This window comes from Rhizobium arsenicireducens, assembly GCF_964021225.1.
The window spans coordinates 1,413,254-1,469,392 of sequence record NZ_CAXHYK020000001.1; the positions used below are offsets into that span (position 1 = coordinate 1,413,254).

Sequence of the window (56,139 nt, forward strand, 5' to 3'; positions counted from 1 at the left end):
GCATAAAAAGCGCGCCCTCTGCTTCGGAGCCGCCATGACGATTCTCGACTATTCCGCGCTTTTCCTGTTCGGCCTGCTCTGGTTTGCCTTCGCCTGGATCACCGGTCAGGGCCGTATTTTCGCCCGCACCAGCCTGACCCAGGCCATGGCCGAGCGTCGGCGGCAATGGATCATGAATTCGCTCAGCCGCGACCTGAAGATGATCGATACACAGATCCTGTCGGGCCTGCAGAACGGAACGGCTTTCTTCGCCTCGACCTCCATCCTGGCGATCGGCGGGTGCTTTGCCCTTCTCGGCCAGACGGAGCAGGTGGACACGGTGCTAAAGGACCTGCCCTTCGTCGTGCAGGGAGGACGCACGACCTTCGAGCTCAAGGTCTTTATCCTGACGGCGATATTCGGTTACTCCTTCTTCAAGTTCAGCTGGTCCTATCGATTGTTCAACTACTGCACGATTCTGTTCGGCGCCCTGCCAATGGCCGACGAAACGCGCCGAGACCCGCAAAGCGCCGAGCGTGCCGCCGAACTTGCAATCCGCATGAACATCATCGCCGCCAGCCATTTCAACGCGGGCTTGCGCGCATTGTTCATGTCGATCGGCTATCTCGGTTGGTTCGCGAGCCCCTATCTCTTCATGGCGACCTCGCTTACCGTCTTCATCGTTCTCTTGCGCCGGCAGTTCTTCTCCGAGGCCCGCCTCGCGCTCATCGAATCCCCCTCGTGATCGCCATGAAACGGACACCTTTGGACGGTCTGGCAGATATCCAGGACGATACGGGCAGGTAGACGGAAGGAAGGCGCGTGGCTGCTGATTCTGAAAAGAGCGAGACGCCAGCGGCGGCACCCTGGCGGATCGAAGCGCTCGACGCGGCGCGGGGCCTCGCCCTCATCGCCATGGCGACCTATCACTTCACCTGGGATTTCGAGTTCTTCGGCTATCTGGAACCGGGCACGGCGACCCATGGCTGGCTCAAGATCTATGCCCGCGCGATCGCCTCCAGCTTCCTCTTCCTCGCCGGTTTCAGCCTGGTGCTGGCACATTACCCGGTTATCAAGGCAAGGTCCTTCGCCAAGCGGCTGGCGGTGATCACCGCCGCGGCCCTTGCCATCACCGTCGCCACCGCAGTCGCCTTGCCGGAGGGCATGATCTTTTTCGGCATCCTGCATGCAATTGCTGCCGGAAGCCTGATCGGCCTTGCGTTCCTCCGCCTGCCGCCGCTGCTGATCATTCTGGTCGCCGCTGTTGCGATTGGCCTGCCATCCTTTTATCGGTCCGAGTTCTTCGATACACCAGCGCTGCTTTTCGTCGGACTGTCGCAACACCTGCCACGCTCGAACGACTACGTCCCTCTGCTGCCCTGGGGCGGGGCGTTGCTGATCGGCATCGCCGCAGCACGGATCGCGATGGCCCGCGGCTGGCTCGCGTGGCTAGCCAGACTGCCATCCGGTTCAGGCTGGCTCAGGCTGGCCGGGCGCAACAGCCTTCTTGTTTACCTTCTGCACCAGCCGGTGTCGATAGCTGTGGTTTTCCTGATCTCGATCATAGCGCCGCCACAAACAAAGGATCCTATAGAGGCTTATCTGGCGAGCTGTGAAGCCGCCTGCCTGGCCGAAGGATCGGAAGCGCCGCTCTGCAATCGCTTCTGTGCCTGCACGCTCGATCGGTTGCAGCAGCAGTCGCTTCTCGCCCCACTCCAGTCTGGCGCAATCTTGCCGGATCAGGATGCGCGAATACTCGAGCTTGCGCGTGAATGTTCGGCCATCAGTCAATGACAGGACCTGACCATGAATGCCTATAGGTTGAAGCCGCTCAGCTTTCCCTGGCCGCCCGTCTTGTACGGACTGGCCATCCTTTTCGCCCTACTGGCCGATCGCTTCATCGGAATTCTGCCTTCGGTGATGCCCAACGGCTATCTGTTCTACGCGATCGGCGCGCTGCTCGTCGCCGCCGCACTCTCTCTCGACCTCTGGGCGATCAAGACGCTGGTCGAATACCGCACGACCGTGATGCCGCATCGCGGTGCGCAGCGGCTGGTGACCAGTGGCCCGTTCCGCTATAGCCGCAACCCGATCTATCTCGGCTATACGCTGATCACGCTGGCAATCGGGTTCCTGACCGGCAACGCCTGGTTCTTCGTCGCCGCCATCGGGGCCGCGATCGTCACGACGATCGTCGCCATCCGCAAGGAGGAGATGCATCTGCTGGCGCGTTTCGGCATCGATTTCGAGAAATACTGCCAGCGCACGCGGCGCTGGATATGAAGCTAATCGTCGGGCGGATCAGGTCCCGACGCCGATCTCCACGAGGCGCGTCAGGCAAGCCTCTTCTGCCTGATCGAGTTCGGCGATCGTCTCCTCGATGTCGCGCCGCTTCTGGCGCAAGTCGTCGCGCTTCTCATCGATCTTCTTCATCATTAGCTTGAGTTGACCGATTTCGCCCGGCGGTTCCTTGTAGACGTGGATTATTTCGCGGATTTCGGCTACTGAGAAACCGATCCGCCGTCCACGCAGTATTTCCTGAAGCAGGTGCCGGTCGGCGGCGCGGTAGAGCCTTGTGCGGCCACGACGCTCAGGATGGAGCAAGCCCTCGTCTTCGTAAAAGCGAAGCGTGCGGGTCGACACTCCAAATTCGCGCGTCAGCTCAGTTATACTGTAATACTTCTTCACAACCGTTCCGATTCATTAGGGAAACGGCATGATATTGACTTTTACGTATAAGTCAATTTTTTGGCCATCAGTACACGTTGAACCACCAGGCAGCGAGCCCGAGGAAAGCGAAAAAACCGGTGATGTCGGTAACGGTCGTGACGAATACGGCCGATGAAACCGCCGGATCGGCGCCGACCTTGACGAGCAGCAGAGGGATCAGAATGCCGGCCACGGCGGCGGCGAACATGTTGATGAGCATGGCTGTGGCGATTATCCCGCCGATATTGATGTCCTGGAACCAGATACCGGCGATGACACCGATCAGGATACCCAGCACCACTCCATTGAGCAGACCGACGCCGGCCTCGCGCCGCACGACGCGCCAAGCATTGTGAATATCAAGATCGCGGGTGGCGAGCGCGCGGACCGAAACGGTCATGGTCTGCGATCCCGCATTGCCGCCCATTCCGGCGACGATCGGCATAAGGATGGCAAGTGCAACGATTTCCTCGATCGTCGCCTCAAACAGCGAGATCACCGAGGCAGCAAGGAAGGCGGTCAACAGATTGACCAGCAGCCAGGGAATGCGCGAGCGCGAGGTCTCCCGGATACTGTCCGAGAGTTCTTCGTCGCCGACGCCGCCAAGGCGCATCAAGTCTTCCTCCGCCTCTTCCTGGATCACGTCGACCACGTCGTTGATGGTCAGCACGCCGACCAGGCGGTCGTTTTCGTCGACGACGGCGGCGGAGAGAAGGTCGTATTGCTCGAACAGCTGGGCCGCCTCTTCCTGGTCCATCTCGGCCGGGATGGGGTGGCTGGTCTCGCGCATGATCGTCTCGACCTTGACCTGCCGCTTGGTGCGCAGGATGCGGTCGAGGTCGATGGTGCCGAGCAACTTGAAGGTCGGGTCGATGACGAAGATCTGGGTGAAGCTCTCCGGCAAGTCCTCCTCGTCGCGCATGTAGTCGATCGTCTGACCAACGGTCCAGAACGGCGGAACGGCGACGAATTCCGTCTGCATGCGGCGACCGGCCGAGCTTTCCGGATAGTCGAGGGCGCGCCGCAGCCTTACCCGTTCGGTGAACGAAAGCTGCGAGAGAATGTCCTCGCGGTCGTCGTGGTCCAGATCCTCGAGAATGTAGACGGCGTCGTCCGAATCGAGATCGCCGAGCGCCGCGGCGATCTGGGCATTCGGCAGATGCTGGACGATCTGCAGGCGGATCGCCTCGTCCACCTCCGTCAGCGCCGTCATGTCGAAGTCGTCGCCGAGCAGGCGGACAAGCGCGATTCGCTGGTCGGGCTGGATCGCCTCGATCAGGTCGCCGAGTTCGGATTCGTGCAGCCGCGCGACGTGCTGGCGCAGGAACAGCAGGTCGCGATCGGCGATCGCCGCGCCGACCAGGGTAAGGAAGTCGGAGCGGATCGAACCGTTGTCGGCGTAAATATCCTCGTGGCTGTCCTCCGGGGCGGCGCGAACGCGGATATCTTCGCCGGTTTCGGTCATGCTTGCGCCCTCGCCCTTCAGATCTTCACGCCCGGCTTTCCCGTCTCCCTGCAGAATGGGACGGGAAAACGCTTTGTCAACAAACGACTAGCGCAACGCGCTGGTCGATATGCATTTGCGAACAGTTCCTGCTAACCTAACGGGGCAGCGCGGTCCAGCTTCGAATGCGCCGTCAACTCGGCAAGCCTCGCCCACCAGAGAGACACCCGTGAGCGTCCGTTCCATCATCCGGTTTCCCGATCCAGCCCTCAAGCTCCCTTGCGTCCCCGTCGAGGCTTTCGATAGCGATCTACGCGCTCTTGTCGATGATCTTCATGACACCCTGCGGGCGGCGCCTGGCGTGGGAATCACCGCGGCACATATCGGGGTGGCGCTACGGCTCGTCGTGCTCGACCTGCCGGAGATCGGAGGCCGGCGCGACTATGTCAATCCGGAGATTCTGTGGACCTCCGCGGAGACCATGGAGCATATCGAGGGCAGCGTTTCCATGCCGGGCGCGACGGAGACGGTGACGCGGCCGCGCGCCATTGATATCCGCTACCACGATCTCGACGGCATCTTGCATGAGCAAAGGCTCGAGGGCTTTCCCGGGGTCTGCATGCAGCACGAGATCGACCAGCTCGACGGCATGTTCTGGCTGCAGCGCCTTTCCAGGCTGAAGCGCGACCGGCTGATCCGCAGATGGGAAAGGGGCCTCCGGTGAGTTGACGCTGCTGCGTCGAACCAAAAGCGGGTGTCACGCGTTATCTCGGACCACATCCGAGCCAAGGAGCGCAGGACATGACGATCGGCGACAGAAAGAAGGACTTAAGCCGCGAAGAGGACTATCGCGATTTCGAGCAGCGCGACATCGAAAACGGCTGGCCCTACGACGACGGCGCAGGTGCCGCTTCCCGACCGGTCGGCAACAGCGCCTATGGCGAGACGGGGGCCAACTTCGACCGCGAGCGCAATGGCGGCTATCGCATCACCGATGTCGCTGCCGATGGAGGAGAGGGGCCGGTCAATGCGCCCGTACTGCCGGAGACCGATCACCGCGAAAACAGCGACCAGTTGGAGGCAGACATCGCCGATGCTCTTGACGAGATGCCGGAATCATTGCTTGCCGCCCTCGACATCCATGCGGACCGGCACGTCGTTACCCTGCGGGGCGCGGTCGATACGGCAGAGGAGCGGCGAATGATCGAGCTGCGGGTGTTGGGCGTAAAGGGCGTTTCCGAAGTCCGCAACTTCATCACGACGATGGGTGTGGACACGCATATGCCGCGCGACACGGACTGATCGTCTATCGGACATGGGGCTGAAACGACGAAGCCGGCCACCTTTCGGTGAGCCGGCTTTCGTATTCTTCCGACAGGAAGAATGGTGCGGTCGAGAAGACTCGAACTTCCACGTCTTGCGACACAGCGACCTCAACGCTGCGCGTCTACCAATTCCGCCACGACCGCATCCTGGTAGCGCCGAATTGCTCCGGCGGGGCTGCATGTACCAAAAGCATTACCGGTGCACAAGGCCACCATGACAGATTTTTGCGATTTCCCGAGCGGCCAGGGGAGCGCACGCGCCGGACGCCCCCGGGCTGCCCTTGAAGTCCCGTGGTTTTCTTGCCAAGTAGAGGGAAATTGAAGGTTTTTCACCCATGCAGCGCACCGATCTGTCGACCGAAATGCTCCCCCTTCCCGGATCGCCGCCGGTGCGCTGGCGGATCTCCGAAGATCTCGTCCCCTACGAGGAAGCGGTCGCCGAGATGGAACGCCAGGTCGCCGCGATCGCTGATGGCACGGCGGACGAACTGGTCTGGCTGCTCGAACACCCGCCGCTCTATACCGCCGGCACAAGCGCGGACGAGGCCGACCTGATCGAGCCGGAGCGATTCCCGGTCTTTGCTACCGGCCGGGGCGGCGAGTACACCTATCACGGGCCGGGCCAGCGGGTCGCCTATGTCATGCTGGACCTGAAGCGTCGGCGCCAGGACGTACGCGCCTATGTGGCGGCGCTTGAAGAAGTGGTGATACGAACGCTCGAAAAGATGAACGTCAAGGGCGAGCGGCGCGAGGACCGGGTTGGCGTCTGGGTGCGCCGGCCGGAAAAGCCGGCGCTGCCCGACGGCTCGATGGCCGAGGACAAGATCGCCGCGCTCGGCATCCGGCTGCGCCGCTGGGTGAGCTTCCACGGCCTGTCGATCAATGTCGATCCGGATCTTTCGCATTTCTCCGGCATCGTGCCCTGCGGCATCAGCGCCTATGGCGTGACGAGCCTCGTCGATCTCGGCCAGCTGGTCATGATGGCGGACGTCGACATCCGCCTGCGCGAAGCCTTCGAGGACGTCTTCGGGCCGACCGCGCGCGACGTTTAGCCCGGTCCAGCGGAGGCATCGCCGGCGGTGTACACGCTTGGCAACGAGGCTGTACCACAAGCGCCCCAACCGGGCTTGAACAACTCTCTGACGCGTGCTTGGTAGGCGCTTTAGCAAGGCCATCTGCCATGTCCGACAACCGCCCTTCAGCCACAGACACGACGATCAAGGGCATGGCCCTGATGGCCGGCTGCATGCTGGTGCTGCCGTTCATGGATGCGATCGCCAAATACATGGCGAACGTCGAGGGCATGTCACCGGGTCAGGTGAATTTCTACCAATTCTTCTTCCAGATGGTCTGCATCCTGCCGTTCCTGCTGGCTATCCAGGGGCGTAGCGCGCTGTCTGCCAAACGGCCGAGGTTGAACCTGCTGCGTGGCGTGTTGCACGCGGCGGCGAGCCTGATGTTCTTCACCGCGGTCAAATACATGCCGCTTGCCGACGTTTTCGCCATCTATTTCGTCGAGCCCTTCATCCTGACGGCGCTGTCGGCGATCTTTCTTGGCGAAAAGGTCGGCTGGCGGCGCTGGCTGGCGATCGTCGTCGGCTTCGGCGGGGCGATGATCGTCATCCAGCCGAGCTATGCGGTGTTCGGCCTCACATCGCTCCTGCCCGTCGCCTGCGCCTTCCTCTATGCCCTCTATATGTTTCTCAATCGGGCCATCGGCGAGGCTGATAGCCCGGTCACCATGCAGACCATGGCCGGAATCGGCGGGACACTGTTCATGGGCGTGGTGCTCATCGGCGGCAATGCCGCGGGACAAGACGACTTCGCGATCTCGCTGCCGACGTCCTGGCTCGGCCTCGTGCTGCTGGTGATTCTCGGATCGATCTCCGGCTATGCTCACCTGATCGTGGTGCGCGCCTTCCGCATGGCGCCACTCTCGGTGCTCGCGCCCTTCCAGTATTTCGAAATCATCGCAGCGACCATTTTGGGGTATGCCCTGTTCAACGATTTTCCGACTGTGTCAAAATGGGTCGGCATCCTGATCATCGTCGGCTCGGGCCTGTTCATTCTCTGGCGGGAGCAGCGGCGGACCGCCGAAAGGCGTTGATTCTAGCTTTTCCGTCAAACGCTCGCTAACCCCCTTCATTGGCGGAAACGCAATGTTTGTCGGGCAATGTTCCGCCCAGTTTCATGATGAAACAGGGATAGGAAGATGAGCGAGTTTCGGCTCTCTTTTCCGGCATGTGTCGTCGCCGGGAACAGCAGGCTGTCCGCAGAGGACATCCTGCTATTGCGCAGATATACCTTCCCGGAGGGCGTCAGAACGCCCGACGACGTGGTGACGTTGATGGCGCTCAACGCCTGTTGTCCCGATAAGTGCCCGGAATGGGCCGACTATTTCGTCGAGCAGATGGCGGGCTTCATCGTCGATCGCTGCCATCCCATCGGCTCTCTTGACGAGATAAACGTCGACTGGGTCGAGCGTGTATTGTTCAAGGACGGCGTAGTCGAGGGCGAACTCGAGTTTGCGGCGGTTCTTCACATGATGGACATCGCCCGCCACGTCCCGCCATCGCTCAAGATGCTGATGCTCGACCAGTTGAGGATCGCGCTTGCAGAGGGGCGTGGAGCCTATGCCAAACGGCGGGCATTGCGGACGGGCATCGGTGCGGACGACGTGGCCTATGTGCAACGAATCCTGCGCGACCGGCTGGGCCAGGGAGCTCCCCTTCTCTCCCCCGTCAAGGAAGAGATCCTCACGGCGATCGATCGCGGGACCTCACCTCACCTGCGCCATCCGGACTGGCAAGCCTTTATCAAAACCATCCTTCCGCCCTCGAGCCTGAGGCATGCGCAGGTGGAGCCCGCGCGGCGCTGGCTCCAGGTACCGGACTCGTTCTTTCTCGACGAGGATATGGCCGCATGACCATCGCCAGACGCCCCTTGACTTGATTGGCCCAAGCGGTTCCAAAGGTGCTCATGGATTCCGTGAACCCGCTCCTCCCCGACGGCTATTCGGCCGTGCCCGCCGGCAAGATCGCCAATGTCGTCACCTGCCTGGAAATGCTGGAAAAGCCGGCGACCAAGCGCGCGCGCGCGACCGAATCAGGCCTGAGCATCGAACGCTGGGACCATCCCGACCTCGGCGAATATCGGGCGCTGTTCCGGGCGATCGGCGAGGAATGGATGTGGTTCTCGCGGCTGGTCATGCCCGACGAAAAGCTTCACGCCATTCTCACCGACCCGGACGTCCACGTCTACACGCTGATGGATGGAGCGCGCCGAATCGGCCTGCTGGAACTCGACTTCCGCAAGGCGGACGAATGCGAACTCGCCTATTTCGGCCTGGTGTCCGACGCGATCGGACAGGGTGCCGGACGGATGCTGATGAACGCGGCGATCGACAAGGCATGGGAGAAGCCGATCAAACGGTTCTGGGTCCACACCTGCCATTTCGATCATCCGGGCGCGCTTTCCTTCTATCAGCGCTCGGGCTTTCGCCCTTATGCCTTCATGGTCGAAGTGACCGACGATCCGCGGCTCACCGGACAGATGGGGCGGGACGCGGCCAGACATGTGCCGCTGATCGAGCCGCGCCAAGGCGCGTGAAGGTCGTCTCTTTCTGACGGCGTGACGGGTGGGCAAGCCCGACCTCCCCTTGAGGCGGACTCCTCCGGCATGCCATGATCACTTCCTATACAACAAAAACGGAGACACCCCATGGACACTCGCGCCGCCGTCGCCACACAGGCCGGCAAACCGCTGGAAATCATGACCGTACAGCTCGAAGGCCCGCGGGCCGGTGAGGTGCTGATCGAGGTCAAGGCGACCGGGATTTGCCATACCGACGATTTCACGCTCTCGGGCGCCGATCCGGAAGGGCTGTTTCCGGCGATCCTGGGCCATGAGGGTGCCGGCATCGTCGTCGATGTCGGCCCCGGCGTCACCTCGGTGAAGAAGGGCGACCATGTCATTCCGCTCTACACGCCGGAATGCCGCGAATGCTATTCCTGCCTGTCGCGCAAGACCAATCTGTGCACCGCCATCCGCTCCACGCAGGGGCAAGGGCTTATGCCGGACGGCACCTCGCGGTTCTCGATCGGCAAGGACAAGATCCACCATTACATGGGCTGCTCGACCTTTTCCAACTTCACCGTGCTGCCGGAAATCGCGGTGGCCAAGGTCAACCCGGACGCACCCTTCGACAAGATCTGCTATATCGGCTGCGGGGTCACCACCGGCATCGGCGCGGTGATCAACACCGCCAAGGTGGAGATCGGCGCGACCGCCATCGTCTTCGGCCTCGGCGGCATCGGTCTCAACGTGCTGCAGGGCCTGCGGCTGGCCGGTGCCGACATGATCATCGGTGTCGACATCAACAACGACCGCAAGGAATGGGGCGAAAAGTTCGGCATGACGCATTTCGTCAATCCGAAGGAGGTCGGCGACGACATCGTGCCCTATCTCGTCAACCTGACCAAGCGCAACGGCGACCTGATCGGCGGGGCGGACTATACCTTCGACTGCACCGGCAATACCAAGGTGATGCGCCAGGCGCTGGAATCCTCGCATCGCGGCTGGGGCAAGTCGATCATCATCGGGGTGGCGGGTGCCGGCCAGGAGATCTCGACGCGTCCGTTCCAGCTGGTCACCGGCCGCAACTGGATGGGCACTGCGTTTGGCGGCGCGCGCGGCCGCACCGACGTGCCGAAGATCGTCGACTGGTACATGGACGGCAAGATCCTGATCGACCCGATGATCACCCACACCATGCCGCTCGACGACATCAACAAGGGCTTCGACATGATGCACAAGGGTGAGAGCATCCGCGGCGTCGTGGTTTATTGACGCAGTTACGCACGGCCGTCCTGAAAATAGTCAGGACGGCCGTTCGCCCCCTCCCCTGCAAAGGCTCCGAAATATGCTAGATTGCGGCGGTTCCGATCGTCCGGTCGGCAATCCATTGGGGGAAGCACATGTCGATCAAATATGCACTGACTACCATTGCCCTGCTCGCTCTGCCGGGTATTGCCGCGGCCGATCCGACCGGGAGCTACACACTCGTCGGACGCAATCCGGATTCCGGCGAGGACTATACCGGGACAGTCGAAGTGTCCCGGCACGGAGAAACCTATATCGTCGTGTGGGACATTGGAGGCAAGGAATCGATCGGCACCGGGATCGGGGCCAAGTTCGTCGGCGAAGGGCGCTTCGAAATGGGTCCCGCCAGCGAGGATGACACAGCGATCTCGGTCGGCTATGTGGCCGAGGACAATTTCGGCATCGCCATGTATTTCGAGCAGTCGGACGGAACCTGGCAGGGCGTGTGGACTTATGGCGGCTCGGAAAAGGTGACCGGAGAGATCTGGACACGGGACTAGCCAGGGCCACTTCGGCCTCGGCGGAATGAAGGATTGATGACCTCAGTGATCTACGTCGATGCCGATGCCTGCCCGGTCAAGCCGGAAATCCTGAAAGTCGCCGAGCGCCACGGCCTCGAGGTGACTTTCGTCGCCAATTCGGGACTGAGGCCCTCGCGCGACCCGATGGTCAAGAACGTCATCGTGTCGAACGGGTTCGACGCTGCGGACGACTGGATCGCCGAACGGGCCGGTACCGGCGACATCGTGGTGACGGCCGACGTGCCGCTGGCCGGCCGTTGCGTTGCGGCCGGCGCCCTCGTCACCGGACCGACGGGCCGCGTGTTCGACGTGGCCAATATCGGCATGGCGACCGCCATGCGGGATCTCGGCGCACACCTGCGCGAGACCGGAGAGAGCAAGGGCTACAACGCCGCCTTTTCGCCGCGCGACCGCTCGGCCTTCCTCGAAACGCTGGAGCGGCTTTGCCGGCGGGCGAAGGCGTGATAGTCGAAGCACTTTCGACACGAGACGCGGACCGGAGGATCGGACTTGGCCAGCCGTTTTGACCGCCTGATCGACCATCGGCACGGGCCGTTCTACGCCGCGCTCATGGCGGCGGTGGTCGCGGCTATGCTGGTCGCGCTCCTCAATGCACGGCTCGTGCTCGAGGCTGGCGCCCTGGTGTTTTTCCTCACTTATCTGGTTCTGATCGGTTTGCGGCTGCCGCTGATGACTGCCGACTATCTCAAGGACAAGGCCGAGGAGGCCGACGAGCCGGCGCCAGTCATCCTGCTCGTGACGCTGGGTGCCGTTGTGGTCGTTGTGGTCTCCCTCTTCCTCGCGCTGAACAGGCCAACGGGCGGAAGCGCGCTTGAGCTGGTGCTCGCCTTCTCTTCCGTCCTCGGTGGCTGGCTCACCATTCATACCATGGTGGCCGTCCACTACGGCCATCTCTACTGGCGTCCCGACACCACGACCGAGGAGCCCGACAATCGCGGCGGGCTGGAGTTTCCGGGCTCTCCCGATCCGTGCGGCTGGGATTTTCTCTATTTCTCCTTCGTCATCGGCATGACGGCACAGACCTCCGACACAGCGATCACCTCCACGACGATGCGCCGCGTCAATCTCCTGCATTCGATCGTCTCGTATTTCTTCAACACCGTGCTCGTTGCCGCCGCCGTCAACGCTGCAGTTTCTTTAGCCGGCTAGACCAAAGGAAAATCCACCCATGAAGATCCTCTCGCAGAACACCGCCTTTGGCGGCATGCAGGGCGTATTCTCCCACGAATCGGAAACGACGAAGTGCGAAATGACCTTTGCCGTCTTCGTCCCACCCCAGGCGATCGCCGAGCGCCGGCCGGTGCTGTGGTATCTGTCGGGCCTGACCTGCACCCACGCCAATGTCATGGAAAAGGGCGAGTATCGCCGCATGGCCGCGGAGCTCGGCCTGATCGTCGTCTGCCCCGACACCAGCCCGCGCGGCACGGACGTGCCGGATGAACTGACCAACTGGAAGATGGGCAAGGGCGCCGGCATGTATCTCGATGCCACCGAAAGCCCCTGGGCCGAACACTTCCAGATGTATTCCTACATCACGGAAGAACTTCCGGCGCTGATGGGCGAGCATTTCCGCGTCGACATGGACCGGCAGGGCATTTTCGGTCATTCGATGGGTGGCCATGGCGCGATGACTATTGCGCTGAAGAACCCGGAGCGCTTCAAGAGCTGCTCGGCCTTCGCGCCGATCGTCAATCCGCTGACCGCCGACTGGACGCAGGATGCGTTCGAAAAATACCTCGGCGCCGACCGGGCCAAGTGGCGGCAATACGATGCGTGCGCGCTGGTCGAGGATGGCGCCCGCTTCCCCGAGTTCCTGATCGACCAGGGCAAGGCCGACAGCTTCCTGGAAACCGGCCTGAAGCCCTGGCTGTTCGAGGAAGCCATCAAGGGCACCGATATCGGCCTGACTCTGCGGATGCACGAGCGCTATGACCACTCCTACTACTTCATCTCGACCTTCATGGACGATCACCTGAAGTGGCATGCCGAGCGGCTGGGGTAATCTGGCTTTGCCTATCAGCAAATACGCCTTCATCCTCGGCCTTGCCGAGGATCTGCCAGCGCCTGCGAGGCCGTATCGTCGGAAAAGCGGTGGAGTAGCAGATGCGCGGGACGGGCCCGATCATGACGAAGAGGGATCTGGCGCCTGTTCCCCTTCAGCGCCGCTGATACAGAAAGTGGTCGAAATCCGCCGGCTGGCCTCTCCCGCTGGTGTCGAAGGCGAACATGCCGGCAAAGGCGCCGGTGAACGAGCCGTGCTCGCCTCGGCCGCCCTCGTCGGAGATCACGCCGGCGTCGAGGACGGGGCCGATCGGTTGCCAGGCGGCCTCTCCGCTCCCCTCGCCCATGCCATCGGCAGCGGGTCGCCAGAAGAACCGGAGATCGTTGTCGGACACCTCCATGGCGAGGTCGACCGCGCCATCGGGCAGGCTCACGCCCTGATCAACTGGGAAACTTAGCCGGCCATCGGGATAATCACCGGCGCAGGAGAGGATGGTCACGACGCGGCCGAGCTTCTCGTGCAGGGTCACGCCCAGCGCGTGCAGCTTGTGGCGATTGTAGTAGTGGGTGAGACCCGCGACCTGCTGGTAGGTGTCGGGCGTGAAGTCGACGCGGGTCTCGGCGCGGAAGCGATGATCCTCCTGCCGGCGCGCCACCAGGGACTGCTCGAACCAGGAACCGAGGCTTTCGCGGCCCAAGAGCCGCAAATGGCCCGGTCTAGCGGCAAGGGAAAACAGGCGTTCCGGCTCGGGAGTCCGCAGCCACTGGAACTCCGGTGGCAGGACGGCGTCGTCGAAATCACGACGGATGTTCTCCGGCCGCTCGATGCGTTCCACCGGTCCTGGGGGCGCAACCTCCAGCGCCGGGACCGGACCGCCGTTTTCGAGATAGAGCCAGCCGTCGTCCTTCCATACGCATTTCTGCAGCGCCGTCTCGCGCCCCAGCGTGCAACGGCGCTTCGGGGGTAGCGGCTGGCCGCAGAGATGGGTGTGATAGGCTTCGCCCTCGGGCGTCTCGACATACTGGCCATGGCCGGAACGCTGCAGTGCCGCCTCGGGATGGTCCTTGGAGGTGATCAGATGGGTGTCCGGGTGCATTTCGTACGGACCGGCGATCGCCCGCGACCGCGCCATGGTCACGGCATGGCCGTAGCCGGTGCCGCCCTCGGCGGTGGTCAGGTAGTACCAACCGTCCCTCTTGAAGAGATGCGGTCCCTCGACCAGGCCCAGCGGACTGCCGGGGAAGATGTTCTTCAGCGGTCCAATCAGCTTGCGCGCTACCGGATCCCATTCCTGCAGCAGGATACCGTCAAAGGCAGGATGCTTGGGCGAACCGCCATAGCTCTCGGTGCGGTGGTTCCACTGCATGTTGAGGAACCATTTGCGGCCGTCGTCATCGTGGAACAGCGAGGGGTCGAAGCCGGAGGAGTTCACATAGACCGGATCGGACCATTCGGCATCGATCGACGAGGCGGTGACGATGTAGTTGTGCGCGTCCTTGAAATTGCCGTCGAAGCGCTTGACGTCGGTATAGACGAGAAAGAACTGGCCGTCGGCATGGGACAGGCACGGCGCCCAGACGCCGCAGCTGTCGGGATTGCCGCGCATGTCGAGCTGCGACTTCCGCTCCAGCGGCCGGCGCACCAGCGTCCAGTTGACCAGATCGCGCGAGTGATGGATCTGCACGCCGGGATACCACTCGAAGGTGGAGGTGGCGATGTAATAGTCTTCGCCGACCCGGACGATCGACGGATCCGGGTTGAAGCCCGGCAGGATGGGGTTGTGGATCATGCTGCGTCTCTCCTCCATTTTTTCGGAAAACACCCCCCTGTCGGCGAGGCCGACATCTCCCCCACAAGGGGGGAGACGATCCGCTGCCGTCACACCCTCCCTTGGTCGTCACCTGAAGCGCCACAACTCCCTGCCAGCGGAAGTCGGGCGGTCTGCCGAGGTCTCACTCCCCCCTTGTGGGGGAGATGGCCGGCAGGCCAGAGGGGGTAAACCCGAATTCCAGCGTCACTTCTTTTTCCGGGCCGGCCCCTTGCGTTCGGCCGAGGCGGCCCAGAGGTTGATGTCGGCATCCTTCGCGTAGATGTCGATCTCGACCAGTTCGTCCGCGGTAAAATCCCGTTTCTCCAGCGCCTTGACGCAGTCCTCGACCTGGCTCGGCCTGGATGCGCCGATCAGTGCGGTGGTGATGCGGTCGCCGCGCAGGACCCAGGCGAGCGCCATCTGGGCCAGCGTCTGGCCGCGCCGTTCGGCGATGGCGTTGAGCTTGCGGATATTCTCGACGTTGCGGTCGTTGAGGAACTCGCGATTGAGCGACTTGTCCTGCGCCGCCCGGCTCTCGTCGGGAATGCCGGCGAGATATTTGGCGGTCAGCATGCCCTGGGCGAGCGGCGAGAAGACGATCGAGCCGATGCCGAGCTCTTCCAGCGTATCGATCAGGCCGTCCTCCTCGATCCAGCGGTTGATCATCGAATAGCTCGGCTGGTGGATCAGGCAGGGGGTGCCGAGGCTCTTCAGGATCTCGACCGCCTCGCGGGTGCGCTTCGAATTGTAGGAGGAGAGGCCGACATAGAGCGCCCTGCCCGACCGGACGATGTGGTCCAGCGCGCCGCAGGTCTCTTCGAGCGGCGTGTCGGGATCGAAGCGGTGCGAATAGAAGATGTCGACGTAGTCCAGGCCGAGGCGCTTGAGGCTCTGGTCGCAGGATGCGATCAGATATTTGCGGCTGCCCCATTCGCCATAGGGGCCGGGCCACATGCCGTAGCCCGCCTTGGACGAGACGACCAGCTCATCGCGATAGCCGGCGAGATCGGTCTTGAGGATTTCGCCGAAGGCGAGTTCGGCGCTGCCACCGGGGGGGCCGTAATTGTTGGCGAGATCGAAATGGGTGATGCCGAGGTCGACGGCCTTGCGGACGATCGACTGTTTCAGGGCGTGCGGCGTGTCGTCGCCGAAATTGTGCCACAGACCGAGCGAGATCGCCGGCAGCTTCAGGCCGCTCTTGCCGCAGCGGTTGTAGGTCATTCGGGCGTAGCGGTCTTCGGCGGGTTGCCAGGTCATGAAAGTCTCCTCCAATGATATTCGGGGAGGAAGAATTACCCCTCCCCAACCCCTCCCCACAAGGGGGCGGGGCTCTCTCGTGGCCGTCGCCCTGCCCTTGTCGACAGTCTCCTTCCTCGGCAGCAGCGGCGCACCTGTCGACCGTCGCGGCTGCCGCCCCCTCACCCGGCGCTACGCGCCACCCTCTCCCCGGTGGGGAGAGGAGGGGTCGAAGGACCGGATGAGCGGGCCGCAGGCAGATGGGCCGGTCCGAGGCACGGCCGCAGTCTTTTCCTGCCCATTCATGCCCGATCCGGTGCCCGCTGCAATCCGAAGCGTACACTTACCTGAGCAGAGCCTGCGCCTCCTCGATGCCGAGCGCCGCGGGCTGGGTGCAGGTGGTCGAGAGGGTGACGAACTGGCCCGTCTCGCCGGATTTGAGGATCGCCGTCATGACGTCGACGCCATGGAGGGCGCGGTCGAGCGAGCAGCGGGCGTCGCGGCCTTCGAGGATGGCGACCGCCATGTCGGCGAGGCCGGCGGTGCGGTAGTTGGCGCGCGGGCCATTGGCATGGTCCTGGTTATTGACGCCGAACGGGTGGTCCCAGCTCTCCAGCGGATGGATCTCCTTGTCCCGGCCGGAAGCCTCGACGAGACCGCCGAAGAAATTCGGGTCGGGCACGTAGAGCGAGCCCTCGGTGCCGTAAAGTTCCATGTTGGCATGGCGGTGCGACCAGACATCCCAGCTGGCCGAGAGCGTGACCGTCGCGCCGTTCTGGAACTCGAGGAGCGCATGGACGTTGGTCGGCGTCTTGACCGGGATCACCTCGCCGGCGCGCGGCTGGCTGGTGATGGTGCGGGTCTCACTGGCCATCGAGGTCAAGGCGGCAACCCGCTTCACCGGACCGATGAGGTTGATCAGATTGGCGATGTAGTAGGGGCCGAGATCGAGGATCGGGCCGCCGCCGGGCAGGAAGAAGAAGTCCGGGTTCGGATGCCACATCTCCATGCCTGGGCTCATGACGTGGCAGGTGCCCGAGGTGATCCGGCCGATGCCGCCCTTGTCGATGAAGGCGCGGGCCAGCTGGTGGGCGCCGCCGAGGAAAGTGTCCGGCGCGCAGCCGACGGAGAGCCCCTTGCCGCTGGCGATCCGCCGCAGGTCTTCGCCCTGTTCGAGGCTCAGGACCAGCGGCTTTTCCGAGTAGACGTGCTTGCCGGCCTCGAGGATGCGCTTCGACACCGCATAATGCGCATCCGGGATGGTCAGGTTGACGATGATGTCCAGCTCGTCATTGGCGAGCAGGTCTTCGATCGTCTGGGCCTTCACGCCGTATTCCTCGGCGCGAAGCTCGGCGGCGTTCATGTTGAGGTCGGAACAGGCCAGCACCTTGAGCCCCTTGAAGAGGGGTGCGAGCGAGAAGTAGGTGGTCGAGATGTTGCCGCATCCAATGATGCCGACGCCGAGTTCGCGTGCCATGGAATAGTGTCCTGATTGGGTGAAATGCCGTGGGAGGATCAGTAGGTGTTGAAGGCGGCGATGGAGCGCTTGATGAGGCGGGCAACATCCTTTGGATTGTCGTGTTCGAGGATGTAGTGGCGCACGCCGTAAGCCTTCAGCGCGGCCATCAGATCCTTCCACGGCACGGTGCCTTGCCCCACATCGGCCCAGCCGTCTTCTTCGGTATTGGTGCCGGCCGGCGCGATGTCCTTGACGTGGACCGCGGTGATGCGCTTGCCGTAGCTCTCGATCCAGGCGAAGGGATCGGCGGCGCCGCGGATGATCCAGGCGATGTCGGCTTCCCAGGCCAGCTCAGGGCCGCCGGCAAAGATCTGCTCCTGCGGCGTGGAGCCGTCCTCCAGCGTGACGAACTCGAAATCGTGATTGTGCCAGCCGAAGGTCAGCCCCGCATCACGGATCGGCTTGCCGATTTCCTGCAGGCGCTGGCCGAAGGAAAACCAGCTGCTGGCATCCTTCGGGCGCATGTCGGGCAGGAGATAGGGGCAATAGACCGCCTCGATGCCGAGAAGCTTGGCGATCTTCAGGGCGCGGGTCGGATCGCTTTCCAGAAGGTCGAGACCGAAGTGGCCGGTCGGCATGGTCAGCCCATTGCGGTCGAGATCGGCGCGCAGCGCGTTGAGGCCCGCGTCATCAAGGGCGGCATACATGGCGCCATAGCCTTCGACATGGGTGTATCCGGCTTCGGTGAGGAGCGGATAGATATTGGTGAAGGGCTGGAAATTGCGGGCGCTGTAAAGCTGGAAACCGAATTGGGACATGGGTTCATTCCTCCTGTTTCGGACGTGCGACGCGGGTCCGCCGTGACGTCCTGTCCTTATCTGGCGATCGCCTCAGCCGAGTTGCTGGCAGCTCTGGAGATCGTAGGTTCGAAACTGCGGGACCCGGCCATCCATGAGGGGCGTGGCCGGGGTAAAGGTGACGCGGCGGCTCATGCCTGCGTGAAGATCGAAGGCGTTGTCGGAATAGCGGCCCGGGCAATCCGCCTCGAGCATGACGAAGAGCGCGAGGCCGGTGGCGCTGACCGTGATCTCGAACCCTCCGTCGGCGAGCGGAGCGACGCTCGTCTCCAGACCGGAGGGCTGGAGTTCCAGGGCCTTGTAGGGCTGAAGCGCCAGGTGCCCCTCGCCGCTCATGCCGTTGGAGGCGATGAAGCTCCAGGCGAGCAGCGCGTCGACCAGGATTTCCGTCTCGTCGAGGGTCAGAAGCTCGGCTGCGCGGTCGGGCGGGCATGTGCCGGTGGCGGTACGGATGGGCAGGCGCTCGCCGTCCAGGGTGACGGCAAAGAGGTTCATGTCGACGGTCAGCTCCTCCAGCGTGTCGTTGACCATGGAGAAAGGGATGCTCGTTCCGTCCTCGCTCGGGATGGCGACGACATTGACCGGCTGGAAGAAGCGCCGCGCCATGTAGTGCAGCGCCTTCCAGCTGCCGCCGTAATCGAGGCTCGACCAGGAGGCGACCGGCCAGGTGTCGTTGAGCTGCCAGTAGAGCGTGCCCATGCAATGGGGTTTCAGCGACCGCCAGTAGTCGACCGCGGTACCGATCGCCAGGCCCTGCTGGATCTGGCTGAGATAGACGAAATTGGCAAAATCCTTGGGGAAGCGGAAGTAGCGGAACATGGTGCCCGCGATCCGCTCGTTGCCGCCGGCATTCTTCTGGTGCAGTTCGATCACCGGCGAGGCGATGTTCATGTCGCCCTTGTCGGCGAAGGTCTCGATCACGGGCATCGAGGTGTAGGACTGGAAGCCGAATTCCGAGCAAAAGCGCGGTTTGATAGTTCGGTAATTAGCGAAACTCTTATTCTCGTGCCAGACCGACCAGTAGTGCATGTCGCCGGAGCCGTCGGCATGCCAGGCATCGCCATAGTCGAGATAGCCCGAGGCCGGGCTCGACGGCCACCAGATACCCTGAGGATAGGCTTTCTTGACCCCCTGCTCGATCACCCGGTTCAGGCGATCATAGGCGACGAGGTAACGATCGCGGTTGTCGCGGCTCTCCTTGAACCAGGTGAGCGCGCCCACCAGTTCATTGTCGCCGCACCACAGTGCGATCGACGGATGGGACGACAGGCGGTGGACCTGATAGTCGACTTCCTGGGAGACGTTCGACAGGAAATCATCGGTGCAGGGATAGAGATTGCAGGCGAACATGAAGTCCTGCCAGACCATCAGGCCAAGCCGGTCGCATAGGTCGTAGAAATAGTCCTGCTCGTAGAAGCCGCCGCCCCAGACGCGGATCATGTTCATATGGGCAGCGACCGCCGACTGCAGCAGGTCCTCGGTCTTTGCCTGGCTGGTGCGGGAAAAGAGCGCGTCGGCCGGGATCCAGTTGGCCCCACGGCAGAAGATCTCGCGGCCGTTGACCTTGAAGGCGAAGCGCGAGCCGGCCTCGTCCGGGTCTATGATGAGGGCGATGGTGCGAAGGCCGATCCGGCGTGTCAGCGTTTCGCCCGGAATGTCGGCGGATAGCGTGTAGAGCGCCTGCTCGCCGCTGCCGGCCGGCCACCAGAGGCGTGGCTTGTCGATATGAAAGATGTGGGAGATCACGGTCTCGCCGGCGGGAATGCCGCAATCGAGGCGCTCGCGCAGGCCGTCAAATTCGAAATGCACCGGCACGACGCTCGGCTCGAAGGCATGGAGCGTGAGTTTGACATGCAGGTCGACGCTGCCGTTGTCGTGATGGACCTGCTCGGTCTCCAGGTGTTCGATGCGGGCCGGATCGAGCTTCTTCAGCGCAATCGTGCCGTAGAGGCCAAGCGGCGCCACCGCGATGTTCCAGTCCCAGCCGAAATGGCATTGCGGCTTGCGCAGCATGTTGCCGTTGGCGATCGGCGAATTGTTGGTCGAATAGGGAATGTAGAAGGGCTGGCGCGCCTGGCGCTCGGCGCCGGCAGTGATCGACGAATGCAGCAGGATGCGGATGGTGTTCTCGCCCGGCTGGAGTGCGGCCGAGACGTCCGGCCGGTAGCGGCGGAAGCAGTTGTCGGCGGAGAGCACCGGCACATCGTTGATGAAGACCACGGCGACCGTGTCGAGATAGTCGATGTCGAGGTACCAGCTACCGTCGGCGTGATCGAGGAAGAATGTCCGCGCAATCGTCCAGTCATGCTCGGCCACCCACTGCACCGCCTCCTCATTGCGGCCGAAATAGGGGTCGGGGATGATGCCGGCGGCCTCAAGGGCCGAATGCACGTCGCCTGGCAGCGTTATCGCCGCGCCGTGGTCGCCCTCGGCGGTGGACAGGTGCCATTCGCCGGAGAGGTCGATGGTCTTGGGAGTGTCAGGAGCATTCGTCATGGGTCGATCCGGATCATTCATGTCGGAGCAAGAGCGCCCCCTCTGGCCTGCGTGTGTCCATCAAAGCCTCTCCTCCGTCACGGCGTCGAACAGCGAGGCAACCGACATGTCGAAGCCGAGGCGCAGGCGCGCGCCGGGACGATAGCGGCGGGTGCCGGAGGTGCGGACCGACATGACGTGGCCGGCATGTTTCAGCCACAAGAGGTTGTCGGCGCCCATCGGTTCCTCGATGTCGACCACGGCCTCGTGGGTCTCGGCGCCGGCCGGCACCTCATCGTCGATCAGGACGTGTTCCGGGCGAATGCCGAGTACCACCTTGCCGCCGGGGTTAAGCGGCCCGGCGGCCTCGTAGCCGTCGAGGAAGAAGTCGACGCCGTTGGTGGTGAAGACGAGGCCGTTTGACCGCTCGACCAGTTCGCCGTGCAGAAAATTCATCGACGGCGAGCCGATGAAGCCGGCGACGAACAGGTTCTTCGGCCTGTTGTAGATCACCATCGGGTCGTCGAGCTGCTGGATCACGCCACTCTTCATGATGGCGATGCGGTCGGCGAGCGTCAGCGCCTCGATCTGGTCGTGGGTGACATAGATCATCGTGTTCTTCAGCGAATGATGCAGTCGCTTGATTTCGACGCGCAGCTCCGAGCGCAGCTTGGCGTCGAGGTTGGACAGCGGCTCGTCGAAAAGGAAGACGTCGACGTCGCGGACAAGCGCCCGGCCGATGGCCACGCGCTGGCGCTGGCCGCCGGAGAGTTCGGCCGGCTTGCGCTTCAAGAGCGGCTCGATCTGCAAAATCTCGGCGGCCCGCGCCACCTTCTCGCGGATCTTGTCTTCCGGCACCTTGGCGACGCGCAGGCCGAAGGACAGGTTCTTCTCTACCGTCATCTGCGGATAGAGCGCGTAGGACTGGAAGACCATGCCGATGCCACGGTCCTTCGGCTCTTCCCAGGTGACGTTCTTGTCCTTGATGAAGATCTGCCCGTCGGTCGGCTCCAGCAGACCGGCGATGCAGTTGAGAAGCGTCGACTTTCCGCAGCCGGACGAGCCCAGCAGGACGAGGAATTCCCCGTCGCGAATGTCGAGGTTCAGGTCCTCGAGAACGGTGACCGCTCCGAACGAGAGCGACAGATCCCTGATCGATACACTGTTGGACATGAGCACTTAACCCTTCACTGCGCCGGCGGCGATACCCCGGACGAAGAGCCGGCCGGATACGAAATAGACGATGAGCGGGATGAGACCGGTCAACAGGGTCGCTGCCATGTTGACGTTGTATTCCTTCACGCCCTGGACCGAATTGACGATGTTGTTGAGCTGAACGGTCATCGGATAGTATTCCGGCCGTGTGAACACGACGCCGAACAGGAAGTCGTTCCAGATGCCGGTGATCTGCAGGATCATCGCAACGACGAAGATCGGCAGCGACATGGGCAGCATGATCCGCCCGTAGATCTGCCAGAATCCGGCCCCGTCGATGCGCGCTGCCTTGAACAGTTCCTCCGGCAGCGAGACGAAGTAGTTGCGAAACAGCAGCGTCAGGATCGGCATGCCGAAGATGGTGTGGACGATGACGAGGCCGGTCAGTGTCCCGTAGATCCCCATTTCGCGCAGAACGATGACGATCGGATAGATCATCACCTGATAGGGGATGAAGGCGCCGACGATCAGGATGGTGAAGAAGACCTCCGAGCCCTTGAACTTCCAGTTGGCGAGCGCGTATCCGTTGACCGAGGCGATGATGATCGACACGATCGTGGAGGGAATGGTGATCCGCACCGAATTCCAGAAACCGCGCGACAGGCCGTCGCAATTCAGCCCGGTGCAGGCTTCGGACCAGGCTTTGACCCATGGCTCGAAGGTGATCTCCATCGGGGGAGAGAAGATGTTGCCGAGGCGGATCTCCGGCATGCCCTTGAGCGAGGTCACGACCATCACGTAGAGCGGCACCAGATAGTAGAGCGCCGCGACGAACAACGTGCCATAGACCATGATATTGCGCGACGAGAGCCTGCGCCGGGGCTTGCGGCCGCGCGGGCCGGAGCCGAGCCTGTCGGAGACCGCGTCGAAGCCGGCGGCCGTCGCATTGAGTGTTGCGGGATTAGCCACGCTTCTTTCCTCCAAATTCCAGATAGGCCCAAGGGACGACAATGATGGCGACGGTGATCAGCATCATGGTCGAGGCGGCGAAGCCCTGGCCGAGGTTCTGGGCCTGGAACATGTAGTCGTAGACGTATTTCGCCGGCACCTCGGAGGCGATGCCCGGGCCACCGCTCGTCTGGGCGACGACGAGGTCGTAGACGCGGACGATGCCGCTGGCGATGATGACCAGCGTGGTGACAAAGACCGGCCGCATCATCGGAATAATGATGAAGAGATAGGTCCGCCACATCGGAATGCCGTCAACCCGCGACGCCTTCCAGATGTCCTCGTCGATGCCGCGCAAACCCGCCAGCATCAGGCACATGACCAGCCCCGTCCCCTGCCAGAGCGCGGCGATCAGAATGCCGTAGATGACGATGTCGGGATTGTAGAGCGGATCGAAGGCGAAACTCTCCCAGCCGAGCGAGCGCACGACTGACTGGACGCCGAATTCCGGATTGAGGATCCACTGCCACACAAGGCCGGTGACGATAAAGGAAAGGGCGAAGGGATAGAGAAAGATCGTCCGGAAGGTGTTCTCGAAACGGATCTTCTGGTCCATCAGGGCGGCCAACAAGAAACCGATCACGAGGCTGAAAATCAGAGACAAGATACCATAGACGGCAAGATTTTCGATCGCCATCAGCCAACGCGGCGTTGCCCAGAGACGCTCGTACTGGTCGAAGCCGACGAAGGAAAGCCTCGGCAAAAGCTTGGAATTGGTGAAGGAATAGACGACGGTCCAGAGTGTTCCGCCGAGGAAGATCACCACCGCAGTGAGGATCATCGGAATGGAGGCAATCTTAGAATTGAGATTGCGCAGCAATTGGTTCGGCCGACCGGCGCGCACCTGGGTCCTCATGGGTCCCTCCCCTTTTCTTCGCGATCCGCATTGGCATCATGACCCGGCCTTCAACAGCCAGGCCCGACACCCAACCCTGCAGCCACCGGCCCCACCCAAGGCGGGACCGGTGGCGCGTCCGGGAGGAGTAGATCAATCCGCGCTGGCGATGATATCGGTGAAGCGCTTCTGCGCGTCCTCCGGCGTCATCGACGGGTTGGCGAAGAACTCGGAGAACAGGTCTTCCATCTGCTTCTGGCTGTCGGCGGACATCATTTGGTCGGTGCTGATCAGGACATTGCCCTTGTCGAGAATGTCGAGGCCCTTCTTCATGCAGTCGTTGGCAGCCGCCAGATCGACGTCACCGCGGATCGGCAGGGAACCCTTCTTCAGGTTAAAGGCGACCTGGGTTACCGGATTGACCAGCGTCGAGGCCAGCACTTCCTGCGCCTTGGACTTTTCTTCATCCTTCAGGATCGGGAAGTAGAAGGCGTCGCCGCCCGTCGTGATGATCTCGTTGACACCGAGACCCGGCAGGCAGGTGTAGTCCTTGCCAGCGACCTGACCGGCTAGCTGGAATTCGCCCTGCGCCCAGTCTCCCATGATCTGCCCCCCGGCCTTGCCGGTAATCACGAGATTGGTCGCCTGGTTCCAGTCCTGCACATTGGTGCCCTTGGACATGCGGCGCGCATCGTCAGCGGCCTTGAATACCTTGGCGATATCGGGTCCCGCCGCAGCTTCCGCGTCTTTGTCTTGGAAAACCTTGAGATAGGTATCCTTGCCGCCGATGGCGATCATCAGAACGCCGAAGGCGCCATTGGCCTGCCAGGGCTGACCACCGACCGCCAGGGGCTGGATGCCGGCCTTTTCGAGCGCCGGGGCCGCGGCCACGAACTCGTCCCAATTTTTAGGCACGGCGACGCCGGCCTTCTCGAAGGCGGCATTCGAAAGCCACAGCCACTGCCAGGAATGGATGTTGACCGGCGCGCAATAGATCTTGCCGTCGATGGTGCAGGAATCCAGCAGGCTCAGCGGACGGATAAAGTCCTTCCACTTCTCCCTTTCGGCGACGGCGGTCAGGTCGCGCATCAGGCCCGACTGTGCCAGTTCCTCGGCCTGACGACCGTGGTTGAACTGGGTGGCAGCCATCGGGTCGCCACCGGTAATGCGGCTGACCATGATCGGTCGTGCCGTTCCTCCTGCGCCGGCAATCGCGCCATCGATCCACTTGTTGCCGGTGGCATCGAAGGCCTTGGCAAACTCGGCGACCGCCGCGGCCTCGCCGCCCGAGGTCCACCAATGGGTGACTTCGAGATCGGCGGAGTGGGCTACGGAAAACGGTAGTACTGCGCTTGCGGCCAAAGCTGCCGCGACGCTACGAAAATTCATGAGTGTCCTCCCTCACTGAAACGTTGCCGGAAAAACCTATTACAATCGATTTAAGGGCGCAACCTCCGCGAGGTTAATTTTTTGCTAAACCGTCGCTTTCCACCCTAAGCAGCACGCAGGCGCAGCATAGAGCCCCCTGAAAACGGGAAATGAGAAAGGCCACTCAACCTGATTTTGTCGCAATAATTTCCGGAATTTACCGTGCTGCGACATGATCTTCCGTGCAATGCGGTAATTCCGGGCCAAATCGGGAGTAGCGCCAGCTCCCTCCTGCTCAATTCGCTCTATGCGTGCAGACTGAATACCTCCCTTCACAAAAACCTGCTCGACAAATTTACTGTAACGTTACAGATTTGATTTGTTGTTCGGTACACATTGATGCTCGCGCGCGTTTGCAGCCACCGCTCGGGCAACTATAATGGCGGCTCAAGGAAGCGGCGGGGACAGCATGAATCAGGACAAACCGGGGGACGGAACAGGTCTCACGAAGGAAAGCCGGGAGCGACCAACCCTCAAGACGATCGCTTTCATGACGGGGCTCGGCATAACCACCGTCTCGCGCGCGCTCAAGGACGCGCCTGACATCGGCGCCGACACCAAGGAGCGGGTGCGTATGGTGGCGCGGCAACTTGGCTATCAGCCGAACCGCGCCGGTGTAAGACTGCGAACCGGGAAGACCAATGTAATCGCACTGGTCTTGAGCATTGACGAGGAGATCATGGGCTTTTCGAGCCAAATGGTCTTCGGCATCTCCGAGGTGCTTTCGGGCACACCCTATCACATCGTCATCACCCCCCATTCGCACAGCAAGGACCCAATGCAGCCGGTGCGCTACATCCTCGACACCGGCTCGGCCGACGGGGTGATCATCTCGCGCATCGAGCCGGACGACGCGCGGGTGCGGCTGCTGATGGAGCAGAACGTTCCCTTTGCCACCCATGGCCGCACGGACGCGGGGATGGTGCATCCCTATCACGATTTCGACAACGAGGCCTTTGCCCGCCAGGCGGTTGCGCGCCTCGTGGCGCGCGGCCGCAGGCGCCTTGCGCTGCTGCAACCACCCAGCAAGCTGACCTACTATTTCCATACCCGCGCCGGCTTCGTGGCCGGTTTACGGGAGAGCGGGGCCCAGGAGGTGCCACTGCCCGTGAACATCGACACGCCCCTCGCAAAAATACGGGACATTGTCGAGGCAATGATGCGCTCTGACGATGCGCCGGACGGCATCGTCTGTTCGTCGGGCAGCGCAACAATCGCGGTCAATGCTGCAATCGAAGCAGCAGGCAAACGGGTCGGGCACGACGTAGATCTGGTCTCCAAGCAGTCGATCCCGATCCTCAACTGGATCCGGCCCGAAATCATCACGGCGTATGAGGATGTGCGCCTTGCCGGGCGCGAACTGGCCAAGGCGGTAATCGCGCGGATCGACGGCGTGGAACCGGCCTTGCTGCAGAGCATCAGTCAGCCAGTATGGCAGGATAAGAAGGGCTGAGCGCCTTTTCTTCGTGGGCCTACACCTCCTGACAGGCTCTTCCCCATGATCGCTGGTGCGTGGGGAATAGACGCGCGCGCATGGCTTTTTCGCCACGCACCCAAAATGGGCCGTGGATTGGGCTGCAATGCGGTCCAATGCGCTTGACGATCCCAGGAAGGTCTGACTTTTCTCCGCCAAGAATTCGGAGCCCCGCCATGAGACATTATCTTTCGCAGATCCTGACGTCGAAGCGTTGGGAACAGTTCATTATTACCGTTATCGTCCTCAACTCCATCACTCTTGGCATGGCGACCGACCCCACGATCATGGCCGCCGTCGGACCGATGATCAACGCGCTCGACAGGATCATTCTGGCGATCTTCGTCATCGAAATCGCCGCGCGTTTCATCGCCTTTCGCTCCGCAATGCTGCGCGATCCATGGAGCCTGTTCGACGTCGTGATCGTGACGATCGCGCTCATTCCGGCTACCGGTCCCTTCCAGGTCCTGCGTGCACTGCGTATCCTTCGTCTGCTGCGCCTGATTTCGGTGGTCCCATCCTTGCGCCGGGTCGTCGGCGGCCTGATCGCGGCGCTCCCCGGAATGGGGTCCATCGTCGTCTTGCTTACGCTTCTCTTCTACGTATCGGCGGTGATGGCGACCAATCTCTATGGCGCAAGCTTCCCGGATTGGTTCGGCAACCTTGGCGCTTCCTTCTACACGCTCTTTCAGGTGATGACCCTCGAAAGCTGGTCGATGGGCATCGTTCGGCCGGTCATGGAGGCCCACCCCCATGCATGGCTGTTCTTCGTCCCCTTTATCGTCCTCAGCACCTATTCGGTGCTCAACCTGTTCATCGGCGTCATCGTCTCCGCCATGCAGGAAGAAAGCGACGCCCAGACAGATTCGGAATTGCAGTCACTGCATGTCGACAACGCCCAACTGCTGACCGAGATCAGAGCCCTGCGCGGCGATCTGGCCATCGTGAAGGCACGTGTCGACCTGACCGGTGACGATCAGACCATCCGACCCGACTGACGCGCCCAATCCCGGGATGAATCAGCAATCCCGGGATGGCGCGATGGCAGGCAGCAAGGCGCGGGCCTCAGTTTCCGACACCCCAGGGGCCGTGCGGACGATCCAGACCATCAATACGGTCAAACCCATGGGCACCAAAGAAGTCACGTTGCGCCTGGATGAGGTTGGCCGTGCCGCGGGCCTGGCGATAGGCGTCGAAATAGGAAAGTGCAGAGGACAGCGCCGGAACGGGGATGCCAGCAGTGACGGCCGCGGCGACGATCCGGCGCAGCGCCGGCATGCTTTCGGCCACCATGGCCGAGAAGGCCGGCGTGACGATCAGGTTGGCGACGTCGGGTTGCTCGGTGAACGCCTTGGTGATTTCGTCGAGGAACTGCGAACGGATGATGCAACCAGCGCGCCAGATGCGGGCAATCGTCGGCATGGGGAGCGACCAGCCAAATTCGCGCGACGCCTCCGCCATGACGGCAAAGCCTTGGGCATAGGCACCGATCTTGGCGGCAAACAGCGCCAGTTCCAGGTCTTTCAGCAGCGCGGCATTGTCTTGCAGCGGAAAGGTATAGCGCGGCATCCCGAAGATCACCTCAGCCGCTTCGCGCTCGGTCTTCATCGCCGATAGGCTGCGGGCAGCAACCGCCGCCTCGATTGCGGTGGCCGGCACGCCCAGCTGCTGGGCTTCGATTACCGACCACTTACCGGTGCCCTTCTGGCCGGCCCGATCGAGGATCACATCGACCATCGGCTTGCCGCTTTCGGGATCGGTAGTCGCCAGAACCTTTTCGGTGATCTCGATCAGATAGGAGTTGAGGCGGCCCTTATTCCATTGGCCGAAGATCGCTCCAATTTCGCCCGCCGGCTTGCCGACGCCGTCGCGCAGGATACCATAGATCTCGGCGATCATCTGCATGTCGGCATATTCGATTCCGTTGTGGATCGTCTTGACGAAATGCCCTGCCCCGTCCTCTCCCAACCAGGCACAGCAGGGATCGCCCTCGTAGCGCGCGGCGATCGAGGTCAGGACCTTTTCGACGCGGGTATAGGATTGCTCGGTCCCGCCAACCATGATCGACGGTCCGTGCCGCGCGCCCTCCTCGCCACCGGACACGCCCATGCCGATGAAGGTGATCCCACTATCCTTCAACCGGTCGAAGCGGGCGATGGTGTCGCGAAAATTGGCATTGCCGGCATCGATCGCGATGTCACCGCCGGAGAGCAGCAGCCTCAGCGCATCGATTTGCTGATCCACTGGTTCGCCGGCCTTGATCATGATGATGATCGGCCGCGGCGTGCGGATGGCGGCGACGAAGTCTTCCATCGTCTCGCAGCCGATGATGTTTGCACCAAGAGCACCCGCTTCACTGACGAATTGCCGGGTGCGCGACGGCGTGCGGTTGAACACCGCGATACGGCTGCCCTTCTCGGCGATATTGAGCGCCAAATTCGATCCCATCACACCGAGACCGATCAATCCGATTTCCGCCAGTTGCGCCATGTGCTCCCCGTCGCCTTCAATGGAAAAGGAGGACGTTGTGGCATCCTGAAACACTGACGACAAGTCACAGAGTTTTGACGGAGGTCAATTCTCAAGACGAAAATCAGTCCCCCGGCTTGTCGTCGTCGTCGGAAAGCACCCGCCATGCCGCCCCGTCGAGATCTTCGTACTGGCCACTCTTCAGCGTCCAGAGAAAGGCAAAGAGCCCCAGTCCGCCGAGAAAGAGGGCGATCGGAATGAGGTAAATCAACATGTTCATGAGGCGAGCCTTGGGTTGGGCGCGGCAAAGCTGCCGCCAACCGCCGGCTGACCAGCGCCTGGATCTTCCTTCAGCGTGAGCCGATTGAGACGGAGTGCGTTGACGACCACAATGATCGATGAGGTCGACATGGCAACGGCCGCGATCAGCGGAGTCGCATAGCCAAGGATGGCGATCGGCACGGCGATTATGTTGTAGCCAATCGCCAGCGCGAAATTCTCGCGGATGAGCCGGCCTGCTCGGTGCGAAGCCTCAATGGCGAAGGCGACCGAATCGAGGTTCTGCCGCATAAAGACGAAATCCGCCGCCTGACGGCCGACGTCGGCTGCCGTCGCCGGTGCGATCGAGACATGGGCTGCGGCAAGTGCCGGGGCATCATTGATTCCGTCGCCGACCATCAGCAACTTGTGTCCTTCGGCCTGAACCTTGGCACAGAACTCTGCCTTCTCACGCGGCGCGAGTTCAGCCTTCCAGTTGGCGATGCCGAGGCGTTTGGCGAGCTCGGCCACGACGCTGGTACGATCGCCTGAAAGGATTCCCACCGAGAAGCCCTGCCCTTTCAGCAAGGCGATCGCCTTTTCAGCGCCCGGCCGCAGCGTATCCTCGAAGCGGAAGGCCTGCAGCTCGCGGCCGCCGAGCGACAGAACGACTTCGGAATAGGCGTGGTCACCGGCCTTGTCCGACGTTTCGGGGCAAGCGAACTTGCGGCTGCCGAGCCGATAGATGCCTTCGGGACTTGCGGCTTCGATACCGGCACCGGGGATTTCCCGCACGGCGTCGATCATGCGCGCCGGAACAGGAGCTGCGCGCCACAGCGCCTGCGACAGCGGATGGCGCGAATGCTGTGCCAAGCCCGCAGCGATCGCAAAGGCCCCGGCATCGATCCCAGCGGCGTCGATGAGCCGCGGCCTGCCAAGCGTCAGCGTGCCGGTCTTGTCGAAAGCGACCGAATCGATTTCAGCCAGGCGCTCCATCGCCGAACCGTCCTTGACCATGATGCCCGCCTTAAAAAGTCGGCCCGCCGCGACGACCTGCACCACCGGCACGGCAAGACCGAGCGCACAGGGGCAGGTAATGATCAGCACCGCCACGGACACCAACATCGCATGCTTCCAGTCGCCGTCGTAGAATCCCCAACCGAAGAAGGTGAAAAGCGCGATGAGGTGAACCGCCGGCGAATAAAACTGTGCGGCGCGATCGGCGATCCGGCGGTAGCGCGCGCGACCACCTTCCGCAGATTCCATCAGGTTTATGACCTCGGCGAGGAACGAATTCTTCGCCGTCGCCGTCGCCTTGATGACCAGCGAACCCGTGAGGCTCAGCGTTCCGGCCTGCACGACGTCGCCAACGGCGACCTGCTGTGGCGCGCTTTCGCCGTTGATGATCGACACGTCCATGTCGCTTGCTCCAGAGACGATCACCCCGTCGACGGGGATACGGTCACCGGCGGCAACCGCCACCCTGTCTCCCACACGCACATCTTCAAGCGGGCGATATTCGCGCGAACCGCCTTCGTCGACGACCATGGCTCCGCGCGGAGAGAGCCTCGCCAGACCGCTGATCGCCGAGCGAGCGCGATCACGCATGATGTGGTCGAGCGTGCGGCCGATCAGCAGGAAGAACAGCAGCGAGGCGGTCGCGTCGAAATAGGCGTGTGGACCGTGATGGATCGTCTCCCAGAGCGAAATGAAATAGGAGAGCGTTATGCCGATCGCGATCGGCACGTCCATATTGCTGCGACCATGGCGCAGGGCATTCCAGGCTGACTGGTAGAAGAACCGTCCGGCATAGATCAGCGCGGGGGCCGCGATCATCGCCGAGATCCAATGGAACATGTCGCGCGTCGACGCATCCGCACCCGACCAGACGGAAACCGAGAGCAGCATGATGTTGGTCGCAGCAAATCCCGAGACCGCGACGGCGCGGATCAACTGATTGCGAAGCGCGTCGGAAGCCTGCTCGGCCGCGGTGAAAAGATGCGATTCGTAGCCGGTTGCCGCGATGGCGCGGGCAAATTCGACCGGGTCGGTCTGCGCATCGCCCATGTTGTCCTTCCAGACGATGGAAACGCGCTTGGTCGAGAGGTTGACCCGTGCGCGCTCCACTTCCGGCCGGGCTTTGAGCGCCCGCTCGATCGTGCTGATGCAGGTGCCGCAATGCACGGCGGGAACGCTGAGATCAGTCTGCAACAGCCCTTCGCCCAGATCCCGGCTCGCGAGCCTGAGCTCTTCCGCAGTCGGAAGAGCATGGCCCGCACGCTCGATGTCGAGCGCGCCTTCGGTTCCCGCTGCACAGCAGCTCATTTTGCCTCTCCGATCACCGCAATGCGGTTTGCTTCGTGCATGATGGTCTTACCGTCCTTGATGGCGATGACCTCGACAATCCAGTGACCCGGCAGAACCGGTCCGGTTGCCTCGTAGCGTCCGGCTCCGACCGGTTGCAACTCCGCAAGGAAATCCTGCTTCTCGCCTACCGGCCGTTTGAAGTGCGCGGTGACTTTTTCGGCCGCCACGGGCTCTTCGCCGGGCAGCGTCAGCGTGTAGCCGATCTGCTGTCCTTTGACCTCAAGCTTCCCCTTGATCCCGGTTGCCAGCATGTCACGGATGGCAGCCGCCTTGCCGTTGAACTCCTGACTGGCAATATAGGTATTCTTCACCACCAGGCCGCTCCAGGTCGATGACGCAAGATAGGCCATGGTGAAGTTGACGGTGATGATGGTGCCGAAGAAAAGCAGCATCGCCCCCAGCATGTGCCAGCCTGTGAAGACAAAGGATGGCTTCTCGCTCTTTGTGGTCATCTGTTTGCTCCCGGGGCAAGGAATACTGCTTCGTATCTCGCGGTCTCGTGGCCATCGACGTCGGTCACGATGAAGCTGAAGTCCTCGCTGGACCACGCGACCTTGTCGCCCGGCATGGTGAGGAAGAGCTTCAGAGTGGTCACCTGGTCCGGTTCCACAGCGACCGTGACCGTACGCGGGTCGTCGGTCGTCATGCCATTCACTTTCATTGTCGCGTCCGGGATACCCTCGAGCGACACCATGATATTGCGCGGTTGCGGCACCATGTTCAAGATACGGACCGAGTAGCCGTTGCGGATCGATCCGTCGGATTCGAGCACATACTGCGGATTGCGGTCATGAAGCACATTGACCTCGAGCCGATCCCGGCTCAGCAGAGCGACGATCAGGCCAATACCAACGGCAGTCCACACGCCCATGTAGAGCAGAGTGCGCGGGCGGAATATGATTCGCCAATCAAAGTGGCGGATCTTGTCGCTGAACTTGCCATCGGCATCGCGGACCTTGCGGGGATCGATCGGTGTCGCACCGTTGCTGGTCGCGAGCGCCATATTGCCCTGATACTCATCGAGTGTCGCATAGGCGATTAGACCGCGCGGCTTGCCGACCTTGTCCATGACGCTGTCGCAAGCGTCGATGCAGAGCGCACAGGTAATGCACTCAAGCTGCTGGCCGTCCCGGATATCGATCCCCATGGGGCAGACGGCCACGCAGGCATTGCAGTCGACGCAGTCGCCGACCGATAGCCCGGCTGCCGCCGCCTTCTTCGAACCGCGGGTGCGCGGCTCGCCGCGCCAATCGTTATAGGTGACGACAAGCGAACTCTCGTCCAGCATCGCCGCCTGGATGCGCGGCCAGGGGCACATGTAGATGCAGACCTGCTCGCGCATGATGCCGCCGAAGACATAGGTCGTGGCGGTCAAAACGGCGACCGTGATATAGGCGACAGGCTGCGCATCGCCGGTCACGAAATCCACAACCAGGCTCGGGGCATCGGCGAAGTAGAAGATCCATGCACCACCGGTCGCCACCGCAATGGCCAGCCAGATCGCGTGTTTCACCACACGCTTGGAAATCTTGTCGAAGGTCCATGGGGCCGTTTCGAGCTTCATCCGGGCGTTGCGGTCGCCTTCGACGGCGCGTTCCACCACAAGAAAGAGGTCGACCCACACTGTCTGGGGACAGGTGTAACCGCACCAGGCGCGGCCTACCGCGGAAGTGATGAGAAAGAGACCGAAGCCCGCCATCACAAGGAGGCCGGCTACAAAGAAGAACTCCTGCGGCCAAATCTCGATGAAGAAGAAGTAGAAGCGCCGGTGCGCCAGATCGATGAGTACCGCCTGATCGGGTGCATAGGGACCGCGATCCCAGCGCAGCCAGGGCGTCAGATAGTATATGCCCAGCGTGACCAGCATGACCAGCCACTTGAACTGGCGGAAACGCCCTTCGGCCCGCTTCGGAAAAATCTTCTTGCGTGCCTCGTAGAGCGGTCGGCGGACTTTTGCCGACATAATTGGCTCGGCCTCGTGGCGTTCCACTTCGGCGGGCTCTCCCGCCCTATTGTTCTCAGACTGAAAATTCATCGATGGACCTCTATTCCTCGGGCTCTTCTCCCATGCGCCACCATACTCTACCTTGACTTATATCAAGCAGCGGCGAAGCGTCGCAATGCGAACTATTTGCATTATAAAATACTGTTCGCGCGCCTTTCTCGGTCGAATTGCGCGGGGCGAATTCCGTTTCGGGGTTCCCCTGACGGCACCCAACGAAAAAACCACGCCCGCTGGCGTGGTCGATTGCAGGGCATTCCTTTGCGGTCGAAATGCGACGGCCCAAAAGGGCCGTCGCCATTTTCGCTTATTCGCCGCCGCCAAGCGAGTGTACATAGACGGCCAACTGCTTGACCGTGGCGTCGCCGAGGCGCGCACCCCAAGCCGGCATCACGCCATGCTTCGGACGGGCAACCTGTTCGGCGATTTCAGCTTCTGTACCGCCTCTCAGCCAGATGGCATCTGCCAGGTTCGGCGCGCCGAAATCACGACCGCCCTTGGCATCTTCTCCGTGACAGGCGGCGCAGTTTTCGGCGAACACCGTTCCACCGGGCTCGACCATGGCTGCGTCTGCCGGCGTACCTGTCAGGCTGACAACATAGGCTGCGACCTGCCTGATCTGCTCCGGCTCGAGTATGTCGGCAAAGGCCGGCATTTCCGAGATGCGGGTATCAGCATCGCCGTCATAGCGAATGCCATGGGCGAGCGTGATACGGATCGATTCGAGATCCCCACCCCACAGCCAGTCGTCGTCGTTGAGGTTGGGATAGCCGACACCACCCTGGGCACCCGAGCCGTGGCAGGGCGAGCAGTTGACCTTGAAGGCCGCGGCGCCACCGGCGGTGGCGAACTGAGCCAGAACCGGATCGGCAACGATCTCCTCGAGCGGGAGTTCCGCAATCCTGTCCAGGTTGACGGACTGGGCAGCCTTGGCATCGCTGAGTTCAGCCGCAACCTCAGCGCGGCTGGAATAGCCGAGCAAGCCTTTGGTGTTCTCCGTCAGAAGCGGCCAGGCCGGATAGGCGATCGTATAGCCGATCGCCCAGACAATGGTCGCATAGAAGGTCCAGACCCACCAACGCGGCATCGGGTTGTTGAGTTCGCGGATACCATCCCACTCATGGCCAGTGGTTTCGACGCCACTGATTTCGTCAATATGTTTCTCAGACATCTCTTAGTCCTCCTTGAGGGGGATGCTTGCCGCGTCATCGGCGGATTTCTTGCCACCGGGCCGGAAGGTGAAGACAACCACGCCGACGAAGAACAGGGCCATTGCCAACAGGCCCCAACTATCCGCGAAGTGGCGCATGGCCGTATAAGTTTCCATGGGTTCCTCCTCAGCGATAGCCGGTGGCGTCGTCGTAGGTGGTGAAATCGACAAGCGTGCCGAGCATCTGCAGATAGGCCACGAGTGCGTCCATCTCCGTCAGTGCGGCCGGATTGCCATCGAAATCGCCCACCTTGGCCTTCGGATAGCGAGCCAGCAGATCGGTCGTATCCGCGTTCGGATCGGCCTGGGCGACAAGATCCGCTTCGGCGTTCTCCAACATTTCGTCGCTATAGGGCACGCCGACACTGCGATTTGCCTTCAGCTCCATCGTGACATTGGAAATCTTCAACGGCGTCGTCTTAAGGAACGCATAGCTCGGCATGATCGATTCCGGCACGACATCGCGCGGCTCGGTCAGGTGCTGGACGTGCCACTCGTTGGAATAACGGTCGCCGACCCGGGCCAGGTCAGGCCCGGTACGCTTCGAACCCCACTGGAACGGATGGTCGTACATCGATTCCGCAGCCAGAGAGTAGTGACCGTAGCGTTCCACTTCGTCGCGGAACGGACGAATCATCTGGCTGTGACAGACATAGCAGCCTTCGCGGATGTAGATGTTGCGACCGGCCAGCTCGAGCGGCGAGTAGGGCCGCATGCCCTCTACCTTTTCGATGGTGTTCTCAAGGTAGAAGAGCGGTGCGATTTCCACGATGCCGCCGATGGAGACGACCAGCAGAGACCCAAGGAAGAGAAGGCTGGAGTTCTTCTCGATGATTTTGTGTTTATCAAGAATAGACATGGATAGCCTTCCTCTCATTCAGCCGGCTGGGCGGCGGCGGGGGCAACGGAGCCGGGGATCGGAGCTTCCTGACGCTCGTAACCGAGGATCGTCATGAGCACGTTGTAAGCCATGATGATGCCCCCAACGAGGTACATGGCACCGCCGACTGCACGCAGCACGTAGTACGGATACATCGCTGCGACCGACTCGGCGAACGAATAGACCAGGAAGCCTTGGCTGTCGTATTCGCGCCACATCAGACCCTGCTGGATGCCGGCAACCCACAGAACGGCGGCGTAGACGACGATGCCGAGGGTGGCGAGCCAGAAGTGCCAGTTGACCAGGCGCATGGAGTACAGACGGTTACGGTTCCACAGTTTTGGCGTCAGATAGTAGATGGCGCCAAAGGTAATCATGCCAACCCAGCCGAGTGCGCCGGAGTGAACGTGACCAATGGTCCAGTCGGTGTAGTGACTGAGCGAGTTCACGGCCTTGATCGACATCATCGGACCTTCGAAGGTCGACATGCCGTAGAAGGCAATGGCGATGACCATCATGCGGATGATCGGATCGGTACGGATCTTGTCCCAGGCGCCCGAGAGCGTCATCAGGCCGTTGATCATGCCGCCCCAGGAGGGCATCCACAGCATGATGGAGAAGACCATGCCGAGCGTCTGAGCCCAGTCCGGCAGAGCCGTATAGTGCAGGTGGTGCGGGCCGGCCCAGATGTACATGAAGATCAGAGCCCAGAAGTGGATGATCGACAGACGGTAGGAATAGACCGGACGGTTGGCCTGTTTCGGCACGAAGTAATACATCATTCCGAGGAAGCCGGCGGTCAAGAAGAAGCCGACGGCGTTATGGCCATACCACCACTGCGTCAGCGCATCCTGGACGCCGGAGAAGGCCGAGTAGCTCTTGGAGCCGAGGAAGGATACCGGAACAGCCAGGTTGTTGACGATATGGAGCATGGCGATGGTGATGATGAACGCCAGGTAGAACCAGTTGGCCACATAAATATGCAACTCCCTGCGGGTCATGATCGTGCCCATGAAGGCGATCAAATAAGCGACCCAGACGATCGTCAACCAGATGTCGACATACCATTCCGGTTCCGCATATTCGCGGCTCTGGGTGATGCCGAGCAAATAGCCCGTGGCGGCCATGACGATGAAAAGGTTATATCCCCAGAATACGAACCAACCAAGCGAACCGCCGAACAGGCGCTGGCGCGAGGTACGCTGAACAACGTAGAACGAGGTGGCGATCAGGGCGTTGCCGCCAAAGGCGAAGATGACGGCGGAGGTGTGCAGCGGACGCATGCGGCCGAAATTGAACCACGGCTCGATGTTGAGATCCGGATAGGCCAGCTGCAACGCCACGACGACGCCAACAAGGAAGCCGACCACACCCCAGAAAACAGTGGCGATCACGCCGTATTTGACCACTTCGTCAAAATACTCGGACTTGATCTGCGCGGCTGTCTTGACGTTGACCGGCGCGAACTTCATGCGGCGAAGCATGATGATCGTACCGGCGGTCAGCACGAAGAACGCAACCCACATATGGGTCGCGAACAGGCTGTCGTGGGCAAAGGCGACCCCGAGCAGCGCGGCGAAGGCGAGGACCGCCATCACCATAGTTTCTAACGTGTAATTCATTGTTGGTATCCCCCAACGCTTGCTGATCATTCACGAACGGAAACCCCACTGGGGATTCCCTCCGCCTCACGTGCAGAGTTCGCATTCCACGCCACAATCCACCTTGATCCAAATCAATGCAAGCAGGGACTGGAATGAGGAACTATGCATTTAAGCTCTCCACCTCTGTGATTTGCAGCCTCAAGACCATGTGTCATCACAGCGCATCCTGTGGAGGGAGACTATTTCTGGGCCGGAGCCTCCTTGAGTCTCGGTCCCGCGAGGTAAACTCGGGAGAAGAGGCAATGCAGGCGAAAAAGATGCGCAATGACCCAGAAGCAACGGCGGATGAGTTCACTGCCAACCACGGTGCGGAACCGTGCCAGCGCTCAATCGCTTGGCTGCGCCGGGCACACGAGGAACAGTTGGCGCTTTGCAGCGAGCTGGAGGAAATCGCCGATTCGCTGCCTGCCCACATCAATCGGCAAAAATGCATCTACGCGGCAAAATCTCTGGGTCCTCTCATCAAGGGTGTGCACCACTACGAGGAGAGGATACTGTTTCCCTGGCTCGAAAGCGCCAGCAAGGACCTCGCACATCTGCGCGAGACGCTGGACCGGCTCAAGTTCGAGCATTGTGAAGACGAGTGCTTCGCCGAGGAACTGACCGACACGCTGTTGAAGCTTGGTTCGGGGAGTGAGGTGAACATGGAGGCCGTCGGCTACATGTTGCGCGGCTTTTTCGAGGGCATGCGGCGGCACATCGCCTTCGAGCGCGAACATCTGCTGTTGCGCCTGCCGGAGGATGCCGGGTCTAACAGCCAGAATTGACCAATGTATCTCGTGCGCGACAATTTTCCCTGCGGCAAGGCGGAGGCGCGCCGCTGGCCGTTGTCTCAGGCTGCGATGCCCCCCGCCTGACGCCGCTCACCCACCAGCGTGATGATGGCGCCGATGACGTCGCCGCGCGGCGTGCGCAAGGGCGCGGCCCGACCTTGCAGTGCAACGACCACGCCGGCGCCCTGCCACCAATAAGAAACTTCCGATCGTTCACCGGAGAGACACCAACCCAGTTGGCGACGTATTTCCTGGGCGGCCTTGGCATCGTCAATGAAATCAAACAGATTGCGGCCGACCAGTTCGAGCTGCGTCACCCCCAACAGTTCCGCATGCGCCCGATTCGCATAGAGATAACGGTAGTCGTGGGTGACCACTGCGACACGATCCGGCATGCTGTCCAGAATTGATTCATTGAGGTATGTGTCCTCACCGTCAATCCGAGCTTCAAAGACGGCCGCCGGTGGGAGGCCTGGTGCCCGGCCGATCTGATCCCCTCTGTCGCCAAAATATCGATCCAGAAGAATGGACAGCACGGCCGCGTGCCGCTGAACGCAGGATCGATCATCAGCATCCTCGCGGATCAAATTGCCGACGAAGCGCAATTGCATATGCACCTCGGCATCGTCTTTGGCGTGATAGTCGACAACCGCGGCAATCAAGGGATCGAGTTCGCGGTCGAGCAACCGGACAAGACGATCGTCACCGACCCGGATCGCCTGCTGTAGCTGAGAATTCTTCAGCGAAACCGCCTCGAACAGCGGCAACAGGTTGGGTTGGGAGGAGAGGTCTGATTTCACTTTGACAACTGCCCTGTGGAACGCGAAGGAGAAATCATCGAATTGCCGAAACACAGCCAATGCGCGCATCGATGCCAAATACCCATGCCCGCTGTTAACATGAATGATTCTCACATTCAATCGCCCAACTTTTGGGTATCAAAGTCACCATCCCGCAACAATCCTCAAAATGCTGGGGAATTTCCGTGCGATCGGCTCTTTGTGGAGAATGTCAGGCTCAGCGCGGGCCTGATGCCGGCCAAGCACCGGCGGGAGTCACCACAACCATGACTAAAGCTTACGCTTGATATTCCAGCGGTCATGATACCAGAGCCATTGCTCCGGATACTCACGAACCCAGGATTCGACCTTATTGTTGAGGAGTTGTGCCGTGGCGGTGACATCGAGCTGTCCGGCTGCATTGCGCGGAAGCTCGACCTTCGGCTCGATCTCGAGGCGGAAGCGATTGCCGGGGAGACGGATGCAGCGCGCGGGGTAGACATCACAGTCGAATTGCCGCGCCAACTTCGCGAGTAGCGGATTGGTCTTGACATCGCGGCCGAAGAACTTGGTAGACACGCCCTTCTTGAACTTCTGGTCGACCAGAACACCTACGCCGCCGCCCTTTTCCAGCTGGCGCGCCAGTGCGAAGGACGAACCGGCGTGCGACGGCACGAGTTTGCCCATACGCTTGGCGCGGAACTCGAAGATCTTCTCGCCAATGTAGGGATTGTTCGGCGGGCGAAAGAGCACGGTCACATAAAGCCCGAAGGCGGCGCCGGCTACCGGCAGGATCTCGAAATTGCCCGTATGGGCGGAGAAGATAATGAACGGGCGCGGATTGTCGCGCAGATCAAGGAAGAGCGGGATCCCGGCGACCTCGATGCGGCCTTCACCCGTCTTTTCCGGATCGAAATCGAACAGGCGGTCGAGGAAAACATATTCCGCCAGCAGCCGGCCCATATGGCCCCAGCTGCCAATCGCGATCGCCTCGATCTCGACCTCGCTCTTCTGCGGGAAGGCGTTGCGAAGGTTGGTCAGCATGAGCGTGTGGCGCTTGGTCCTGGGCCCTACAAAGCGCATCAGCCTGTCGGCGAAATTAACCGCCGGATCAGCCGGGAGGACCTTCAGCAGCGTGAGGAAACCAAAGGCAAACTGCGCGACCGCCCACTGCGAGAAGTTGCGGAACTTCAGGACAAGACGGGTAATGAAAAGCTTCACGCTCAATCCAACCTGAGGATAATCTTGCCGAACACCTGGCGACCTTCCATGCGCGACAGCGCGCGGTCTATGTCCTCAAACCTCACCTCGGTGTCGATCACCGGATGGACGATGCCGCACGCCATCTTCTGCATGGCATTCGCCATGTTCTCCATGCGGCAGCCAAAGGAGCCGAAAAGCTTCAGCTGTTGCTGGAAGAGCATCATCAGGTTCATGTCGGTCGACACGCCCGAGGTCGAGCCGCAGGTAACGAGGCGACCGCCGCGCTTCAAGCAAAGCATGGAACCAGCCCAGGTGTCCTTGCCGACATGCTCGAACACGACGTCGACGCCCTTCTTCTTGGTCAGCTTGCGCACGACGCCCTCGAAACGGTCGGTGCGGTAGTTGATGACGTGATCGGCGCCAAGCGCCTTGGCGGGCTCGATCTTGTCGTCGGAGCCGACGGTGGTGATGACGGTGCAACCCATCTTCTTGGCGAGCTGGATCGCCGCCGTACCGATGCCGGAACCGCCGGCATGGACGAGGATGGTTTCGCCCGGCTCGAGCTTTGCATTGTCGAACAGCATGTGCTCGACCGTGCCGAAGGTCACCGGAGCAAGGGCGGCAGCAACCGCATCGACGCCGGGTGGCGCCGGTACGAGCAGGCGGGCCGGCAGGTTGATCTTTTCCTGGGCGAAGCCGTCGAGGTGGAAGCCGTGCACGCCCGAGACGTTTTCGCACAGGTTGTCGCGGCCCTCACGACAGGGCTTGCACAGGCCGCAGGTGCGCGCGCCGTAAACCGCGGCGAGCTGGCCCGGCAGGATATTGCCGACACCGGGGCCGATCGCCTCGACCACACCTGAGGCTTCCGCGCCGATGACGAGCGGCATCTTGCGCTTGGCGAACGCCATGCCGCGCCAGCCCCAAACGTCAATGTGGTTGAGCGCCACGGCCTTGACCCTGAGCGTCACCTCGCCCGGACCTGGCGCTTCCGGCTCGGGAAGATCGACGATTTCGAGCTTGCGGTCTTCGACGAGTTGCAGTGCGCGCATAGTTCCTGTTCCTTCCAGGTCCACCAGGCTGGCGAGGACGTCATCCACGTCCATCGTGATACTCGGGCCTGTCCCGAGCATCTGCTGACCTTCGCTATTTCACCGAGGCTTGTAGATCCTCGGCACGGGGCCGAGGATGACGTCCCTCATATGGGCGGAGCCCTTAGACCGGTTCAAGCGTCATGACAAGGCTGGCGTTTTGCCCGCCGAAGCCGAACGAGCTCGACAGAACGGCCGAGACATCGGCCGAACGCTTCACGTTCGGCACGACGTCGAGTTCCATCGCAGGATCCGGATTGGTGTAGTTGATGGTCGGCGGCAGGGTGCCCGTCAGCATGGTCTGGATCGAGAACACGGCCTCGACTGCGCCGGCCGCCGTCAGCGTGTGGCCGATCATCGACTTGTTGGACGACACCGGAATGCTCTTCAGCCTGTCGCCGAAAACCGCGAGCATGGCGCCATATTCCATCTTGTCGTTTTCCGGCGTCGAGGTGCCATGAGCGTTGATATAGCCGATCGCGCCGTCCGACAGACCGGCATCCTCGAGCGCCGCATGAATGGTGGCGATTGCCGGGCCACCGTCCGGGGACGAGCGGGTGCGGTGGAAATGGTCGGCCTTTTCGCCGCAGCCCTGCACGATGCCGAGCACGCTTGCCCCGCGGGCGATGGCGGATTCCAGCGATTCCAGCACCAGAGTGGCCGCCCCTTCGGCGATAACGAAACCGTCGCGATCCTTGCTGAACGGCTTGGAGGCCTTTTCCGGCGGATCGTTCTGGGTCGAAAGCGCCGACAGAAGCGAGAAGCGGATGACCAATTCGGCGCTGACGGAACCGTCGGTGGCAATCGTGAGCGCCCGGTCGGTGCGGCCCTGGCGGATCGCTTCGACGCCGAGCTGGATGGCCGTGGCGCCGGACGCGCAGGCGGTCGACAGCGTCACCGGCAGGCCGCGCGTGCCGAAGCGATCGGCGAGCCGCTCCGAGATCGAGCCGAACTGCACGGCCTCGAGGAAGACCGGATCGGCCTTCTGTCGCATCGCGGTCAGGAAGCGCTCATAGGCATCGCCGGGATGGCTGGCCGGCGGCGAGCGCTCGGCAAGGGCGAAGCGGTCGGCCCATTCCGGTTCGACCGGCGGTGCGGCCAGGAAGAGCGGGCCGTTGAAGTCGCCGGAGAGACCGGCCTGGGCCAGCGCCTCGATCGTCGTCTCGCGCGCCATGGCATAGGAGCGTTCGACCGAATTCGGTGCGGGGATGTCGATGAAGTCGACGGTGCCGCCGATGCGGGTCGACATGCCCTCGGTGTCGAAGCGGTTGATGTAGTGGATGCCGGACTTGCCCGACGTCAGCGCGTCCCAGTTTTCGGAAAGCCCCTGGCCGAGCGAGGTGATCACGCCCATGCCGGTGACGGCGACGATCGGGCGGCCGAGATGGTCCTTGAAACGGTTGTCTGTCATGCTCTCAACTCCTCACGCATCGGCCGAGACGAGGGCGATGCCCTCGCCGCGCGTATAGCCGACCGTGGTCACGACGGCGTGGCGGGCGGGTGCGGTCATGGCGGCTTCATGCGCCGGATCGAAGGGCGGCACCTTGGCGCCGGAATCAATGGCGAGTGCCGCGAGCGCCAGACCGAGCGGGAACTGGGCTTCCAGCCCGTGCCCGGTTTCACCGCCGTAGCCACGGACCGGCGTGCCGGGGAAATTCTCGGCCAGCACGGCCTGTTCTCTCTTCGCTAAGTCATGCAGGCCGCTCGAACCGGAGAACACCACCGTGTCTGCGGCAGTGGCATCGGCCGCGAGCTTCGTCAGGCGACCAAGACGCCTTTCCAGACCGCCGTCGTCCCGCTGGCCGCGATCGCCTTCGACTGCTTCCAGAACTGCATAAATGTGTGCGCCTCGCGCTTCGGCATGCGCCCGGCTTTCCAGCATGAGGAAGGCGCCGACCGTGCCGAGAATCATACCGCCGCCCTCGCCCGCCTGCCGCGACCACAAAGGCTGCCATTCGCCGGTGGAATGAGCCTGAATGCCTTCGACCAATAGCAGGATGTCGGCACGCTCGGCGATGAAGGCGCCGCCGACCAGGGTGTGGGTCGATTGGCCAGCCCGGATGCGGGAAAAGGCCGTCTCGATCGCGGAAATCCCGGCCAATTCCTCACCCATGAATGTGCGCGACGAGCCGGTCACCTTGTGGACGATGGAGATGTTGCCAGCCATGAGGTTGGAGAGCTGGGCGAGGAACAGCGTCGGGCGCAGTTCCGTGGTAAGCTTCTCGATCAGCAGCCGCTCGCGATCATTGCGCTTCAGCGCCTCGTCGACGATCAGGCTGTCGACCGCGATGTCGCGCTCGCCGCCACCAGCCGCCACAATCAGATCCATCGATCCGCAGGCTTCCAGGTCGTCCTTCATGCCAGCGTCGTCAAGTGCAAGACCCGCGGCATAGACGCCGAGGCGCTGCCAATTCTCCATCTGGCGCTGGTCGCCGCGCTTGGCGATCTGCTGCGACCAGTCAATCTCCGGCAGGCGGTGGACCGGATAGGGCTTGAACTTTTCCGTCTCGAGCACCGGAGGCGTTGCCACGGCGGAAGACAGGAGCGCGACATGCGCCTCCTTGCCGGTGCCATGGCAGGTGACGATGCCAACTCCGGTGATCACCACATCGTTCGGCTTCTTGATCATTTGCTGTCCTCTCGCCGGCGACACGGCCGGCGCATCGAGCCCTCGGCTTTTCGGGCTCGCATCCATCAGAATAAAACTGTCAGAGCCGGGCGCTCCGATGCCGCACTCTTAGCGGGCGGCGGCGATGGCGTCCATCAGGCCGATTTCCTCGGCGCGCTTGCGCACGATGTCGGCCAGCGGCACTTCGCTGAAAGGCATGGTGCGGAGCTTCAGCTGCGCATCGCAGATCTTCTTGCCGGCGCTTGAAATCTTCGCCTTGGTCACGGCGAAACCGGAGCCGTCGTGTTCGAGATGGGCTTCGATCTCGAGGACTGCGCCGGGCTCGACGAAGGCGCGCATCTTGGCGCCATCGACCGACATCAGGAACGGCATCGCCGTGAAATCCTTGGCGGCCAGCACCAGCATGCCGGAGGCCTGGGCCATGGTCTCGATCAGGAGAACGCCGGGAACGAGCGGCATGCCGGGAAAATGGCCTTCGAAAACCGGGCTCTTCTCAGGCACGACGGATCGGGCCTTCAACGTGCCGCGGTCGAGGTCAACGGCCTCGACCTTGTCGATCATCTGGAAATATTCGAGCAGCATGAAGACCTTCGCCCTGCCGGCGGCTCAGCCCTTGGCTGCCCGCAGTTCATCGATCTTGGCACACAGGTTCTTCAGGACGAAGTATTCCTCGGTCGAAACCTTGCCCTCGTTGACTTCCTGCGTCCACTGCTCGAGGGGGATCTTGATGCCGAATTCCTTGTCGATCGCAAAGACGATGTCGAGGAAGTCGAGGCTGTCAATTCCGAGATCGTCGATCGTATGGCTTTCCGGAGTGATCGTCTCGCGGTCGATTTCGCTGGTCTCAGCAATAATGTCGGCAACTTTGTCGAATGTAGCGGTCACGCCAATTACCTCATATGTCGAAAATCTTTGTCCCACATAGGGAAAACGATTCTAAAAGCCAATGGGAAGTTTGACCACCGGTGGAAATTGGAGCCGAGGTGTTGCTTAAACAGCAATCGAATGGCGGCCCTTGCCCGTTGCGAGATAGCTATCGAAAACCGCAGCGACACTGCGGGCAAAGGGCTTGCCGGCTTCGGTCAGACGAAACTCGTCCGCGACAATCTCGCAAATGCCGTCCTGATTCGAAGCGGCGTATTGTCGAGCCTCTGCAATCAGCGCCTCACCAATGGCGGGGTAGAGCGTGCGGACGGAGGCAAAGGAGAAGGCGAAGCGGCACATGATCTGCTCGATGACATGGGCCCGCATCCGATCGTCTTCGGACATCTCGATGCCCCGCACCACGGTCAGGCCGTCCGCATCCGCCATGCGCTGGTACTCGCCGGTCGCCGGCATGTTCTGAACATAGCCCTGTGGCAACTGTCCGATCGAGGAGGCGCCGAAGCCGATCAGGGCATCCGCCGCGTCATCCGTATAACCCTGGAAATTGCGGCGCAGCCTGCCGTTGCGAGCGGCCACCGCCAGCCGGTCGTCGGGCCTCGCAAAGTGGTCGATGCCGATCGGCTCGTAGCCTGCGGCGACCAGCATCTCGGCGGCGCGGGTCATCTGGGCAAAGCGCATCTCGATGTCGGGCAGCGCCTCTTCCGGAATCATCGTCTGATGCTTCTTCATCCACGGCACGTGGGCATAGCCGAAAAGCGCGATCCGATCCGGCGACAGCGAAACGATGTCGTTGACGGTGGCTTCCAGCGTTCGCATTGTCTGGTAGGGCAGCCCATAGAGAATGTCGCAGTTGACCGAATGGACGCCCCTCGCCCGCACGGCATCGACGACGGATTTGGTCTGCTCGAAGGTCTGGATGCGGTTGATGGTCTTCTGCACCTTGGGATCGAAGTCCTGCACACCCAAACTCGCCCGCGTCATGCCGATTGCCGCCAGCGCATCATAGCGCGGCTCGTCGAGATCGTTCGGGTCCATCTCGACGCTGATCTCGGCATCGTCGCGGAAATCGAAGGCCGCGCGGAAGGTCTTCATCAGGTCGATCAGGTCCCCGGGCTTGAGCATTGTCGGCGAACCGCCGCCGAAATGCAGCGCACTCACCTTGGCATCGCGGCTGACCAGGCTGCCGACCTTGGCGATCTCCTTCTTGAGCGAGGCGAGATAGCTCTCGATCGGTTCGTATTTCAGCGTGTGCTTCGTGTGGCAGGCGCAGAACCAACACAGACGGTCGCAGTAGGGAATGTGAACATACAGCGACAGGTCGTGCCCCGAGCCGAGTTCACCGAGCCACTGCGCATATTTGCCGCAGTGCACACCCTCATGAAAATGCGGCGCCGTCGGATAGCTGGTGTAACGTGGGACGGAGCCGGAATACTTGGCCAGCAGGGGATTTTGCATGATTTGCGCCGCTTTTCGAAAAGTCATCTTGTCCTTCTTGGTATCGCCGCAGATCGCGTGCGCCTTTGACTTCGATCAATTTACTGATAGATTTGTCAGGCTGTTCCTATGCAAGCGGCAGGGGTATCGCTCTTAAGTTTCGGGACGAGAGAAGTCCGGGCTTGACCTAAGGTCAGTTTGGCGCCAGACGGGATCAAGATCATGGACGCGCACAAGAAACAAACCGGCGAATGCGAAGCTCCGGCAGTCTGCAAAGCCTGCGAGGCACGCCACGGTGGCATTTGCGCCGCATTAAGCGCTTCCCAACTCGTCGAACTCAACAAACACTCCACGCGCCGCAAGGTCGAGGCGGGCAATGAGGTCATTGGACAGGGCGAAAGTGTAGGCAGCTACAGCAATATCCTGAACGGCGTCGTCAAGCTGTCGAAGATGATGGCGGACGGTCGCCAACAGATCGTCGGCCTGCAGTTCGCTCCCGACTTCCTCGGCCGACCTTTCCTAAGCGAAAGCTCGGTAACCGCGGAAGCGGCGACCGAAACGGAAATCTGCTGCTTCCCGCGCCCGATCGTCGAACGGATGGTGGGTGAAGCGCGTGAGCTGGAGCGCAAGCTGCATTCGCAGTCGCTGAAGGAACTCGACGAGGCGCGCGACTGGATGCTGACACTCGGCCGCAAGACGGCGCAGGAGAAGGTGGCGAGCTTTCTCTACCTGATCGCCACCCATATCGATCCGGAAAAGAGCGGGGGCAACTCCACGACCTTCGACCTGCCTCTCTCGCGCGCCGACATAGCCGACTTCCTTGGGCTTACGATCGAGACCGTCAGCCGGCAAATGACCAAGCTGCGCAAGGAGAACATCATCGTCATCGAGAACAATCGACATGTGATCGTTCCGGACAAGCGCCGCCTGCGTTATGCGGCGGGGAACGACTGACCCGCCGAGCCTTCGGCGCACTGCTCAGCTCAACGCGTGACGATGATCTTCGTGTTCTTCAGCCCGTTGTTCAACGCCATAGAGAAAAACCGGGCCGCATTATCGGGATGCAGACGCACGCAGCCGTGCGAAGCCGGCCGGCCGAGGCGCTTGAGATCGTAGGTGGCGTGAATGGCATAGCCGCCATGGAAGAAGATCGCATAAGGCATCGGCGCGTTGTCGTACTTGCGCGAGCGATGGTTCTTCGAGGCCCATTTGGCGCTGTAGTTGCCAAGCGGCGTGACATAGCCCTTGCGGGCAGTCGAGACCTTCCAGCGATGCTTGACAATACCGTTCTGCGAGACGGTCATGGTCTGGCTGGAAATGCTTATACTTGCGACAAGGTTGCTCGCTGCAGCTGCCATCGGCTGAATTAGCAGGCACAATGCGGCCGAAATGGCCAGAAGCAATCTACGCATAATCTTCCCCCAGTCTTGGTCTTCGCCCATCGGACGGCTGCTTACAGGGCACTATAGTCCGATTTCGAGTAAATGTGATTAAGCGGCAAGGATAAGATTGGCTTAAGGGGAACGTCTGCGGCTCTCTCTAGACGAACAGGGCCACAGCAACAAGAACGGCCGGCAGCACTGTCAGGGCCGTGCAACTTGCGTAGAACAGATCGACACCCGTTTCTATGTCCCGGACGGTGGCGACCGGTCTGCCGGCACCGTTGATCATCGGCTCGCTGACGCGCTCGCCGCCGTAGATGCGTGGGCCGGTCAGCTGGATGTCGAGCGCGCCGGCCATCGCCGCTTCGGGCCAGCCGGAATTGGGCGAGCGGTGCAGGCCGGAGTCGCGCAGGGTCACCGACAGGGATCGGCGCGCCGCCGCGGCGCCCCGCAGCGCAAAGGTCGCGGCGGCGATCAGCAGGCTGGAAAGGCGCGCGGCCGGCCAGTTGGCGAGATCATCGAGGCGGGCCGAGGCCCAGCCGAAATCGCGGTACTTGTCGCTCTTGTGGCCGATCATCGAATCGGCGGTGTTCAGCATCTTGTAGGCAAGGATGCCGGGAAGACCGGCGAGCGCATACCAGAAGGCCGGCGCCACGACGCCATCGGCAAAATTCTCCGCCAGGCTCTCGATCGCCGCCCGGCAGACCCCCGGCTCGTCGAGCGCCTGCGGATCGCGACCGACGATCAGCGCGACCGCACGCCTGCCACCCTCCAGCCCGTCTGTCCGCAGGCCCAAAGCCACAGCCGCGACATGGTCGCCAAGGCTCTTCTGGGCGAGGAACACGGCGACGACCAGGAGTTCGAGGGCAAAGCCGAAGACACCGAGCGCCCGGAACAGGCCGGACAGCAGAAGGCCGACGGCGCCGGACAGGGCCAGCAGCAGGACGATCGCCATCACGCCATTGCGGCGGCGCGTCGCGGGTGCCAGCGTCTCGCGGTTGAGCTGCCGGTCGAAGAAGGCAATGCCATGGCCGAACAGCACGACCGGATGCGGCAGGCGCGCCCAGAGCGCCGGCGGATCGCCGACGATGCGGTCGAGAACAAGTGCGCCAAAAAGAGCAGCGAGGATCCAGACCGTCATCGTTCCCTCCACGTGGCAAGTGCAGCGGCAAGGCGCTCGTCCGACGCCGTGTCGGGCGCCAGCCCGAAGCGCAGCCAGGTCGGGGCGTAGTCGAACTTGCGGGTGAGGATATGCGCCCGGCACAAATGGGTATGCAGTTCGGCCGCGCAGGGATCGGTCACGAGGGCGAAGAGCGACGTTCCGCCTTCGACATTCAAGCCGGCACGGTCGAGCACCTGACCAAGCCCCGCCCGGCGCTCGGCGATGATGCGGCGGAGCGGCTGCGGAGCGGCAGACAGGAGATCGGCGGCCACCGAAAGTGCCGGGCCGGACACTGCCCAGGGGCCTAGCCAATCGGAAAAACGCTGGAGGATGTCGTCGGTTGCGATCACGAAGCCGAGCCGCAGGCCGGCGAGACCGAAGAACTTGCCGAAGGAGCGGAAGACGATGAGGTTCGGTCGCGTCGCGACCGCGCCGGCGAGGCTCGTCTCCGGCGTGCAGTCGCCGAAGGCTTCGTCGACGACGAGAAAGCCGCCCTGCCCGGCCAGCCGGTCGGCCAGAGACAGAAGGTCTCCAGGCGCATGCAACCTGCCGGTCGGGTTGTTGGGGTTGACTACAACGACCAGCCCCGACGACGGATCGACATCGTCGAGCGTCGCCACGGCATCGACCGCAAAGCCATTGGCCGAGAGGACGCGGCCGTATTCGCCATAGGTCGGCGACAGGATGGCGGCGGGCTTTTCGCGGGCGGCGAGCCTGGGCAGCAACTGGATCACCGATTGCGTGCCGGGAACGGGAAGCGGCAAGATATCGCCGGAGCCATAGAAGGCCCGGGCAGCGCGGCGCGTTTCGTTCAGCAGGTCCTGGTCCGGCAGACGATGCCAGATGCGGACCGGGATATCCGGGAGTCCGGGCGGGCATGGATTGAGGCCAGTCGAGAGATCGAGCCAGTCCCCGGGCTGTCCGCCATAAAGCGCTGCGGCCGCACCGATGCCGCCGCCATGGACGATCCTGCCGCTCATGCAGCACCTTCTCGGATGTCGATCAGGTGCATGAAGGAGCCGGCGACGTTACCGCGCCGGAGGCCCACGTCTCCGAGCGACGTGCCGAGCGCGTCTTCGGCGGAAAACAGCCGGTCAGCGGCGCCTTCAGAAACGATCGACGCATAGTGGAACTCGTGCGCTGTCATCGGCGTGGAGAAGAAGGTTGCGTCCACCGGCGCGATACGGCGATAGCCGAGATGGCGCTTGCGGGTGGCATAGCTGGTGACCAGCGGCAGCAGGCCCAGCATCGGGTGAACAGCGCCGTCGGCATCGATGAGCGCGTCGCCCAGCACCATGTAGCCGCCGCACTCGCCAAAGATTCTCGCGCCGCGCATGTGGGCTTCCAGCATGCCTGTGCGGAAGGTCGCGGCAGCGGCCAGCGTTCCGGCATGCAGTTCGGGGTATCCGCCCGGCAGGTAGACCGCGTCGGCGTCCGGCGCCGGCACCTCGTCGGCGAGCGGCGAGAAGAATGCGATTTCCGCCCCCGCCTCCTGCCAGCCGCGCAGGATATGGGCATAGGAAAAGGCAAAAGCGATGTCGCGGGCGACGGCGATCTTCTGGCCGAGCGGCGGCAGCGGCGTTGCGGCGGACGAAGGTGCCGCGCGGGGTAGTGCTTTGGCCGCACCCAGCAGCGCGTCGAGATCGCAGCCATGCTCGATGACGACGGCGGCGCGCTCGATGAAGGCCTCGAGTTGACCATGCTCCCCCGCCTGAACGAGGCCGAGATGGCGCTCGGGCAGATGCAGGCTGGGATCGTTGCACACCACGCCCAGGACCGGCATGGCGATGCCGGCCAGCGCCTGGCGCAGCATGGTCTCGTGGCGGTCGCTGCCGACCCGGTTGAGGATGACGCCCACCACGCGGCTGTCGGTCCGGAATTTGGCAAAGCCGCTGACCAGGGCCGCAACCGAATGGGACGCCTTGGCGCAATCGACCACCAGCACGACGGGCAAGCCGAGGAGCGCTGCAAGATCGGCCGCCGAACCGGTGCCGTCCGCCGCGCCGTCGAACAGGCCCATCATTGCCTCGACCACCAGCAGCCTGCCCTGCGCCGCATGGCCGGCGGCATTGGTCCGCAGCAAATCGTCGCGCATGGCCCAGGGATCGAAGTTGAGGCAGGTCTCGCCGCTTGCCGCTGCATGGAAGGCGGGGTCGATATAGTCCGGGCCCGCCTTGCCGGGCGCGATCGGAACGCCACGCTTCTTCAGCGCCCGCAAGAGGCCGAGGGTCACCGTCGTCTTGCCGGAACCGGAGGACGGCGCTGCGATCAGCAGGCCGTTCATGCGCTGTCCTTCTTGGCGTCGGAGGCGAAAGGATCGGGGAGCAGCTTGCGGCCGGACAGTGCGCCCAGCCAATCGAGCGAGGGCCGAAGCCTTACCACCTCGCCGACGACGACGATCGCCGGCGGCTCCAGCCCGGAGGCGAGCACGTCGGCCTCCGCTCGGCCAAGCGTGGTTTCCAGCACCCGCTGCGAAGCGGTCGCGGCATCGCAGACGAAGGCGACCGGCTCGTCGGGCGAGCGTCCGGCGGCGATCAGATGGGCGCTGATCGTGGCGATGTGCTTCATCGCCATATACATGACGATGACCGGCGAACCGCGGCCGATGGCGTCCCAGTCGATCCGGTCGGGCACGACGCCGGAGCTGTCATGCCCGGTCAGGAAGGTGACGGCGTGATTGATCTCGCGATGGGTGACCGGGATGCCGGCATAGGCAAGCCCGCCGATCCCCGCGGTAATGCCGGGCACGATGCGGAAGGGAACGCCGTGGTCGATCAGGGTCAGCGCTTCTTCGCCGCCGCGTCCGAAGACGAAGGGGTCGCCGCCCTTGAGGCGCAAAACCCTGTGGCCGGCCTTGGCGAGTTCGACGAGGCGCAGCGAAATGTCGCGCTGCTTGGCCGACGGCTTGCCGCCGCGCTTGCCCGCATATTCGAGAAGCGCGCCCGGCCGGGCGAGCTTCAGGCATTCGTCGTTGACCAGCGCATCGTGCACGATCACGTCCGCCTCGCCCAGCGCCTTGGCGGCGAGCAGGGTCAGCAGGCCGGGATCGCCCGGGCCCGCGCCCGCCAGCCAGACATGGCCGGGCATGATCGTCGCAAGCTTGGAAAATGGATCGAAACTCATGGACATGCTCTAGGCTCCGCATGGCGAAATTGCAATCGCGAAGGCCGCTGACGGTGCTTCCGGATGGCCTCGCGCTCGCCTATAACGGGACCATGAGCCAACCCGACAAAACCGCCGCGCCCGCGGCCGACGAAGGCCGCATTGCCAAGCCCGAAGGCCCGCTTAGGACCGGCTGGACGACCGGCGCCTGCGCGACGGCCGCCACCAAGGCGGCGCTGACGGCGCTGATCACCGGCGAGTTCCCGGATCCCGTGACGATCCGCCTGCCGCGCGGCGAGGAACCGGCCTTCGCGCTTGCGCTCGAGGCCCTTGGCGACGGCTATGCGATGGCCGGCATCGTCAAGGATGCCGGCGATGATCCGGATGTGACGCATGGGGCAACCGTAGTCGCCTCGGTCCGTCCGATGCCGCCCGGAAGCGGTATCCGCTTTGCCGCCGGCGACGGCGTCGGCACCGTGACCCGGCCCGGCCTGCCGATCGGCGTCGGCGAGCCGGCGATCAATCCCGTGCCGCGCGCGATGATGACGGCCGAGGTCGAGGCGCTCTGCACGCAGCACGGCCTGCCGGCCGATGTCGAGATCACGGTGTCGATCCCCGGCGGGGACAAGATCGCCGAAAAGACATGGAACCCGCGGCTCGGCATCGTCGGCGGGCTCTCGGTGCTCGGCACCACCGGCGTCGTCCATCCCTTTTCCTGCGCCGCCTGGATCCATTCGATCCATCGCGGCATCGACGTCGCCCGCGCCGAGGGCATGCAGCACGTGCTGGGCGCCACCGGCTCGACGTCGGAGAAGGCCGCGCTAGTCTTCCACAACCTGCCGGACGGCGCGCTGCTCGACATGGGCGACTTTGCTGGCGGCCTGCTCAAATATCTGCGGGTGCATCCGGTGCCGCGGCTGACCATTGCCGGCGGATTCGCCAAGATGGCCAAGCTGGCGCAAGGCGCGCTCGACCTGCATTCCTCCCGCAGCCAGGTGGACAATGAAGCACTCCTGTCGCTGATCGACGGGGCTGTGCTCACCGGGCCTGTTCGGGAGCGAATGCTTCACGCGAACACTGCTTTAGAAGTACTTGAATTAGCAAATGAAAATGAAATAGACATCGCCTCCGCGGTTGCCCGCGCCGCCCGCGCGACTGCGGTCGAAACCTTGCGCGGCGCGCCGGTCGAGGTCGACGTGATCGTCACGGATCGTAAGGGGAAGATCATTGCCCGTGCCGCCTGACGCCAATCCGAAGGTGCTGATCCTCGGCGGCACCGCCGAAGCGGCAGCCCTTGCGGAACAACTCGTGGCGCGCGGCGACGTCGCCGTGGTCACCTCGCTTGCGGGTCGCACGACCAGCCCCGTCCTGCCGCCCGGCGAGGTGCGCATCGGCGGGTTCGGCGGCGCTGAGGGTCTGGCCGCCTTTATCCGCGAGAATGGTATCACCCGGATCATCGACGCCACCCACCCCTTTGCCCGGCGCATCTCGGAAAACGCCATCCAGGCGGCGGCCGAGACGGGGATCGCGCTCGAGCATCTGGTTCGCCCCGGCTGGGAGCGCCAACGTGGCGACCGCTGGCAGGAGGTTTCGTCGCTCGAGGAGGCGGCGCAGGCGCTGCCGGCCGGTGCGACCGTGTTCCTGGCGCTCGGCCGGCAATATCTCGATGCCTTCGTCGCCCGGAGCGACTGCCGCTTCGTCATCCGCATGGTCGACGCGCCGGCCGAACCGCTGCCGTTCGCCGACCATGTGCTGATGCTCGGCAAGCCGTCCGCCGATACGGTGCGTGAGGCCGAGCTCTTTGCCGCCCACGGCATCACCCATCTCGTCTGCCGCAATTCGGGAGGTGCCGCGGGCTACGGCAAGATCGTCGCGGCGCGGGAGATGGGGTTGCCGGTCGTCATCATCGGCCGCTGATCAGTCTTCCTTGACCGAAACGATCGTGTCGTGGATCAGCGTCAGCACGCCTTTGGCGTCGATGCCGGTGCAGATCTTCTGGCTCGGCAGGTGATCCCAGACACTGGGGCCGAAGCCCATATAGTCCGGCTTCTGGATGGTCTGTCCGTCGGCGATGCCGCCGCAGACCACGCGGACCGAACCGGACCGCGTCTTGAACAGGTGCGGTGCCACGACATAGGCGCAGGCGCAGCTGTCATGCACGACCATGCCGTCCGGCACGCGGCTCTCGTAGAACTTGATGTAGAACTGCGACAGGTCGAACAGAAGGCGGGCGCGGCTGGTGCCGGCCGCATCGCGGATGTCGGCGAGCTGCTGGCGGGTCATCACGGTCTGCGTCGTGACGTCGAGGCCGACGATCACCACCGGCCAGTTGGCGGTGAAGACCATGTCGGCGGCTTCCGGATCGCCGTGGATATTGGCTTCGGCCGCCGGCGTGACATTGCCGTTGACGTCGAAGGCACCGCCCATGATGACGACTTCCTTGACCAGTTCGACGATGCCCGGATCTTCCTTCAGCGCATTGGCGAGATTGGTCATGCGACCGACGGCGACCAGGGTCACCTCGCCCGGATTGGCGCGGATCGTCTCGACGATAAAACGATGGGCCGGGCGCGGGTCGAGCGGCAGGTCGATGACATCCGGCACGCCGATATTGCCGAGGCCGTCGTCGCCGTGGATGAATTTCGGCGGCTCGTGGCTGACCCGGTGCGGGATGAAGGTTTCGCCGGCACCACGAGCGACCGGAGAATCGATCTTCCACTCGCGCTTCAGAAACAGCGCGTTGCGCGTCGTCGTCTCGATCGTCGCATTGCCGAACACGGTGGTGATGCCGAGCAGATCAATGTCGCGGTGGTGGTGAAGGAAGAGCAGCGCCATGGCGTCGTCGACGCCGGGATCCGTATCGAAAATGACCTTGTGCTTCATGTTTTTCCTGGACTGTTTCGTTGCAGTTTCGAGGCTCGGATGGCTGCAGCTTACCCGCATCAATCCAAAGGGCAATGTCTGCGTTGCCCCTCGGGCTGACGCTACTTCGTCAGTATATTCTTGTTCTTCTTTCCCACATTGCGCAGCACGTGGGAGAACTCGGAATTGTAGAGATCGCTGTCGCGGAATTCGACATGGCCGAAGACCTTGCCGACCATGATGAGGGCCGTGCGGGTGATCTTCGCCTTGCGCACCTCCTCGGCCATGTCCTTCAGCGTGGTGCGGATCAGGAGTTCGTCCGGCCAGGTCGAGCGATAGGCGATGATCACCGGGCAGTCCTCGCCGTAATAGGGCGTCAGCGTATCGCGGATATGGGTGAGGTTGCGGATCGACAGGTGGATGGCGAGCGTCGCCCTCGACTTTCCAAGGATCTCCAGCGTCTCGAATTCCGGCATCGACGACGCCTTCATCTCGGTGCGCGTGACGATCACCGTCTGGGCGATCTCGGGAAGCGTCAGCTCCGTCTTCAGCCGCGCGGCGGTGGCGGCGAAAGCCGGCACGCCCGGCACGACGTCGTAGGGGATGTTCAGCGCGTCGAGCCTTCGCATCTGTTCGGCGATCGCGCCATAGATTGACGGGTCGCCGGAATGCACACGGGCGACATCTTCGCCGCGAGCATGGGCGGCTTCCATCTCTGCTACGATCGCGTCGAGATGCATCGGTGCGGTGTCCTTGACGATCGCACCTTCCGGCGCCGCCTGCACGATCTCTTCCGGCACCAGCGAGCCGGCATAGAGGCAGACCGGGCAACGCTCGATGAGCCTCAGGCCCCGCACGGTGATGAGATCCGGGGCGCCGGGGCCGGCGCCGATGAAATAGACGGTCATGCCGTTCTCCCTGTCAGATGAAAGACCCCTTCTGGCCTGCCGGCCGTCTCCCCCACAAGGAGGGAGAACCGCACAACTGCCGGCAACCTGCCAAGCGGCATGGTCGAAAATCCGGACAAGGCCAGCGAAGCTAGAATGCGGGCATGACAGACCGCCGGGCGCGGCTTGGTCTCCCCCCTTATGGGGGAGATGTCGGCGCAGCCGACAGAGGGGGAAGAACCACGGACAGTGAGTCTCATTCTCCGCGCCCCTCCTTCATCCCGCTCTCCGCCTTCCCCGAATAGCCGCGCGGGGTGTAGACCCAGGTCTTGCCGTCGCCGGTCGTGACCGTGCGGCTCTCCGACGAGCCGACCACGACCACCGTCAGCATGTCGACGTCATCGACGTTGAGCGAGCCGAGCGGCACGGTGCGGACATGCTCGCCCGGACGGCCGAGATTGGTGGCGAGGATGACCGGCGTGGA

Annotated in this window: 56 protein-coding genes and 1 tRNA gene (1 of these 57 running past the window's edge); 20 read left to right on the forward strand and 37 right to left on the reverse strand. The window is 62.6% G+C overall.

Translation table 11 applies throughout. The annotated features are described in order from the left end of the window. Positions 1-34: 34 nt before the first annotated feature. The 3 genes from ACWPVA_RS06675 to ACWPVA_RS06685 all read left to right on the forward strand — a co-directional run bounded on the left by ACWPVA_RS06675 (position 35) and on the right by ACWPVA_RS06685 (position 2,262). Positions 35-724, forward strand: a complete 690-nt coding sequence (locus ACWPVA_RS06675) for a DUF599 domain-containing protein (protein ID WP_454286939.1) — start codon at positions 35-37, stop codon at positions 722-724. Positions 725-801: 77 nt separating this feature from the next. Then, positions 802-1,773 carry a DUF1624 domain-containing protein gene (locus ACWPVA_RS06680; RefSeq protein ID WP_454286940.1) on the forward strand — a complete coding sequence of 324 codons (972 nt, stop codon included), beginning with the start codon at positions 802-804 and terminating at the stop codon, positions 1,771-1,773. A 12-nt stretch (positions 1,774-1,785) separates the two neighbouring features. Further along, entirely contained in the window at positions 1,786-2,262 is a 477-nt protein-coding gene (locus ACWPVA_RS06685) for a methyltransferase family protein (RefSeq protein WP_454286941.1), read from the forward strand. An 18-nt stretch (positions 2,263-2,280) separates the two neighbouring features. Here the strand turns inward: ACWPVA_RS06685 and ACWPVA_RS06690 are convergent, their stop codons facing one another. Then, positions 2,281-2,667 carry a MerR family transcriptional regulator gene (locus tag ACWPVA_RS06690; protein WP_454286942.1) on the reverse strand — a complete coding sequence of 129 codons (387 nt, stop codon included), beginning with the start codon at positions 2,665-2,667 and terminating at the stop codon, positions 2,281-2,283. Between the two features lie 67 nt (positions 2,668-2,734). Beyond that, positions 2,735-4,153: a magnesium transporter gene (mgtE, locus tag ACWPVA_RS06695; RefSeq protein ID WP_454286943.1), complete on the reverse strand. Its 1,419-nt coding sequence runs from the start codon at positions 4,151-4,153 to the stop codon at positions 2,735-2,737. Positions 4,154-4,361: 208 nt separating this feature from the next. Between mgtE and ACWPVA_RS06700 the strand changes: the two genes are divergently transcribed. Together ACWPVA_RS06700 and ACWPVA_RS06705 are read left to right on the forward strand one after the other, a co-directional pair. Continuing rightward, entirely contained in the window at positions 4,362-4,856 is a 495-nt protein-coding gene (locus tag ACWPVA_RS06700) for a peptide deformylase (protein ID WP_454286944.1), read from the forward strand. 77 nt (positions 4,857-4,933) lie between these two features. Continuing rightward, positions 4,934-5,434: a BON domain-containing protein gene (locus ACWPVA_RS06705; protein ID WP_454286945.1), complete on the forward strand. Its 501-nt coding sequence runs from the start codon at positions 4,934-4,936 to the stop codon at positions 5,432-5,434. Positions 5,435-5,516: 82 nt separating this feature from the next. On the opposite strand, the gene ACWPVA_RS06710 is transcribed toward ACWPVA_RS06705, so the two are convergent. Further along, positions 5,517-5,601 (reverse strand) — tRNA-Leu (locus ACWPVA_RS06710). 191 nt (positions 5,602-5,792) lie between these two features. Between ACWPVA_RS06710 and lipB the strand changes: the two genes are divergently transcribed. The 9 genes from lipB (at position 5,793) to fghA (ending at position 12,882) form a co-directional block, all read left to right on the forward strand. Beyond that, complete coding sequence (lipB, locus tag ACWPVA_RS06715; RefSeq protein WP_454286946.1) at positions 5,793-6,509, forward strand: lipoyl(octanoyl) transferase LipB; 717 nt, start codon at positions 5,793-5,795, stop codon at positions 6,507-6,509. Positions 6,510-6,637: 128 nt separating this feature from the next. Continuing rightward, the gene (locus ACWPVA_RS06720) at positions 6,638-7,564 is read left to right on the forward strand and encodes a DMT family transporter (protein WP_454286947.1); all 927 of its coding nucleotides are present in this window, start codon (positions 6,638-6,640) and stop codon (positions 7,562-7,564) included. A 105-nt stretch (positions 7,565-7,669) separates the two neighbouring features. After that, positions 7,670-8,383 (forward strand): hypothetical protein, encoded by a 714-nt coding sequence (locus ACWPVA_RS06725; protein ID WP_454286948.1) that lies wholly within the window; start codon positions 7,670-7,672, stop codon positions 8,381-8,383. Between the two features lie 53 nt (positions 8,384-8,436). Continuing rightward, positions 8,437-9,066 carry a GNAT family N-acetyltransferase gene (locus ACWPVA_RS06730; protein WP_454286949.1) on the forward strand — a complete coding sequence of 210 codons (630 nt, stop codon included), beginning with the start codon at positions 8,437-8,439 and terminating at the stop codon, positions 9,064-9,066. A 111-nt stretch (positions 9,067-9,177) separates the two neighbouring features. Next, positions 9,178-10,305, forward strand: coding sequence for an S-(hydroxymethyl)glutathione dehydrogenase/class III alcohol dehydrogenase (locus ACWPVA_RS06735; protein ID WP_454286950.1), 1,128 nt, complete (start codon positions 9,178-9,180; stop codon positions 10,303-10,305). Positions 10,306-10,433: 128 nt separating this feature from the next. Then, on the forward strand, positions 10,434-10,838 hold the full coding sequence (locus ACWPVA_RS06740) for a hypothetical protein (RefSeq protein ID WP_454286951.1): 405 nt from the start codon (positions 10,434-10,436) through the stop codon (positions 10,836-10,838). A gap of 36 nt (positions 10,839-10,874) precedes the next feature. Continuing rightward, positions 10,875-11,324 carry a YaiI/YqxD family protein gene (locus tag ACWPVA_RS06745; RefSeq protein ID WP_454286952.1) on the forward strand — a complete coding sequence of 150 codons (450 nt, stop codon included), beginning with the start codon at positions 10,875-10,877 and terminating at the stop codon, positions 11,322-11,324. Between the two features lie 105 nt (positions 11,325-11,429). Then, a complete protein-coding gene (locus ACWPVA_RS06750) occupies positions 11,430-12,029 on the forward strand; it encodes a DUF1345 domain-containing protein (protein WP_454289544.1) in 600 nt (199 codons plus the stop codon). 19 nt (positions 12,030-12,048) lie between these two features. Next, positions 12,049-12,882 carry an S-formylglutathione hydrolase gene (gene fghA / locus ACWPVA_RS06755; RefSeq protein WP_454286953.1) on the forward strand — a complete coding sequence of 278 codons (834 nt, stop codon included), beginning with the start codon at positions 12,049-12,051 and terminating at the stop codon, positions 12,880-12,882. 154 nt (positions 12,883-13,036) lie between these two features. On the opposite strand, the gene ACWPVA_RS06760 is transcribed toward fghA, so the two are convergent. The 9 genes from ACWPVA_RS06760 to ACWPVA_RS06800 all read right to left on the reverse strand — a co-directional run bounded on the left by ACWPVA_RS06760 (position 13,037) and on the right by ACWPVA_RS06800 (position 25,106). After that, positions 13,037-14,671 (reverse strand): glycoside hydrolase family 43 protein, encoded by a 1,635-nt coding sequence (locus ACWPVA_RS06760; RefSeq protein ID WP_454286954.1) that lies wholly within the window; start codon positions 14,669-14,671, stop codon positions 13,037-13,039. Between the two features lie 225 nt (positions 14,672-14,896). Continuing rightward, positions 14,897-15,949, reverse strand: a complete 1,053-nt coding sequence (mgrA, locus tag ACWPVA_RS06765) for an L-glyceraldehyde 3-phosphate reductase (protein WP_454286955.1) — start codon at positions 15,947-15,949, stop codon at positions 14,897-14,899. 322 nt (positions 15,950-16,271) lie between these two features. Then, positions 16,272-17,405, reverse strand: a complete 1,134-nt coding sequence (locus ACWPVA_RS06770; RefSeq protein WP_454286956.1) for a Gfo/Idh/MocA family protein — start codon at positions 17,403-17,405, stop codon at positions 16,272-16,274. A gap of 38 nt (positions 17,406-17,443) precedes the next feature. Continuing rightward, positions 17,444-18,205 (reverse strand): sugar phosphate isomerase/epimerase family protein, encoded by a 762-nt coding sequence (locus ACWPVA_RS06775; RefSeq protein WP_454286957.1) that lies wholly within the window; start codon positions 18,203-18,205, stop codon positions 17,444-17,446. A gap of 72 nt (positions 18,206-18,277) precedes the next feature. Beyond that, on the reverse strand, positions 18,278-20,740 hold the full coding sequence (locus ACWPVA_RS06780; RefSeq protein WP_454286958.1) for a beta-mannosidase: 2,463 nt from the start codon (positions 20,738-20,740) through the stop codon (positions 18,278-18,280). Between the two features lie 60 nt (positions 20,741-20,800). Next, entirely contained in the window at positions 20,801-21,892 is a 1,092-nt protein-coding gene (locus ACWPVA_RS06785; RefSeq protein WP_454286959.1) for an ABC transporter ATP-binding protein, read from the reverse strand. 6 nt (positions 21,893-21,898) lie between these two features. Beyond that, on the reverse strand, positions 21,899-22,843 hold the full coding sequence (locus tag ACWPVA_RS06790) for a carbohydrate ABC transporter permease (protein WP_454286960.1): 945 nt from the start codon (positions 22,841-22,843) through the stop codon (positions 21,899-21,901). Further along, the gene (locus tag ACWPVA_RS06795) at positions 22,836-23,738 is read right to left on the reverse strand and encodes a carbohydrate ABC transporter permease (RefSeq protein ID WP_454286961.1); all 903 of its coding nucleotides are present in this window, start codon (positions 23,736-23,738) and stop codon (positions 22,836-22,838) included. Before ACWPVA_RS06795 ends, ACWPVA_RS06790 begins: the two co-directional genes overlap by 8 nt. Before the next feature lie 132 nt (positions 23,739-23,870). Then, on the reverse strand, positions 23,871-25,106 hold the full coding sequence (locus ACWPVA_RS06800; RefSeq protein ID WP_454286962.1) for an ABC transporter substrate-binding protein: 1,236 nt from the start codon (positions 25,104-25,106) through the stop codon (positions 23,871-23,873). A 448-nt stretch (positions 25,107-25,554) separates the two neighbouring features. On the opposite strand from ACWPVA_RS06800, the gene ACWPVA_RS06805 reads away from it, so the two are divergent. After that, positions 25,555-26,598 (forward strand): LacI family transcriptional regulator, encoded by a 1,044-nt coding sequence (locus ACWPVA_RS06805; RefSeq protein WP_454286963.1) that lies wholly within the window; start codon positions 25,555-25,557, stop codon positions 26,596-26,598. A 197-nt stretch (positions 26,599-26,795) separates the two neighbouring features. After that, positions 26,796-27,617, forward strand: a complete 822-nt coding sequence (locus tag ACWPVA_RS06810) for an ion transporter (RefSeq protein WP_454286964.1) — start codon at positions 26,796-26,798, stop codon at positions 27,615-27,617. Between the two features lie 67 nt (positions 27,618-27,684). Here ACWPVA_RS06810 and gndA read toward each other — a convergent pair whose 3' ends face one another. From gndA to ccoN, 9 genes are all read right to left on the reverse strand, one after another. Beyond that, entirely contained in the window at positions 27,685-29,109 is a 1,425-nt protein-coding gene (gndA, locus tag ACWPVA_RS06815; protein WP_454286965.1) for an NADP-dependent phosphogluconate dehydrogenase, read from the reverse strand. Positions 29,110-29,212: 103 nt separating this feature from the next. After that, on the reverse strand, positions 29,213-29,368 hold the full coding sequence (gene ccoS, locus ACWPVA_RS06820) for a cbb3-type cytochrome oxidase assembly protein CcoS (protein WP_454286966.1): 156 nt from the start codon (positions 29,366-29,368) through the stop codon (positions 29,213-29,215). Beyond that, positions 29,365-31,671 (reverse strand): cation-translocating P-type ATPase, encoded by a 2,307-nt coding sequence (locus tag ACWPVA_RS06825; protein ID WP_454286967.1) that lies wholly within the window; start codon positions 31,669-31,671, stop codon positions 29,365-29,367. Before ACWPVA_RS06825 ends, ccoS begins: the two co-directional genes overlap by 4 nt. Continuing rightward, a complete protein-coding gene (locus ACWPVA_RS06830; RefSeq protein ID WP_454286968.1) occupies positions 31,668-32,165 on the reverse strand; it encodes a FixH family protein in 498 nt (165 codons plus the stop codon). The genes ACWPVA_RS06825 and ACWPVA_RS06830 overlap by 4 nt, the downstream gene beginning before the upstream one ends. Continuing rightward, positions 32,162-33,748: a cytochrome c oxidase accessory protein CcoG gene (ccoG, locus tag ACWPVA_RS06835; protein ID WP_454286969.1), complete on the reverse strand. Its 1,587-nt coding sequence runs from the start codon at positions 33,746-33,748 to the stop codon at positions 32,162-32,164. The genes ACWPVA_RS06830 and ccoG overlap by 4 nt, the downstream gene beginning before the upstream one ends. A 274-nt stretch (positions 33,749-34,022) precedes the next feature. Next, positions 34,023-34,886: a cytochrome-c oxidase, cbb3-type subunit III gene (gene ccoP / locus ACWPVA_RS06840; protein WP_454286970.1), complete on the reverse strand. Its 864-nt coding sequence runs from the start codon at positions 34,884-34,886 to the stop codon at positions 34,023-34,025. A 3-nt stretch (positions 34,887-34,889) separates the two neighbouring features. Continuing rightward, positions 34,890-35,042 carry a cbb3-type cytochrome c oxidase subunit 3 gene (locus tag ACWPVA_RS06845; protein ID WP_454286971.1) on the reverse strand — a complete coding sequence of 51 codons (153 nt, stop codon included), beginning with the start codon at positions 35,040-35,042 and terminating at the stop codon, positions 34,890-34,892. Between the two features lie 10 nt (positions 35,043-35,052). Continuing rightward, positions 35,053-35,784 carry a cytochrome-c oxidase, cbb3-type subunit II gene (gene ccoO, locus ACWPVA_RS06850; protein ID WP_454286972.1) on the reverse strand — a complete coding sequence of 244 codons (732 nt, stop codon included), beginning with the start codon at positions 35,782-35,784 and terminating at the stop codon, positions 35,053-35,055. A 14-nt stretch (positions 35,785-35,798) separates the two neighbouring features. Continuing rightward, positions 35,799-37,427, reverse strand: a complete 1,629-nt coding sequence (gene ccoN, locus ACWPVA_RS06855; protein ID WP_454286973.1) for a cytochrome-c oxidase, cbb3-type subunit I — start codon at positions 37,425-37,427, stop codon at positions 35,799-35,801. Positions 37,428-37,711: 284 nt separating this feature from the next. Between ccoN and ACWPVA_RS06860 the strand changes: the two genes are divergently transcribed. Beyond that, positions 37,712-38,236 (forward strand): hemerythrin domain-containing protein, encoded by a 525-nt coding sequence (locus ACWPVA_RS06860; protein ID WP_454286974.1) that lies wholly within the window; start codon positions 37,712-37,714, stop codon positions 38,234-38,236. A 65-nt stretch (positions 38,237-38,301) separates the two neighbouring features. Here ACWPVA_RS06860 and ACWPVA_RS06865 read toward each other — a convergent pair whose 3' ends face one another. The 8 genes from ACWPVA_RS06865 to hemN all read right to left on the reverse strand — a co-directional run bounded on the left by ACWPVA_RS06865 (position 38,302) and on the right by hemN (position 46,281). Further along, positions 38,302-39,111 carry a PAS domain-containing protein gene (locus ACWPVA_RS06865; RefSeq protein ID WP_454289545.1) on the reverse strand — a complete coding sequence of 270 codons (810 nt, stop codon included), beginning with the start codon at positions 39,109-39,111 and terminating at the stop codon, positions 38,302-38,304. A gap of 201 nt (positions 39,112-39,312) precedes the next feature. Next, positions 39,313-40,242, reverse strand: a complete 930-nt coding sequence (locus ACWPVA_RS06870) for a lipid A biosynthesis lauroyl acyltransferase (protein ID WP_454286975.1) — start codon at positions 40,240-40,242, stop codon at positions 39,313-39,315. A 2-nt stretch (positions 40,243-40,244) separates the two neighbouring features. Next, positions 40,245-41,273: a zinc-binding dehydrogenase gene (locus ACWPVA_RS06875; protein ID WP_454286976.1), complete on the reverse strand. Its 1,029-nt coding sequence runs from the start codon at positions 41,271-41,273 to the stop codon at positions 40,245-40,247. 163 nt (positions 41,274-41,436) lie between these two features. Further along, entirely contained in the window at positions 41,437-42,723 is a 1,287-nt protein-coding gene (locus ACWPVA_RS06880; protein ID WP_454286977.1) for a beta-ketoacyl-ACP synthase, read from the reverse strand. A gap of 12 nt (positions 42,724-42,735) precedes the next feature. Beyond that, complete coding sequence (locus ACWPVA_RS06885) at positions 42,736-43,941, reverse strand: beta-ketoacyl-ACP synthase (protein ID WP_454286978.1); 1,206 nt, start codon at positions 43,939-43,941, stop codon at positions 42,736-42,738. Positions 43,942-44,049: 108 nt separating this feature from the next. Beyond that, entirely contained in the window at positions 44,050-44,523 is a 474-nt protein-coding gene (locus ACWPVA_RS06890) for a 3-hydroxyacyl-ACP dehydratase FabZ family protein (RefSeq protein ID WP_454286979.1), read from the reverse strand. Between the two features lie 24 nt (positions 44,524-44,547). Beyond that, positions 44,548-44,826, reverse strand: a complete 279-nt coding sequence (locus tag ACWPVA_RS06895; protein ID WP_003502893.1) for an acyl carrier protein — start codon at positions 44,824-44,826, stop codon at positions 44,548-44,550. 105 nt (positions 44,827-44,931) lie between these two features. Continuing rightward, a complete protein-coding gene (gene hemN, locus ACWPVA_RS06900) occupies positions 44,932-46,281 on the reverse strand; it encodes an oxygen-independent coproporphyrinogen III oxidase (RefSeq protein WP_454286980.1) in 1,350 nt (449 codons plus the stop codon). 201 nt (positions 46,282-46,482) lie between these two features. On the opposite strand from hemN, the gene ACWPVA_RS06905 reads away from it, so the two are divergent. After that, the gene (locus ACWPVA_RS06905; protein ID WP_454286981.1) at positions 46,483-47,214 is read left to right on the forward strand and encodes a Crp/Fnr family transcriptional regulator; all 732 of its coding nucleotides are present in this window, start codon (positions 46,483-46,485) and stop codon (positions 47,212-47,214) included. 29 nt (positions 47,215-47,243) lie between these two features. On the opposite strand, the gene ACWPVA_RS06910 is transcribed toward ACWPVA_RS06905, so the two are convergent. The 5 genes from ACWPVA_RS06910 to cobA all read right to left on the reverse strand — a co-directional run bounded on the left by ACWPVA_RS06910 (position 47,244) and on the right by cobA (position 51,927). Then, complete coding sequence (locus tag ACWPVA_RS06910; protein ID WP_454286982.1) at positions 47,244-47,672, reverse strand: L,D-transpeptidase; 429 nt, start codon at positions 47,670-47,672, stop codon at positions 47,244-47,246. Positions 47,673-47,799: 127 nt separating this feature from the next. Further along, positions 47,800-48,783 (reverse strand): adenosylcobinamide-phosphate synthase CbiB, encoded by a 984-nt coding sequence (cbiB, locus tag ACWPVA_RS06915; RefSeq protein ID WP_454286983.1) that lies wholly within the window; start codon positions 48,781-48,783, stop codon positions 47,800-47,802. After that, positions 48,780-49,784: a threonine-phosphate decarboxylase CobD gene (cobD, locus tag ACWPVA_RS06920; protein ID WP_454286984.1), complete on the reverse strand. Its 1,005-nt coding sequence runs from the start codon at positions 49,782-49,784 to the stop codon at positions 48,780-48,782. The genes cbiB and cobD overlap by 4 nt, the downstream gene beginning before the upstream one ends. Next, entirely contained in the window at positions 49,781-51,088 is a 1,308-nt protein-coding gene (locus ACWPVA_RS06925; RefSeq protein WP_454286985.1) for a cobyrinate a,c-diamide synthase, read from the reverse strand. Before ACWPVA_RS06925 ends, cobD begins: the two co-directional genes overlap by 4 nt. Next, positions 51,085-51,927 carry a uroporphyrinogen-III C-methyltransferase gene (gene cobA, locus ACWPVA_RS06930; RefSeq protein WP_454289546.1) on the reverse strand — a complete coding sequence of 281 codons (843 nt, stop codon included), beginning with the start codon at positions 51,925-51,927 and terminating at the stop codon, positions 51,085-51,087. The genes ACWPVA_RS06925 and cobA overlap by 4 nt, the downstream gene beginning before the upstream one ends. Before the next feature lie 92 nt (positions 51,928-52,019). Between cobA and ACWPVA_RS06935 the strand changes: the two genes are divergently transcribed. Next, positions 52,020-53,150, forward strand: coding sequence for a cobalt-precorrin-5B (C(1))-methyltransferase (locus tag ACWPVA_RS06935; protein ID WP_454289547.1), 1,131 nt, complete (start codon positions 52,020-52,022; stop codon positions 53,148-53,150). After that, the gene (locus ACWPVA_RS06940) at positions 53,140-53,823 is read left to right on the forward strand and encodes a cobalt-precorrin-6A reductase (protein WP_454286986.1); all 684 of its coding nucleotides are present in this window, start codon (positions 53,140-53,142) and stop codon (positions 53,821-53,823) included. Before ACWPVA_RS06935 ends, ACWPVA_RS06940 begins: the two co-directional genes overlap by 11 nt. Here ACWPVA_RS06940 and ACWPVA_RS06945 read toward each other — a convergent pair whose 3' ends face one another. The 3 genes from ACWPVA_RS06945 to cobJ all read right to left on the reverse strand — a co-directional run. Next, entirely contained in the window at positions 53,824-54,789 is a 966-nt protein-coding gene (locus ACWPVA_RS06945; RefSeq protein ID WP_454286987.1) for a nucleoside hydrolase, read from the reverse strand. A gap of 101 nt (positions 54,790-54,890) precedes the next feature. Continuing rightward, the gene (gene cobM / locus ACWPVA_RS06950) at positions 54,891-55,676 is read right to left on the reverse strand and encodes a precorrin-4 C(11)-methyltransferase (protein ID WP_454286988.1); all 786 of its coding nucleotides are present in this window, start codon (positions 55,674-55,676) and stop codon (positions 54,891-54,893) included. A gap of 235 nt (positions 55,677-55,911) precedes the next feature. Beyond that, positions 55,912-56,139, reverse strand: partial view of a precorrin-3B C(17)-methyltransferase gene (gene cobJ / locus ACWPVA_RS06955; RefSeq protein ID WP_454286989.1) — the 3' portion only. The gene runs 1,797 nt beyond the window's last position; the window shows 228 of its 2,025 coding nt (coding positions 1,798-2,025); the start codon falls outside the window, past its right edge; the stop codon is at positions 55,912-55,914.

Bases quoted from the DNA above. Each gene is read 5' to 3' on its own strand.
- ACWPVA_RS06905 (WP_454286981.1), top strand. From the start codon at position 46,483: ATGGACGCGCACAAGAAACAAACCGGCGAATGCGAAGCTCCGGCAGTC.
- ACWPVA_RS06675 (WP_454286939.1), top strand. From the start codon at position 35: ATGACGATTCTCGACTATTCCGCGCTTTTCCTGTTCGGCCTGCTCTGG.
- ACWPVA_RS06945 (WP_454286987.1), bottom strand. From the start codon at position 54,789: ATGAAGCACAAGGTCATTTTCGATACGGATCCCGGCGTCGACGACGCC.
- ACWPVA_RS06720 (WP_454286947.1), top strand. From the start codon at position 6,638: ATGTCCGACAACCGCCCTTCAGCCACAGACACGACGATCAAGGGCATG.
- mgtE (WP_454286943.1), bottom strand. From the start codon at position 4,153: ATGACCGAAACCGGCGAAGATATCCGCGTTCGCGCCGCCCCGGAGGAC.
- ACWPVA_RS06725 (WP_454286948.1), top strand. From the start codon at position 7,670: ATGAGCGAGTTTCGGCTCTCTTTTCCGGCATGTGTCGTCGCCGGGAAC.
- ACWPVA_RS06925 (WP_454286985.1), bottom strand. From the start codon at position 51,088: ATGAACGGCCTGCTGATCGCAGCGCCGTCCTCCGGTTCCGGCAAGACG.
- ACWPVA_RS06845 (WP_454286971.1), bottom strand. From the start codon at position 35,042: ATGGAAACTTATACGGCCATGCGCCACTTCGCGGATAGTTGGGGCCTG.
- fghA (WP_454286953.1), top strand. From the start codon at position 12,049: ATGAAGATCCTCTCGCAGAACACCGCCTTTGGCGGCATGCAGGGCGTA.
- ACWPVA_RS06780 (WP_454286958.1), bottom strand. From the start codon at position 20,740: ATGACGAATGCTCCTGACACTCCCAAGACCATCGACCTCTCCGGCGAA.
- cobA (WP_454289546.1), bottom strand. From the start codon at position 51,927: ATGAGTTTCGATCCATTTTCCAAGCTTGCGACGATCATGCCCGGCCAT.
- lipB (WP_454286946.1), top strand. From the start codon at position 5,793: ATGCAGCGCACCGATCTGTCGACCGAAATGCTCCCCCTTCCCGGATCG.
- ccoN (WP_454286973.1), bottom strand. From the start codon at position 37,427: ATGAATTACACGTTAGAAACTATGGTGATGGCGGTCCTCGCCTTCGCC.
- ACWPVA_RS06830 (WP_454286968.1), bottom strand. From the start codon at position 32,165: ATGACCACAAAGAGCGAGAAGCCATCCTTTGTCTTCACAGGCTGGCAC.
- mgrA (WP_454286955.1), bottom strand. From the start codon at position 15,949: ATGACCTGGCAACCCGCCGAAGACCGCTACGCCCGAATGACCTACAAC.
- gndA (WP_454286965.1), bottom strand. From the start codon at position 29,109: ATGGCGCAACTGGCGGAAATCGGATTGATCGGTCTCGGTGTGATGGGA.
- ccoS (WP_454286966.1), bottom strand. From the start codon at position 29,368: ATGAACATGTTGATTTACCTCATTCCGATCGCCCTCTTTCTCGGCGGA.
- ACWPVA_RS06775 (WP_454286957.1), bottom strand. From the start codon at position 18,205: ATGTCCCAATTCGGTTTCCAGCTTTACAGCGCCCGCAATTTCCAGCCC.
- ACWPVA_RS06740 (WP_454286951.1), top strand. From the start codon at position 10,434: ATGTCGATCAAATATGCACTGACTACCATTGCCCTGCTCGCTCTGCCG.
- ACWPVA_RS06935 (WP_454289547.1), top strand. From the start codon at position 52,020: ATGAGCCAACCCGACAAAACCGCCGCGCCCGCGGCCGACGAAGGCCGC.
- ACWPVA_RS06825 (WP_454286967.1), bottom strand. From the start codon at position 31,671: ATGAGCTGCTGTGCAGCGGGAACCGAAGGCGCGCTCGACATCGAGCGT.
- ACWPVA_RS06805 (WP_454286963.1), top strand. From the start codon at position 25,555: ATGAATCAGGACAAACCGGGGGACGGAACAGGTCTCACGAAGGAAAGC.
- hemN (WP_454286980.1), bottom strand. From the start codon at position 46,281: ATGCAAAATCCCCTGCTGGCCAAGTATTCCGGCTCCGTCCCACGTTAC.
- cobM (WP_454286988.1), bottom strand. From the start codon at position 55,676: ATGACCGTCTATTTCATCGGCGCCGGCCCCGGCGCCCCGGATCTCATC.
- ccoP (WP_454286970.1), bottom strand. From the start codon at position 34,886: ATGTCTGAGAAACATATTGACGAAATCAGTGGCGTCGAAACCACTGGC.
- ACWPVA_RS06745 (WP_454286952.1), top strand. From the start codon at position 10,875: ATGACCTCAGTGATCTACGTCGATGCCGATGCCTGCCCGGTCAAGCCG.
- ACWPVA_RS06685 (WP_454286941.1), top strand. From the start codon at position 1,786: ATGAATGCCTATAGGTTGAAGCCGCTCAGCTTTCCCTGGCCGCCCGTC.
- ccoG (WP_454286969.1), bottom strand. From the start codon at position 33,748: ATGAATTTTCAGTCTGAGAACAATAGGGCGGGAGAGCCCGCCGAAGTG.
- ACWPVA_RS06795 (WP_454286961.1), bottom strand. From the start codon at position 23,738: ATGAGGACCCAGGTGCGCGCCGGTCGGCCGAACCAATTGCTGCGCAAT.
- ccoO (WP_454286972.1), bottom strand. From the start codon at position 35,784: ATGTCTATTCTTGATAAACACAAAATCATCGAGAAGAACTCCAGCCTT.
- ACWPVA_RS06885 (WP_454286978.1), bottom strand. From the start codon at position 43,941: ATGATCAAGAAGCCGAACGATGTGGTGATCACCGGAGTTGGCATCGTC.
- ACWPVA_RS06875 (WP_454286976.1), bottom strand. From the start codon at position 41,273: ATGCGCGCACTGCAACTCGTCGAAGACCGCAAGCTCGAAATCGTCGAT.
- cbiB (WP_454286983.1), bottom strand. From the start codon at position 48,783: ATGACGGTCTGGATCCTCGCTGCTCTTTTTGGCGCACTTGTTCTCGAC.
- ACWPVA_RS06730 (WP_454286949.1), top strand. From the start codon at position 8,437: ATGGATTCCGTGAACCCGCTCCTCCCCGACGGCTATTCGGCCGTGCCC.
- ACWPVA_RS06785 (WP_454286959.1), bottom strand. From the start codon at position 21,892: ATGTCCAACAGTGTATCGATCAGGGATCTGTCGCTCTCGTTCGGAGCG.
- ACWPVA_RS06770 (WP_454286956.1), bottom strand. From the start codon at position 17,405: ATGGCACGCGAACTCGGCGTCGGCATCATTGGATGCGGCAACATCTCG.
- ACWPVA_RS06760 (WP_454286954.1), bottom strand. From the start codon at position 14,671: ATGATCCACAACCCCATCCTGCCGGGCTTCAACCCGGATCCGTCGATC.
- cobD (WP_454286984.1), bottom strand. From the start codon at position 49,784: ATGAGCGGCAGGATCGTCCATGGCGGCGGCATCGGTGCGGCCGCAGCG.
- ACWPVA_RS06750 (WP_454289544.1), top strand. From the start codon at position 11,430: ATGGCGGCGGTGGTCGCGGCTATGCTGGTCGCGCTCCTCAATGCACGG.
- ACWPVA_RS06865 (WP_454289545.1), bottom strand. From the start codon at position 39,111: ATGCGCGCATTGGCTGTGTTTCGGCAATTCGATGATTTCTCCTTCGCG.
- ACWPVA_RS06860 (WP_454286974.1), top strand. From the start codon at position 37,712: ATGCAGGCGAAAAAGATGCGCAATGACCCAGAAGCAACGGCGGATGAG.
- ACWPVA_RS06705 (WP_454286945.1), top strand. From the start codon at position 4,934: ATGACGATCGGCGACAGAAAGAAGGACTTAAGCCGCGAAGAGGACTAT.
- ACWPVA_RS06890 (WP_454286979.1), bottom strand. From the start codon at position 44,523: ATGCTGCTCGAATATTTCCAGATGATCGACAAGGTCGAGGCCGTTGAC.
- ACWPVA_RS06880 (WP_454286977.1), bottom strand. From the start codon at position 42,723: ATGACAGACAACCGTTTCAAGGACCATCTCGGCCGCCCGATCGTCGCC.
- ACWPVA_RS06910 (WP_454286982.1), bottom strand. From the start codon at position 47,672: ATGCGTAGATTGCTTCTGGCCATTTCGGCCGCATTGTGCCTGCTAATT.
- ACWPVA_RS06810 (WP_454286964.1), top strand. From the start codon at position 26,796: ATGAGACATTATCTTTCGCAGATCCTGACGTCGAAGCGTTGGGAACAG.
- ACWPVA_RS06800 (WP_454286962.1), bottom strand. From the start codon at position 25,106: ATGAATTTTCGTAGCGTCGCGGCAGCTTTGGCCGCAAGCGCAGTACTA.
- ACWPVA_RS06735 (WP_454286950.1), top strand. From the start codon at position 9,178: ATGGACACTCGCGCCGCCGTCGCCACACAGGCCGGCAAACCGCTGGAA.